This is a genomic window from Thermomonospora sp. CIF 1 (genome assembly GCF_001896795.1).
Taxonomy (GTDB): domain Bacteria; phylum Actinomycetota; class Actinomycetes; order Streptosporangiales; family Streptosporangiaceae; genus Thermomonospora; species Thermomonospora curvata.
Genome location: NZ_MOYN02000021.1, coordinates 510886 through 557811, shown reverse-complemented (window position 1 = coordinate 557811; position 46926 = coordinate 510886). Strand labels below are relative to the sequence as shown.

The window sequence follows — 46926 nt, the reverse complement described above, 5'->3', positions numbered from 1 at the left end:
CGGGCCGCCGCCGCCCAGTCGTCCGACACTCCGCTTTCGTGGGTCTCCCCGTCCTCGCTACGGACTTCCCATGGGAACAGCTCAGGCCCGTCGAGGGAGTTGGCCGCGGTCATCGCGTCCCCCCGGGCCGGTGGCACGCCTGGACTTCGCGCACCCTGGCCAGCAGGTCGGCGGGGGTGCGGCCCTCGATAAGCCCGAACCAGGGGAAGGGCGGGCAGGGCATCGCCCAGTAGCGGCGGGTGTAGTTGCCGTGCCAGGTCACCCACTGGGCGCCGACTTGGCGTTGCAGGTCGGCCAGCACGTCCGGGCCGGGGGTGTCGGCGGCGGTGGAATCGGGGGTCTGGGCTGGGGGTCTGGGCTGGGGTACGTTCGGCGTCAAGGTTCGGACCTCCCGCGTCCGGGCCTAGGCCCCGGGACCTCCCGACGCCGCGAACGTCGGGCCGGGGCCGCTTGCTCCGGGCACGGTAGGCGGCGGCGGCCGGGCCGGTGTTTCCGCGCGGAAACCCTGTTGCGGCCCGCTTTAGATCAGGTTCATCCGCCACGCCAGTCCGCGCAGGTCACGGCTTGGCGCCCTGTCGAACAGGTCGGCCACCAGCTCACGAACGAGGGCGTTCTTGTGGACGCGGGCCGCGTCGAGTTTCTCGGCCCGCCGAAGGTCCCTGACCGCGCCGTCCCCATCGCCCAGCATGGCCCGCGCACGGGCCTGTTCGATCGCCAACGCGGCCCGGCGGCCCCGGCTGGTGATCCGGGCCGGGTCAACCCCAGCGGCGGCCTGCAACGCCTTCTCAGGGTCTCCGGCCTCGACCGCGAGCATCGTCCGCCACGTGGCGACGTTGGCGGGGCCGAACCACTGGAAGGCGTCCGGGCGGTCACCGAACCGGCCGGCGATCTCGGCAGCGGCGGCGACGTGATCGGCGGCGGCGGTGTGATCACCGCGGATCTGCGCGTCAAGCCCCGCCGACAGCCGCAGCATCCCCAGCACCTCGAACCCGTACCGGTCTCCGGCGCTCAGATGAGGCTCCAGACGGTCCGCCGCCGCGGCAACGCCCCGCAGCGCCCGCGACAGCGACGCAGACGGCCGGCAGTGCGCACGGGCGAACGTCGCCGCCCCGATCATCACCGGGTCATCCAGGGCACGAGCCGCCTGCATGGCCCGGTCCGCGGCGATCCACGCCAGGTCGGGCTGCCCCAGGTGCCGCAGGGTGAACGTCGCCCCGGTCAGCAGATCCACCAGCAGCCGCAACGCCCGCGCCCGCTGCTGTTCGTCGCCGGCCGCGGCGTGCACCTGCAGTTCGGCCAGCACCCCCGGCAGCACCGTCGTCAACGCCGCATGGTCAGCGGCCCGCCGATGCCGGGCGATCTGCCCGCCGGCCAGCGCCGCCAGGGCGTCCAGCGGCCGGGCGGGCACGTCCGCCGGATCGTCCAGGGTGGAATCCAACAGGACTTCCCGCAGGGCGACCACATCGCCGAAGACCCGCCGGTGAGGCCGAATCGCCGGGGCCGGCTCCCCCAGTAGATCAGCCGCCGATACTTCCAGCGCTTCGGCCAACGCCGCGATGTCCGCGCGGCGGTCCAACCGCAGATGTCCGTTTTCGATCTTGCTCAGCCACGACTTGGACCGTCCGACCAGACCGGCCGCCGCCTCGATGGACAAGCCGCGGAACCGCCTGGCCGCGCGCACGTTCTCACCGATCCGGCGCGCGCCGTCATCACGTGGGGTGGACATGGATGACCTACCCTGAGAACTGTTCCTAACCCACTGCCCAAGGTACGCGGCCACGCCGCACCACGGGCAGGGAACATGCGCAACGCCCCGCCCGGCCGACCGTCCCGGCGGGGCGTCGCCATATCCGGCCCCACGCGCGCGTCGCGCACGACGTCGTGTCTGCCATGGCGGACACTGGCCTCTCCGGCCCCACGCGCGCGCGTGCGCGCGACGCGCCTGCGCGTGGGGCCGCCCGGATGGGCACGGCCGGTTGCAGTTGCCGTTGCGCTTCGCCGAACGCGTGACGCCCCGCCATGGCGGTCCGCGGCGGGGTGTCAAGGTCGAGGGACCGGGAACGGTGGGGGTTCAACCGCCACCGCGCATCCCAACTGATCAATGCGGCTGGCGTGGTTACAAATGTAACCAGCGAAGGTCTGCCCGCCCCGGCCAATGAGGGCCAGGCCTGGGTGCCCGGAAGCGGGCCTACCGGCGGCCGGGCTCGATGGCGCGGCGGGTGTCAACGGCTGGCCGGCGTCGTCTCCCTCACCGCTGAGGCGGACCTTGACGACGCGCACCTTCGGGGCGGACATGGCGGTTACTCCTCTCGCACTGGTGGGGGTCAGCGCCCCGCCACGGCGGTCCGCGGCCGCCCGCAGGGCCTTCGCCTTCGGGTACCCGACGTGCAGCTTGCGGCGGATCTCCCGTATCGAGGGCAGACCACCGGTCGCGAGCGTTTCGGCGAACCGTTCCCGGGCGGTCGCGATCATCTCGGGGGAGACCTCCCCTTCCGGCGCGCCGTCCTGTTCGCCGGGCCCGGCGACCTGCGGCCCGTCCGGTCCGGGACCGGTCGCGACCGCGATCCTGTCGAGAGCGGGCGGGACGTCGAGGGCGGGCAACGGCCACCACATCGGGGCCGGGTGCTCGAGGCCGGTCCCCTCCGCGGTCGCGACCGGCGGGACCGGCGGGGCCGACCGGCCGCGCCGGATCAACCCCATGAGCAACTCGACCACCACCACGAGCGTGACCGCCGGCCACGCCGCGACCACCGCCCCGACGAGGCCGTGGTCGAGGCCGTGCAGCACGTTGACGGCCACCGTCGCCGCGACGCCCATCCCCAGCGCCCACCGGGCCAGGGCGGGCGCCTGGGCGTCGCGGCGGGCCGCGTCCAGCATCACCAACGACGCGACCAGCACCAGCCCGTCAGGGGTCAGCGGCGTCAACGCCGCGGTGAGGCCGGTCTCCCCATACGTGGCCGCCACCTGGTACGCGTGCCGGTAGCTCACCACGGCGGCGATGGCGCCGAGCGCGACCACCGTCCCGGCCGTGATGACCCGGATCAACCGGTCCGCGGCGTTCACCGGCCGCCGCCCTCGACCAGATCGGCCACGATCCGCCGCAGGTCGGCCAAGGTGTTGTCCGGGGCGAACAGCACGGCCGCCTGTTCGTCGGTCAACCCCAGCGCCAGCGTTGCCCGCAGCAGTCGGACGTTCGGCTTCATGCCGCACCTCCCGCATCACCGCCCGGGACCACCCGCAGCGCGGGCGGCCCGGCCGGTCGGCGGCCGAAGTGGAAGACGTTGATCGGGCCTTCTCCGTCGCCCAGGTCCACCCAGTACCCCGACGCCTGCAGCCCGGTGGACACACCGGACATCACCGCGGTTCGGGCGTTCTCGTTCAACTGGAAGCCCTGAGCGGCCAGCATCGCCATCACGCCATCGATCAGGGAGTCCAGGCCATCGGCGTCGATCACGCCGGGCGACGCCGAGATCAGACGCGGCTTCACCGACCCTCACCCCCGTCCCCCAGGACGGCGGCGGCCCGGCGAACCAGGTCGGCCAGTTCGTTCTGTCCGCACAGGGTCAGCAGCGTGGCCACGCCGTCGTGCCGGCCGGCGTCGATCTCGACGTACACCGGGCCGGAGATGGCCACCACGGGCGCCGCCGGGGACCTCAGACGGCCGGGGACCTGCAGCAGGAAGACGAACACGCGCTTGCCGTCGATGCAGGCGGCGCCGACCTCGTGACTGTGGACGGCGCCCGCGTCGGCGGGGTGCTCACCGTCGCACCATGGCGGGCAGTTCCCGGTGTTCGAGCCACCTTCCGGCGGCGAGATGACAGACTTGGACCTCATGGGGTCGCCTCCAATTCAGGCGATCTCTAGGCCCCGTTCCGGTGCTTGCCCCACCGGTCGGGGCCGCCTTGTCGTGAGGCCCGTCCGCCGGTCTGCCAGTCAAGAATAATTCCGGGTACAACGCTTCTCGCTGACCTCGTTTTCCCAGGTCATAGCACAATGCCAAACCTGGGGTGCTGCGCGAGTATCTGGAATAGGGGGAAACCCGCGAGTGCAGCCCGTGACCTGGCAGGAGGCCAAGTCGCGGGCTTTTGCTCCCCGGGTGCGGCGCCACCGGCCGAAGACGGCCGCCGGCCCGTCGAAGGACCGCCGCTAGGATCGCTCCGATGACGGCCCCTTCCCTCGACGGCAGGCGCTTTCGCGCCGTCGCCGACGTGTCCGGCGGCGAGGTCACACCCGCCACGATCTTCACCTACCACGAGCGGGACGGCGAGATCTGGGCCTGCTACGCCGGAGGTGAGATCCGGCGCGGCTACCTGGTGGGCACCCGCGACGGCGACCGCCTGGACTTCCGCTACACCCAGCTCAACACCGCGGGTGAGACGGCCAACGGCCACTGCGTGTCGGTGGTGCGGGTGCTGCCGGACGGGCGGCTGCGGCTGGAGGAGACCTGGGAGTGGGAGTCCCGGCCGGGCAAAGGCACCAGCGTGGTCGAAGAGATCCAACAAGGGGCATGAGGCCCCGCCGGTCGTCTACGGTGGGGGCATGCTGATCGTCACGACTGATGGCCTGCCGGGTTTCGAGATCCGCAGGGTGCTCGGCCCGGTGTTCGGGGTGGCCGTGCACAGCGATCAGGGCGGGGGCGCGGCCCCGGCGTCCAACAGCGGCACCTTCCGCGTGCCGGCCGCCGAGCAGCCGGGCCCCGGACTGGCCGCCGCCCGGCGGGAGGCGATCCAGCGACTGGCCGAGGAGGCCCAGCGGATGGGGGCCAACGCGGTGGTGGGCATGTGCTTCGACAACGCCTTCGTCGCCGGCGGACCGGGCCGGGGCGGCCATGAGGTGTGCGCCTACGGCACCGCCGTGGTGGCCGAGGCGGCTCCCGCCCAGCAGCCGGGCCAGCACCCCTACTCCCAGGCGGTCCCGCAGCCGCATCCGAGCCGTCCGCCCGTGGTCGCCCGCAACCTGACCATCGGCCTGCACGGCGACGGCACCCACTGAGAACCCCTCGAGGCGGCGTCCGGCCGGACGCGACCTCCCCGGGCCGAGCCGGCGGTCCCCGGGGGCGGGTCAGCCGCGGCCGGCGCGTTCGGCGCGGACCCGTTCCACCACGTCCCGGGCGGCGGTTTTGATCGACTCCAGCTCCTGCAGGTAGGACCAGTAGTCCGGGTGCGGGCCGCGGAGCTTGGACGGGGCCGCCTCCAGGCGCCGTACCAGGGCGTCCAGGTCCCGGGCGTGCCGGGGAGAGATGGCCGAACCGGCGGTGACCACCAGCCGCTGGGCGTCGCGCACGGTGAAACGGACCGCCTCGGCGGGCGCCGCGGGGTCGGCCGCGGTGGCCTCCAGGTCGGCCAGCCGCCCGGTGACCTGCCCGGCCCGCCGGTCGGCGGCGTTCAGCTCGGTGCGCGCGGCGGTCAGCGCCCGCTGGGCCTGCGCCCACTCGCCCCGCCCGGCGTGCGCCTCGGCCTCGGCGATGCGCTCCCGCGCCCGGGCCACCCCCTCCTCGATCGCACTCGGGGCGTTCTTCAGGTCCTGCCAGCACGCCAGCGAGTAGCCGCGCAGCAGGCGGCTCATCGCCTCCCGCACCGGCTCGATCCGCCCGGCCACCGCCTCCACCCGGGTGCGCACCGCGATCAGCGCATGCCGGACCTTCTCGGCGGCCTTCGGCAGCTCCTCGGCCTGCTCGCGGGCGGTCTCGGCCAGCCGGCGCGCCTCGTCGGCCGCCTCCATCGCCCCCGACAGGCCCAGCCCGCCCAGCCCCGGGGCGGACACCTTGGCCAGCAGGTCGTGCGCCCGGGCCAGCACGGCCTCGGGCTCGGCGGCGTCCATCCCGGCCCGCCGGGCCCGCTCGATGGCCTCCTCGGCCGCCGCCACCGCCTGCCGGGCGGCCGTCAGGCGGGGCGGCAGCTGATCCAGCGCGGCCTCCAGCCGCTCCAGCCGCGCCCCCAGCCGGACGGCGAAGGCGTTCAGCTCCTCGGTGACGCCGGTGAGCCGTTCGAGCACGGCCGTCAGGGCCCGCCGCGCGGCGTCGTACTCGGCCGCCGACCGGCTCTCGTCGTCGAGGTTGTGGGCGTCCAGCACGGTGATATAGGCGCGAGCGGCGTGGTCGGCCTTGCCGTTGAGGTCGGCGAACTCGCGCTGGGCGCTCTCTGCGGCGGCCGGGTCCAGATCGGCGAAGAGGGTGACCCGCCCGCCGACGTACCGCTGCGTCTGCTCCATGTCGTAGAAGGCGGTGGCGGCGTTCTCCCGCACCGCGACCGCGGCCGCCCTGGCGGTCTGCGCCGCCCCGTCGCGGCGGCCCCGCCGACGCCGTTCGCCCGCTCCCCGCACTGCGCCTCCGCCGTGCCGTCCTGCTCCGACCGGCCCGGGACGGGCCGTCCCGTGGCCTGATCTTTGGCTCCCCCTAGTCTCGCTCACGCCAGGCAGTGCGTTCATCCTCCCAGGACGGTTCGATCCTGCCGTTTGCGGGCCGACGGGACGCAGCGGAACGGATAGCATCGCCACGACGTCTTACGGATGTCGGCCTTCGGTCGATGGCGACTGGAAAAGCAACCTGGAGGTACTGTTGGGCGTCAGTCTGAGCAAGGGCGGCAATGTCTCGCTCACCAAGCAGGCACCCGGCCTGACCGCGGTCACCGTCGGCCTGGGCTGGGATGTGCGCACCACCACCGGTACCGACTTCGATCTGGACGCCTCGGCCATCGTCGTCGACGCCTCCGGCAAGGTGCTGTCGGATCAGCACTTCGTCTTCTTCAACAATCTGCGCAGCCCGGAGGGCGCCGTGGTGCACAGCGGCGACAACCTCACCGGGGCGGGAGAGGGCGACGACGAGCAGATCAAGGTCGACCTGACCGCCCTGCCCCCGCAGGCGCAGCGGGTGGCGTTCGCCGTCTCCATCTACGAGGCCGACTCGCGCGGCCAGAACTTCGGCCAGGTCCGCAACGCCTTCATCCGCGTGGTCAACCAGGCCGACGGCAACGAGCTGGCCCGCTATGACCTGTCCGAGGACGCCTCCACCGAGACCGCCATGGTTTTCGGTGAGCTTTACCGCCACGGCGCGGAGTGGAAATTCCGCGCCATCGGCCAGGGCTATGCCTCGGGACTGGCCGGCATCGCTATGGACTTCGGGGTCAACGTCTGATTTCGTCTTCCGTATCCGGACCGGGCACCGAAGATCCGGCTCCGGGGACGCGCAAGGGACCAGCAGGCAGCACAAGGGAGTAGGAGCAGCCGACCATGGGAGTTTCCCTCGCCAAAGGCGGCAACGTCTCGCTGACCAAGGCCGCGCCCAACCTGACTGCAGTGTCGGTCGGCCTGGGCTGGGATGTGCGGACCACGACCGGCGCGGACTTCGACCTGGACGCCTCGGCGCTGATGCTGGGCGCCAACGGCAAGGTCCTCTCCGACCGGCACTTCGTGTTCTACAACAACCTGCGCAGCCCCGACGGCTCGGTGGAGCACACCGGTGACAACCTCACCGGTGAGGGCGAGGGCGACGACGAGGTCATCAACGTCGATCTGACCGCCGTCCCGCCCGAGTGCGAGCGCATCGTCTTCCCGGTGTCGATCTATGACGCCGACAACCGCGGCCAGACCTTCGGTCAGGTCCGCAACGCCTTCATCCGCATCGTCAACCGGTCCGACAACTCCGAGCTGGCCCGTTTCGACCTCACCGAGGACGCCTCCACCGAGACCGCAATGATCTTCGGTGAGCTTTACCGCTATCAGTCCGAGTGGAAGTTCCGGGCGGTCGGCCAAGGGTATGCTTCGGGCTTGGCCGGTATCGCCATGGACTTCGGCGTCAACGTAGGCTGATCGCTGACGCTACCCCGCCGACCAGAAATTCGTTCATGATTCTTCGCACCTTCGGGTGGTCGTTCGCCATCACCGGTTTGGGCCTGCTCGCCGCACTGCTGTACGGCGGGCCGGCCGGGCTGGCGCTGGTGGCCGTCCTCGCCGTTTTGGAGATCTCGCTCTCGTTCGACAACGCCGTGGTCAACGCCAAGGTGCTGGAACGGATGAGCACCTTCTGGCAGAAGATCTTCCTGACCATCGGCATCGCCATCGCGGTGTTCGGCATGCGGCTGCTCTTCCCGCTGCTGATCGTCGGGATCACCGCTCAGATGACGCCGATCGAGGCCTTTGATCTGGCCTTCAACGATCCGAAGGAATACGCCCACCGGATGCATGAGGCGTATCCGACGATCGCGGCGTTCGGCGGCATGTTCCTGATGATGCTGTTCCTGGACTTCGTGTTCGAGGAACGCGCGGACAAATGGCTGCCGTGGCTGGAACGCCCGCTGGCGCGGATCGGCAAGCTCGACCAGCTCTCGGTGGTCGTGGCGGCCGGCGCCCTGGCCCTGGTGGCCGGGCTGTTCGCCGAGGACACCGGTCAGGTGATGATCGCCGGCGTGCTGGGCATGGTGACCTACATCCTGGTCAACGGGCTCGGCGAGCTGTTCTCCCAGGGCGGCGAGGACGACGGCGACGGCGAGGAGGAGGTCAAGGTCCCCGCCGTCAAGGGCACCACCGGCCCCAACGGGCTGGTGCTGGCCACCGGCAAGGCCGGGTTCTTCCTGTTCCTGTACCTGGAGGTGCTGGACGCCTCGTTCTCCTTCGACGGGGTCATCGGGGCGTTCGCCATCAGCACCGACCCGGTCGTCATCATGCTGGGCCTGGGCATCGGTGCGATGTACATCCGTTCGCTGACGGTGTTCCTGGTGCGCAAGGGCACCCTGCACGAGTACGTCTACCTCGAGCACGGCGCGCACTGGGCCATCGGCGCCCTGGCCGTCTGCATGCTGATCAGCATCGCCGTCCACGTCCCCGAGGCGATCACCGGCGGGCTCGGCGCGGGCCTGATCATCGCCGCCTTCCTGTCCTCGGTGCTGCGCAACCGGCGCGAGCGAAACGGCGCCTCACCGGGTGAGGCCGGCCCAGACGGGGCGGAGGAACTGCACCCCACGAGCGTGTCGGGGAGCGGGGCGCTGACCGGGGAATGATGCGGCCATGTCCGTCTCGCTGAGCAAGGGGCAGAAGGTCTCGCTGGCCAAGCCGGACGGCGGCGCGCTCACCCGGGTCAGGATGGGCTTGGGCTGGGACCCGGTGGTCAAAAGAGGGCTGTTCGGCCGGTCCAAGACCCAGCCGACCGACCTGGACGCCTCCTGCCTGCTGTTCGACGCCTCCGGCAACCTCGTGGACGCGGTCTGGTTCCGCCAGCTGCGCAGCAAGGACGGCGCCGTGCAGCACACCGGCGACAACCTCACCGGTGACGGCGAGGGGGACGATGAGTCGATCCGGGTCGACCTGACCGCGCTGCCGGGCAACGTCGCCCAGCTGGTGTTCACCGTCAACTCCTTCAGCGGGCAGGACTTCTCGCAGATCGCGGGCGCCTTCTGCCGGCTGGTGGACGAGAGCACGGGCCGGGAGCTGGCCCGCTACGACCTGTCGGGCTCCGGGCCGCACACCGCGCAGATCATGGCCAAGGTGAGCCGGGAGGGCTCCGGCTGGTCGATGACCGCGATCGGGGCCACCGCCACCGGCCGCACCTTCCAGCACCTGCTGCCCGTGGTGACGCAATACCTGTGAAGCGCCCGTGCTCTCGCCGCCGGGGCGGATGGGCCCACGGCGCCCGACGGCTCCGGCGGGGGTGCGAGGGCCGGCCCGTCCCGGCCCGCCGCACCGGGTGCTCTGACGCACGATTCACCTGTCCAAATGCCACAGATAGGCATATCTCCCGTATATGGTTCCGGGATGCGGACCGGGCCCGCCGTGCGGTGCCGTTGCTCTGGGGCCTGGCAGGCCGTGGAAAGGAACCGCTCCCATGCGACACTTCGACCACGTCTCCGCCGCCCGGCGCAAACGCCTGTTCGTTCGTCAGCCCCGCCCCTTCGACCGTGACACCGACCCGGCGCTGCTGGCGGTGGCGCTCGGCGCCACGCTCTACAGCCCGGCGACCCGCCCCACGCTGGCCCACGACATCGTCAAGGCCGTCCGGCACGGTGTGATGAGCATGGTGGTGTGCCTGGAGGACGCCATCCCCGACGACCAGGTGCCCGCGGCCGAGGCCAACATGATCGACCAGCTGCGCCGCGTCCACGCCTCCGGCAGCGCCGCCCCGCTGCTGTTCATCCGGGTCCGCACCCCCGAGCAGATCGGCGACCTGACCCGGCGGCTGGGCGATGCGGTCGAGCTGGTCAGCGGATTCGTGCTGCCGAAGTTCACCGCGGCCACCGGTGGAGCGTTCCTGGACGCGCTGGTGCAGACCAGCCCGCTGGCCGCGCGCCGGCTGCTGGCCATGCCGGTGATCGAGAGCCGGGAGGCCATCTACGCCGAGACCCGCGCCGAGATGCTGCAGGACGTGGCGCGGCTGCTGGCCAAGTACGCCGACTCGATCCTGGCGGTGCGGCTGGGCGCCACCGACCTGAGCGCCGCCTACGGGCTGCGCCGCCCGCCCGACCTGACCATCTACGACATCCAGCCGGTGGCCGCGGTGATCGCCGACGTGGTCAACGTGCTGGGCCGGGCCGACGGCACCGGCTTCGTGGTCACCGGCCCGGTCTGGGAGTACTTCTCGGCCGGGGAGCGGATGTTCAAGCCCCAGCTGCGGCAGTCGCCGTTCGAACGCCGCGCCGCCACCGGGCTGCGCCGCCACCTCATCAGCGCCGAACTGGACGGGCTGATCCGCGAGGTGCACCTGGACAAGGCCAACGGGCTGATCGGCAAGACCGTCATCCACCCCTCCCACGTCGCGGCCGTGCACGCGCTGTCGGTGGTCACCCACGAGGAGTACTGCGACGCCGCCGACATCCTCGGGGTCGACGGCGGCGGCGCCATGGCCAGCTCGTATGCCAACAAGATGAACGAGGCCAAGCCCCACCGGGCCTGGGCCGAACGGCTCATGCTGCGCGCCCAGGTGTTCGGGGTGGCGGCGGAGGACGTCACGTTCGTGGAACTGCTGGAAGCGGCGGGCGGCCTGTGACCGGGTGGAACGGCGCCTGGGTCGCCGAGCGGCTGGGCATCGCGCTGCGCGATGCCGACCGTCCCTTCGGGGCCGGCCTGCGCGACCTGGTCGGCCTGGCGGTGCGGCGCAACCCGCGCCGCGCCCACCTGCTGGTCTCGGCGGTGCTGGGCAAGCACGTGCCGACCGACCCCCGCCTGGTCCACGGGGCCGGCCTGCTGCTGGGCCGCCGCATCGCCGGACTGCCGCAGCCGGCCGCCGATGCCGCCGGCGCCGCCCTGCGCGCCGCCCTGGCCGCCGAACGGAACCCGCCGGACGGTGCGCGGCCCGCCGCGCGCCTGCGGGACATGCTGCGGGAGGCGCCGGCGGCCCCGATGCCCGCGCTGGTGATCGGCTACGCCGAGACCGCGACCGCGCTCGGCCACTCGGTGGCCGACGCCCTGGGCGGCGCCGTCTACCTGCACTCCACCCGCCGCCCCGTCCCGGGGGTGCCGCCGTACGGGGGGTTCGAGGAGGAGCACAGCCACGCCACCAGCCACCTGCTGCTGCCCGCCGACCCGGCGCTGATGGAGACCGCCGGGCCGGTGGTGCTGGTCGACGATGAGCTGTCCACCGGCACCACGGCGCTCAACACGATCCGCGCCCTGCACGCCGCGCACCCCCGCGACCACTACGTGCTGGCGTCCCTGGTGGACGTGCGCGGCCCGCAGGACCGGGCGCGCATGGCGGCCCTCGCCGACGAGCTGGGGGCGCGCATCGACGCGGTCGCGCTGGCCCGCGGCCGGGTGGAACTGCCCGCGGACGTGCTGCGGGCGGGCCGGGAACTGGTGGCCGCCACCGCTTGCGCACCCGCCCCGCCCCGGCCGTGCGGCCGCGCGCACCCGCTCGTCAGGATCGATCTGGCCTGGCCGCAGGACCTGCCGGAGGGCGGCCGGCACGGCTTCCTCCCCGAGCACCGCCGGCACCTGGAGGCCGAACTGCCGGCCATGGCCGCCCGGCTCGCCGAGACGCTGCCCGCCGCGGCGCGCCGGGTGCTGGTGCTGGGCTTTGAGGAGCTGATGTACGCGCCGCTGCGGCTGGCCGAGGCCCTGGCCGACCTGCTGCCGGCCGCACAGGTCCGCTATTCGACCACCACCCGCTCCCCGGTGCTGGCCGTGGACGACCCCGGGTACGCCATCCGCACCCGCCTGACCTTCCCCGCCCACGACGACCCGGCCGACGGCCCCGGGGAGCGCTACGCCTACAACGTGGCCCCCGGCGGCGACCGTGACCGCGCGTTCGAGGCGATCGTGCTGGTGGTGGACCGGGCCGGGGACACCCCGCTCCTGGAAAAGGGACTGGCGGCCCGGCTGCGTGAACTCGCCCCGGTCACCATGGCCGTGCTGCCCGTCCGCACGCCCGCCCGAAGGGGGGATCGTTGAGCACGCGCACGTTGCCGAGCCCGCTGCGCGGCCCGGACTTCGGCAGCTACCCGGCCGAGGACGTCGCCTGGCTGTTGAAGGACCTCTCGCACGTCCGCCTGGAGGCGCCGGCCGAGGAACGGGAGGCGGCGATCCAGTCCGGCCGCGCCCACTACGCCGAGTCGCTGCCGGTGGAGTACCGGCCCAGCCCGCAGTACCAGGAACTGTTCCACCGGGCGCTGCAGGAGTCGGCCACCCGGCTGGCGTACGCGGTCGGGCTGGTCGCCGAACTGATCCTGGCCGAGCGGGGTCCGGGGGCGGTGCTGGTCTCGCTGGCCCGCGCCGGCACCCCCATCGGCGTGCTGATCCGGCGCTGGGCCCGCGCGATCCACGGGCTGGAGCTGCCGCACTATGCGATGAGCATCGTGCGCGGCCGGGGCATCGACCGCGTCGCACTGCGCTACCTGGCCCGCCACCACGACCCGGCGGCGGTCATGTTCGTGGACGGCTGGACCGGCAAGGGCGCCATCGCAAGCGAGCTGGCCGCCGCCCTGGACGCCCACGCCCGGGAGGAGGGGGTGCGCTTCCCCGGCGAGCTGGCGGTGCTGGCCGACCCCGGGCGCTGCGCGGAGATCTTCGGCACCCGCGACGACTTCCTCATCCCCTCGGCCTGCCTGAACTCCACCGTCTCCGGCCTGGTCAGCCGGACGGTGCTCAACGATGAGCTGATCGGGCCGGGCGACTTCCACGGCGCCAAGTTCTACGCCGAACTGGCCGCGGGCGATGTGTCGGGGCTGTTCATCGACACCGTCTGCGCCCGCTTCGAGCAGGTCGCCGCGCAGGTCGCCGCCGACTGGCCCGCCCATCGCGCCGCCGACCGCAGGCCGGACTGGGCGGGCCGGCGGGCGGTGCGGCGGATCGGGGAACGCTACGGCATCGACGACCTCAACCTGATCAAACCGGGGGTGGGGGAGACCACCCGGGTGCTGCTGCGCCGCGTCCCCTGGCAGGTGCTGGCCCGCGCCGACATGCTGGACCGCCGCGAGCTGGCCCACATCAGGCTGCTGGCGGCCGAACGCGGCGTCCCCGTGGTCGAGGTGGAGCCGGACGCCTTCCCCTACGCCTGCATGGGCCTGATCCGTCCGCACCCGCACCCGGGCGGTGCGCGATGAGGACGGTGGTGTGCACCGACCTGGACCGGACGCTGATCTACTCGGCCGCCGCGCTCGCCCTGGAAGGACCCGACGAGACCCTGCCCCGGCTGCTGTGCGTGGAGCACTACCGGGCCGCGCCGCTGTCGTACGTCACCGAGACGGCGGCGATCCTGATCGAGCGGCTCGCCGAGGCCGCCGTGCTCGTCCCGGTGACCACGCGCACACCCGAGCAGTACCGCCGCGTCCGCCTGCTGGGCAAACCCCTCCCGTACGCCGTCTGCGCCAACGGCGGCCACATCCTGGTGGACGGGGCGGAGGACGCCGGCTGGGCCGGCCGGGTGCGCGCCCGCGTCGCCGAGACCGGCGCCGAGCTCGCCGAAGTCCGCGAGCATCTGAGCCGGATCGCCGGCGGGTTCGTGCACAGGCTGCGGACCGCCTCCGAGCTGTTCGCCTACGCCGTCGTCGACCGGGCGGCGCTTCCGGCGGGCTGGCTGGCGGAGCTGTCGGCCTGGTGCGCCGAACGCGGCTGGCGGACCTCCCTGCAGGGCCGCAAGGTCTACTGCCTGCCCTCGGGGCTGAGCAAGGCGTCCGCCGCCGCCGAGGTCGCCCGCCGCGCCGGCGCCGACCGGATGCTGGCCGCCGGGGACTCGCTGCTGGACATCGAACTGCTGGAGGCGGCCGACCTGGCGCTGCGCCCCTCGCACGGCGAGCTGGCCGAGACCGGCTGGAGCGCCCCCAACACCGCCGTCACCGCCGCGCGGGGCGTCGCCGCCGGCGAGGAGATCGTCGAGCGTCTCCTCGGCCACGTCCTGGACCCCGCCGCCATCCCCGCCACCGGCCGCTGGCGGCGTCTTCTGCGGCCCGCGGACCGGACGGGGAGCGAACCCGAACGGCTCTAGGCAAGCCGTCACCGGCGGTTCACGCTTGAAGGCATGAACACCCCTTTGACCGGGGACGAGACCGCGCTGTGGCGGGCGGCGGCCCGGGTCCTGGACGACAACTGGACCGGATGCGGCACCGCACCCTCTCCGGGGCTGTACCCGCACCTGTGGAGCTGGGACTCGGCGTTCATCAGCGTGGGACTGGCCCGGCACCGCAGGGAACGCGCCGAACGCGAACTGCTGTCGGTGTTCCGGGGCCAGTGGTCCGACGGGCTGCTGCCGCACATCGTCTTCCACCCCCGCCTCACCCGGCACGGCTACTTCCCCGGCCCCGACCTGTGGCGCAGCCGCACCATCGCGGGCACGCCCCGGGACCTGGACACCTCCGGCCTCACCCAGCCGCCGCTGCACGCCCTGGCGGCCCTGCGGCTGCATGAGTCGGCCACCGCCGACGAGGCCGAACGCAGCCGCGCCTTCCTGGCCCGCATCTACCGGCCGCTGGCCGCCCAGCACCGCTATCTGTCCCGCTGCCGCGACCTGGGCGGGGCGGGCCTGGCGGCCATCTGCCACCCCTGGGAGTCCGGCCTGGACAACAGCCCCGCCTGGGACCGCCCGCTGGCCGCCCTGGACCCGCCGCCGTCGGCGTACGCGCCCGGCCGCCCGCCGCGCCCGCCCGCCGGTGAGGACCACGACCGTTACGTGTGGCTGGTCGTCCTGCTGCGCCGGGCCGGTTACGCCCCCGGCCACCTGCGCGAGGAACATCCCTTCGCGGCCGAGGACCCGCTGTTCAACGCCGTCTACCTGGCCTCCGCGCACGCGCTGGCGGAGATCGCCGAGATCACCGGGCACGATCCGGTGCCGCACCGGGAGCAGGCCCAGCGCATCCACCGCGCCCTGCTGGATCGGCTGTGGGACCCCGAGGCGGGCTGTTTCCGGGCGCTGGACCTGCGCACCGGCCGTCTCATCCCGGCGCTGACCGTCTCGTCCTTCGGCCCGCTGCTGGACCCCGAGCTGCCCCGGCCCATCCTGCGCTCCCTGGTCGAGCTGCTGCTGTCGGGCCGCTTCGCCGGGGCCACCGGATACCCGGTGCCCACCTGCGACGTCCAGGCGTCCTGTTTCGACAGGGGGGACTACTGGCGCGGCCCGACCTGGATCAGCACCAACTGGCTGCTGTGGCTGGGAGCCGCCGCCCACGGCCTGACCGTGGTCGCCGACCTGCTGCAGGGCGCCACGCTGCGGCTGGTGCGCCAGTCGGGGTTCCGGGAGTACTTCGATCCGTTCGACGGCGCCGGCCGCGGCGGCCACGACTACAGCTGCTCGGCCTCGCTCGTGCTGGACCTGCTGGCCGCCCGCCGCGCCCCCCGGGCGGCCTGATCGGTACGGTGGAGCGCATGCTGCGGATCTTCACCCGCAACCGCCTGCCCGCGTCCGTGCGGGCCCGCCTGGAGCTGGCGCGCGGCGAGCGCCCGCTGGCCTTCGCTCCCACCCGGGGCGGCTCTCACGTGGTCGCCACCACCCTGGCGCTGCACCTGCCCACCGGTGACGGCGGCTTCGTCCGCTTGCCGTGGGAGCGCATCGACCGCGCCGTCTGGGAGAACGGGCGGCTGGTCGTTCAGGAGACCTCCGCGGGCCCGACGCACCGCATCGGGCTCACCGACCCCGGGTCGGTGCCCGAGACCGTCCGGGAACGGGTCACCTCCACCGTGGTGGTCTCTCACCCGGCGACCCTGCCCGGCGGCGGCAGGGTCCGCATCACCGGCCGCCGCTCGCCGGCCACCGGGGAGGTGCGCTGGGCGATGCTGTTCGAGGCCGGGCTCGACCCCGACGATCCGGGCCTGCGCGCCCAGGCCGAGCAGGTGCTGGAGGACCTGCGCCGCCAGACGGGCCTGTAAGGCCGCCTCAGCGCGGCCCGCGCCGCCCGGGCGTCCCGGTCTCCTTCGGGCCTTTGCCGGGACCGCCGGCGCCCGCGGGGCCCGCCCCGGTCCTGCCGGCCACTCCGGCGGGCGTGTCGGAGAACCTGCGCTCGCCGGTGCCCGGCGTCTCCGCTCCGGTCCGCTGCGCCGTCGGCACCCGCTCGCCCACCTCATCGGCCGGCCCGCCGGTCTCGGCGTGCCGCTTGCCGCCCATCTTCTGCTTGGCCGTCCCCGCCAGCTCCCCGGACTTGGCCCGCAGCGCCTCCGTGGTCTCCTGGACCCGCGGGTGCTCGGCCAGCTTGCGCGACTGCTGCACGATCTGCTCGTACCGCTCCCGGCCGGCCTTCGTTCCCAGCACATAGCCGACCGCCAGGCCCGCGAGGAACGGAATCCTGATCTTCATGGCACCCCCTGCTAGCTCTTGGGTGCCACCCCCATACCCACGATCGGCGAAGCCAGTCGGCGCCCTCCCGCATATACGTGCACGAGCACCTGTCCGGATGCGCTAGTCTGGTTCCGCCGCGGTGCGAGGGAGTCCCTCACACACGGTCCCGCGTAGCTCAATTGGCAGAGCAGCCGGCTGTTAACCGGCAGGTTATTGGTTCGAGTCCAATCGCGGGAGCCAGCTCAAGTCTTCTAAAGACGCAGGTCAGGCCCTAGCCGAGTGACTCAGGCCAGGGCCTGTTTTCGTTTCCGTCCAACTGGCTGCCTGACCACGAGCCCCGGAGGCCGGGCCGGGACCGGCCGGATCCGGGGCGCCGTCTCCGTGACGTGCGTCCCGCTGCGGCCGGCGAACCGGGCGATCTCCTCCGCGGACATGCCGTTGTGCGGCGGCAGCGTTATGAACCCGCCGCTGATCCGGTCATGAGCGTGTGAATAGTGTCGTCTGTCACTGCTGGTGGATACAGTGCCGGCCATGACCGAGTTGGCGCCTGGGGTTTACGAGCATGTGGTGACCGGTGAGCTGCGGAGGCGGCTGCGGACGGTCGATGCGGAGCTGGTGCACCGGGACGGACTGGAGGCCGTGGACGCCGAGGAGCTGCTCGTCCGGCATCTGGCGGTGCTGACGCGGCGGGCGTTGCGGATCGTCGGGGAGCAGGGGGAAGGGGCGCTCGGGCGGCAGGTCGAGACCGCCAACCGGATCGCGGAGGCGATCGGGCGGCTGGTGCCGGGGGCCGTGGTCGAAGGCGACCGGGTGGCCGAAGAGGGACAGGTGCTGCTCGGGGTCGCCGGCGGACGGCTGCCCGATGGGACGGTGGCGTTTCCGCGGCGGCCCGAGATCCCGCTGTCGATGGGAGCGCTGCTGGTCAACGGGCGGGATCAGCCGCAACTCGGCCGGGAGATCGCCAAAGAGCTGGCCTCGGCGGACCAGGTGGATCTGATCTGCGCGTTCATCAGGTGGCATGGGCTGCGGCTGATCGAGGAGGACCTGCGCGCCTTCACCGCCCGGGGCGGGCGGCTGCGCGTCATCACCACCACCTACCTGGGAGCCACCGAGCAGCGGGCCGTGGACCGCCTGGTGGAACTGGGAGCCGAGGTCAAGATCTCCTATGACGTGCAGCGGACCCGCTTGCACGCCAAAGCGTGGCTGTTCCACCGCCGCTCGCGGCTCGACACGGCCTATGTGGGCTCTTCGAACCTGTCGCGCAGCGCCATGCTGGACGGGCTGGAGTGGAACGTGCGGATCGCCCGGGCGGAGCAGCCGCACGTGATCGAGACCTTCGCGGCGACCTTCGAGGAGTACTGGAACGACCCGTCTTTCGAGGTCTACGACGATCCCGGGCGGCTGGCGCGGGCACTGGCCGCCGCGCGAGGAGAGCGGGCACCCGTCCCGCTGGAACTCGGAGGCGGGCATGTCGAGCCCTACCCCTACCAGCAGGAGATCCTGGACGAGCTGGAGGCGGCCCGGCAGGTGCACGGGCACTGGCGGAACCTGGTCGTCATGGCCACCGGGACCGGCAAGACCGTCGTGGCCGCGCTGGACTACCGGCGGCTGCGGCGGCAGGGCAAGGTCGACTCGCTGCTGTTCGTGGCGCACCGCAAGGAGATCCTGGAGCAGAGCCTGCGCACCTTCCGGCACGTCCTCGGGGACGGCGCGTTCGGGGAGCTGCTGGTCGACGGCCACCGGCCCGTGCAGTGGCGGCACGTGTTCGGGTCCATCCAGTCGCTGTCCCAGCTTCCCCACCTGGAGCCGGACCGCTTCAGCATGCTCATCGTGGACGAGTTCCACCATGCGGCCGCCGCCTCCTACGCCAGGCTGCTGGACCGGCTCGAACCGAATGTGCTGGTGGGGCTGACCGCCACTCCCGAACGCCCGGACGGCGAGGACATCCTGCGCTGGTTCGACGCAGGCCGTTTCACCGTCGAGCTGCGGCTGTGGGAGGCGCTGGAACGGGGACTGCTCGTCCCCTTCCACTACTTCGGCATCCATGACGGCACCGACCTGTCAAAGGTCGGCTGGCGGCGCGGCGCCGGTTACGACACCGAGGAGCTGACCAACCTCTACACCGGCCTGGACTCCCGGGTGGCCATGGTCGTCGAGGCGCTGCAGCGCAAGGTCGGCGATCTGAGCCGCATGCGGGCGGTCGGCTTTTGCGTGAGCATCGCGCACGCCGAGTACATGGCCGAAGAGTTCAACCGCCGCGGCATCCCCTCCCGGGCGGTCACCTCCAAGACCCCGCGCGAGGAGCGCGAGGAGTCCTTGTGCCTGCTCCAGGACGGCGAGCTGAAGGCCGTCTTCACCGTCGACCTGTTCAACGAGGGTGTGGACGTGCCGCAGATCGACACCGTGCTGTTCCTGCGTCCCACCGAAAGCGCCACGGTCTTCCTGCAGCAGCTCGGCCGCGGCCTGCGGCCGGCGCCGGACAAGGCCGTCCTCACCGTGCTGGACTTCGTGGGGCACCAGCGCAAGGAGTTCCGTTTCGACCGGCGCTTCACGGCGCTGACCGGCATTCCCCGCAGCCGGCTGCTCAAGGAGGCCGAGGCGGGCTTCCCCACGCTGCCGCCCGGATGCGCCATCGACCTGGACCGCGAGGTCAGCAAGATCGTCCTGGCGAACATCAGGCAGGCCCTGGGCCGGCGCCGCGCTGAGCTGGTCGGCGAACTGCGCGGAATGGGCGACCCGTCGCTGCCGGAGTTCCTCGCCGAGACCGGGCTGGAGCTGGAGGACCTCTACCGCGGCGGGCGGGGCGGCTGGGCCCGGCTGCGCCGGGACGCGGGCCTGGACGCCCGCCCGGTCACCTCGGCCAAGGACGACCAGGCGCTGGGCAGGGCGATCGGCCGCATGCTGCACGTGGACGACCCCGAACGCCTGCAGTTCCTGCGGGACCTGCTGAGCCGCCCGCAGCCGCCCCGGCCGTCCGGCACCGACCTGCGGCGCACCCGGCTGCTGTCCATGCTGAACACCTTCTTCGACGCCTCCAGGCCGCTCAGCGCCTTGGAAGGGCACCTGGAGCGGCTGTGGGCCAACCCGGCGCGGCGGGAGGAGATGCTCGCCGTCATCGATGTGCTGTGGGACCGGATCCGCCGGGTCACCCCGGTCGTCCCCGAGGCCGCGCACCTGCCGTTGCGGCTGCACGCCCGCTACACCCGGGGCGAGGCCCTGGCCGCCTTCGGGATGGAGGTCACCTCGTCCATGGTCGCCGGGGTGCAGTGGCTTCCCGAGGAGAAGGCCGATGTCTTCCTGGTGACCATCGACAAGGACGAAAAAGAGTTCTCACCCACCACGATGTACAACGACCGGGCGGTCGACCCGACGCTCTTCCACTGGGAGTCCCAGTCCCGCACCCGGGAGGACTCTGAGACCGGCCAGCGCTACATCCACCACGTGGAGTGGGGCACCAGCGTCCACCTCTTCCTGCGCAAGCAGAAGGGCGACCCCTACACCTACGCCGGGCCGATGACCTACCAGGACCATGAGGGTGAACGCCCCATGCGCATCCACTGGCGTCTTGCCCATCCGCTGCCGCCGGAGGTGTTCCACTACGCCAAGGTGGGTGTCGGCTGAGCCGTGCCGTCCGGCCCGGACGGCACCGGTGTTCGGGCAGGTCAGGGGACGTGCGACACTGTTTTTTCGTGTTCGGCGTCGTTGATCTTCCCACCTATCTCGCAGGGCTCATCGTCATCATCCTGCTTCCCGGGCCCAACTCCCTGTACGTGCTGTCGGTGGCGGCCCGGCGCGGGGTGCGGGCCGGGTATCTGGCCGCGGCGGGCGTGTGGTGCGGGGACGTCGTGCTGATGGTGCTGTCGGCCGCGGGGGTGGCCTCGCTGCTCAAGGCGAACGCCGTGCTGTTTGCGATCGTCAAGTACGCGGGCGCCGGTTACCTGACCTGGCTGGCCGTCGGGATGCTGCGGGCCGCGTGGGGGATGTGGCGGAGGCGGCGGGATCAGGCGGCGCGGGAGGCGCCGGCGCTCGCCGCCGATGAGCGGCCCTACCGGCGCGCCCTGGTGATCAGCCTGAGCAACCCGAAGGCGATCTTGTTCTTTGTGGCCTTCTTCGTGCAGTTCGTCGATCCCGGATACGCTTACCCGGCGCTGTCCTTTGTGATTTTGGGGGCCTTCGCCCAGCTGGTCAGCATCCTGTACCTGAGCGTGCTGATCTTCGGCGGGGCGAGGCTGGCGGCGGCCTTCCGCAGCCGCAGGCGGCTGTCGGCCTGGGCCACCTCGGCGGTCGGAGCCCTCTTCCTCGGCTTCGCCGCGAAACTGTCGCTGGCCGGCGTGTGACCTTCGGCCGGGGGTGGTGCGGTGAGCGCGATCAGGGGTGTGCTGTTCGATCTCGACGGGACGCTGGTCGATCACGAGTCGGCCGCCGCCGACGCGGTCGTGGCCGCGCTGGCGGACATGGACGGGGCCGAGGGGGTCGAGCCCGCGGCGCTGGGACGGTTGTGGGTCGAGATCGAGCATGCGGCCATGGACCGCTACCTGGCCGGAGAGATCGGCTTCCAGGAGCAGCGGCGGCTGCGGGTCGCCCGGCTCAGAGCCGAGCTGGGGCTGCCGGCCTGGACGGACGAGCAGGCCGACGAGTGGTTCACCGGGTATCTGCGCGAGTACGAGCGGGCGTGGCGGACGTATCCGGACGCGCTGCCCGCGCTGGAGCGGCTGCGGCGGGAGCGGCCGGAGGCGGCGCTGGGGGTCGTCACCAACGGAAACGGACAGCAGCAGCGGCGCAAGTTGGCTCAGACGGGCCTTGCCGCGCTGATGCCGACGGTGGTCGTCTCCGGTGAGGTCGGGGTCGCCAAGCCGGACCCGGAGATCTTCCAGATCGCCTGCCGGCGGCTGGGACTGCCGCCGCAGGAGGTCGCCTACGTGGGGGACCGCCACCAGACCGATGCGCTCGCCGCGAAAGCGGCCGGGCTGCGAGGAATCTGGCTCGATCGCGGGGGAGAGAAAGGTGCGGACCCGGGCGTCCCGGTGATCGCGAGCCTGGCCGATCTTCCGGGCGTCCTCGCCCGGTGACGGTTGTAAAGGCCCCTGGGGGGCGCGAGCCGCGTGCGGCACGGCGTCCCGCCAGGGGCCTTGCCTGCGTCGGCGGACGGCGGCGGGCCGTGCCGGGCACCGCGTCATTTCACCGATCGGGCCTCGGCACCGTCCGGGATGTCCCCGAAGGCCCTCCGCGGCCGCGTCAGTGGGCCTTTTTCAGCACCTGACCCAAGCCACCGCGGACGGGCCTCGAGGTGTCCGGTACTGCGACGTTCCAGATCACAGTATCGGACCTGACTGCAACGTCCCCGTCTCAATCTGCGGAGACGGCGTGCTGCAGAAGGTTCAGTAGTCGTACCAGCCGTGGTAACGCCGGTGGTGCCACTTGTGGTGGTGCCACTTGTGGTGCTGCTGCCAACGGTCACGCTCGTTGTCGTTTTCGTTGGCATTGCCATTGAGGTTGTAGTTGTAGTTGTAAACGTAAACGTTGTTGCGGTTGCTGTTGCGGTTCCGCTTCCGCTTGCGGCGCCGGTCGCCGCCCAGCTGGACCTGGCCCACCTCCTGCTGACTTTGGGTGACCGCGACGGCGCCGCCCTGGACGGCCTGCTCCGCCGCCATGACGGGCGGCGCCGCCAGCAGGGAGCCGCCGAGGGCGGTGGACAAGAGGCCGACCATGGCCAGTCGTTTCGTCATCTGGGTCTCCTGCTTCGTTGCCGGAACTGCTTTTCTGCATATGGCAGCGACTCAGGGATAACACGGTCACGGGTAATTCCTGCAGTCGGTATCGGGTAAAGACTGCGCACTTGGTCGTATTCTTGCCGCCGGTCGGCCGTGCGGTGCGGGAAAGAGTGGCGAACCTTTCACTTCAAGAGGAGAAGCCGATATGGGGATATCTGCTCATTTCGGTGTAATTCGGTGAATGGATGGTGCGTCCGGCGCCGGCTGCGGGCGCGTGGGCGGCGTGCGGGGGTTCGCTGCGCTCCCGGGCGCCATGGGCCGTCCGGTGCTCGTGCCGTCCGGGACCGGCGGGTGGGAGATCACCGGCGGGTACGGCCGGTATTCCGCCCACCGAGGACGGCCGGCAGGTCATAGAGGGTGTCGACGGTCGTCCCCTCCCAGTTCCCCATGCCGCCGTAAACGCCGTGATCGACGCCGTCGGCCCGGACCCGGATGGTCTGCATGCCGACGGCCTGCGCGCCGGGCAGCTCGCCTCCCGCGCCGTCGGCGACGAAGACGCACCGTTCGGGGACGGTGTCCAGTGCGGCGGCGGCCAGCCGGTGGATCTGCGGGTCGGGCTTGCAGCATCCGACCGTGCAGGAGAACACCGGGGCGGTGATCTGTCGGGACAGCGGGTTGCCGTCCCAGAGCGCGGGGACCTCCGCCGAGCAGTTGCTGATCAGCCCCAGCCGCCGGCCGTCGGCCCGGAGCGCGTCGAGCAGCGCCGGCAGGCCGGGGTCCGGGGTGATCTGGCGGCGGGTGAAGTCGAGACGGCGCCGGGCGGCGCGGCGGACCGCCTCCTCGGTGGGGTTTCCGCCGGCGCGGACGGCGAGCGCGGCGATGGTCTCCTCCAAGGAGCCCAGGGCTCCGCGCCAGCGTTCCCGGAAGCTGTTTTTGAACAGCTCGGCGAACAGAACGCGGTCCACGCCCAGGTCGTCGGCCATGGCATGCGACACCGCGTCCCGGCGCTCCCGCGAGCCGCTGGGCACCAGGGTGCCGAAGAGGCCGAACACGATCGCATGAAGACCGCCGGACACCGCGATCTTCTCATGGGGGCACGAAGGCGGCGCTTGGAAGAAGTCTGACCTGCGATGTCACGACCTCGGGCACTGTCTGGCCTCTCGTCCCGCAAGACCCCGTGCCGGAGGGATCAGCCGTGTCGGCCCGGCCGGGAGACCCGCGCGTCATGAGGCGGCGCAAAAGTCGTTGCCCGGTCACGGGGTGGGGACGCGACCGGGCAACGACCGGCCCCCGGAAACCCGGAGGGCGGACCGAGGCGTCTTAGGCGACCAGGACCTCTCGGATCGGGCGGCGCGGAGAGGCCGGGGCGGGCGGGCCGTAACCGAAACGGATGATCATCTGGACGCTGCGGCCGGGCCAGTGGCCGCCGCCGGGGTCGCGCATCTCCTGCACGTCCAGCGGCTGGGTGAGGAACGAGGTGGCCACCCCGTGCCGGGTGGCGGTGAGCAGGACGCGCTGCAGGGCCTGACCGGCGCGCAGCCACTCGGCGGGCCCGTCGCCGTCGACGATCAGCGCGCCCAGCGTGGGCCGTTCTTCGAAGCCGCCGACCTCCCGGCCGCCGTCGCCGAAGCCGCCCAGGCCGAAGTCGCGCATGGGCAGGCCCCGCCCGGCGGAGCGGGGGCCGAAGGCGTAGGAGGGGATCCCCTCGGTGCGGGCGCGGCCGGTGGTCCAGCGGGCCAGCTCCTGGCGGTAGGCGGGGTTCTCGGCCAGCTCGTTGTCGGCGGCGGCGATCAGGTCCAGCAGCCGGGAGGTGGCCGGCTGCTCGAGGATGCGCAGCACCGCGCCCTCCCGCTGGGCGGCCTCCTCCAGCTCGTTGAGCACCCGGGCCGGCAGGTGGATGCGGTCATAGGGGTTGCGGTTGGTGCGCCGCTCGGTGATCGCGGCGTACAGCTCGCGCTGACGGGCCGACGGCTCGGTCCACGGCTCGCCGCCGACGATGGCCAGCAGGGTGTGCCCGCTGCCGGGGAAGGTCCGCACGATCGGGCGGTGCCCGGCGGTGCGCACCGCCAGCCGCAGGTTGAACAGGGCGGCGCCGCAGGCGATGTGCATGGCCCGGCCGCGCGGGTCGATCACCGGCACCGCCCGGTCGGGGTCCAGGTGCAGCTCCAGCTCACCGCCGCGGGAGCGGAACCACCAGGGCTGGCTGTTGTGCAGCGAGGGCGCGGCGATCGCCGCGGAGACCAGCCGGTGGACGCCTGCGCGGGACGCCAGGGGAACGGCCATCACATACCTCCGAGTGCGGACGCTGCCTGGTCTCCACGGTGGTCACTCGCCCTCCCGGTCCGTAGGGACCTTGGTCCCACCGGGCAGGGCCAGAGGTCGTCACCGGCCACGGGGATGAGAGCAGGTACCCCGGGGGGTATGCTGCAAGGCGAGTCGGATACCCCCGGAGGTATGCATGTTCTTCGCCCAGTACTACCTCGACTGCCTCTCCCAGGCCTCCTACCTGATCGGCGACGAGGGCACCGGCCGCGCGGTCGTGGTGGACCCCCGCCGCGACGTCTCCGAGTACCTGGCCGCCGCAAAGGAGCACGGGCTGCGCATCGAAGGCGTGATCAACACCCACTTCCACGCCGACTTCATCGCCGGGCATCTGGAGCTGGCCGCGCAGACCGGGGCGTGGATCGGCTACGGACGGCGGGCCGAGGCCGAGTACCCGATCCGCAAGCTCGCCGACGGCGAGCGCATCGAGCTCGGGGATGTGGTGCTGCAGGTCATGGAGACCCCCGGGCACACCCCTGAGTCGATCAGCCTGCTGGTCTTCGAGCACGCGGGCGATGAGGTCCCCTACGGGGTGCTCACCGGCGACGCGCTGTTCATCGGGGACGTGGGCCGTCCCGACCTGCTGGCCTCCCTCGGGAAGACCGCCGATGAGCTGGGCCGCATGCTCTACGACAGCGTCCACCGCAAGCTGATGGCGCTGCCGGACCAGGTGCGGGTGTTCCCCGCGCACGGGGCGGGCTCGGCCTGCGGCAAGAACCTGTCCACCGAACGGTGGTCCACCATCGGCGAGCAGCGGCTGTCCAACTACGCCTGCGCCCCGATGAGCGAGGAGGAGTTCCTGGCCATCGTCACCGAAGGGCAGCCCTCCGCTCCCGGCTACTTCGTCTACGACGCCGTGCTCAACCGCAAGGAGCACGGGCTGCTCGATGTGGACAAGCGCCTGCGGCCGCTGGAGGCCGGCGAGTTCCTGGCCCACCGCGCGGCGGGGGCGGTCGTGGTGGACGCCCGCCCCACCCAGGAGTTCGTCGCCGGGCACGTCCGCGGCTCGCTGCACGTGCCCGCCGACGGCCGCTTCGCCGAATGGGCCGGGACGGTGGTGGCGCCCGGCTCCCGGATCCTCGTGGTCGCCCCGCAGGACCGCGAAAAGGAGGTCATCACCCGGCTGGCCCGCATCGGCTTCGACGACGTCATCGGCTACCTGCGCGAACCCGAGGGCGCCTTCATGGGCATGCCCGAGGAGATCGCGCACGGTCCCCGGATGACCGCCCGGGAGCTGCGCGCCGAGCTCGACGGCGAACAGCCCCCGCTGGTGCTGGATGTGCGCAACGTCGGCGAGCTGCGCGCCGGGCGGATCGAGGGCTCCCTGCACATCCCGCTGGCCGAGCTGCCGGGGCGGCTGGAGGAGGTCCCCAAGGACCGCACCGTCGTCGCCTACTGCGCCGGCGGCACCCGCTCGGCCATCGCGGCCAGCCTGCTGCGCCGCCACGGCCACGCGCAGGTCCTCGACCTGATCGGCGGCTATGCCGCCTGGCGGGGCGCGCTGTCGCCGGCGGGCGCCTGACCTGCGCGGCCGGACGCGCACGGACGACGGCCCCATGCGCCGCGCCGGTGAGCGGGGGCGTCTTCCGTCTCGTCCGGGCCGCCGTATGCGCGGCCATCGGGTCTGGACGGGGGCGGCGGGGGAGCGTACCGTCAAGGACGCGAGAAATATTCATATTTGATCTTTCGGGGCGAGGAGTGCCCATGAACGGACCCCGCTCGTCCATGGCCATGACCGGCCGCACGGCTCCGGCCGCCGCCGCACGCCGCCGCCGGCTGCGGCGCGCGGCGGCGGCCGTGCTCGCCTCGCTGACGGCCGCGGCCGGCCTCCCCGGCCCGGCCGCGGCCACCGCCGCGACGCCCCCCTCCGGCGCGTTCTCGGTGCTGACCTACAACATCGCCGGGCTGCCGGACTTCCTGTCCGGCAGCCACCCGTCGAGGAACATCCCGCTGATCAGCCCCCGCCTGGCGCCCTACGACATCGTCCACGTCCAAGAGGACTTCAACTACCACCGCGCCCTCTACGCCGGGGACAACCACCCCTACCGCACGCCCACCAGCGGCATCGCCGGCATCGGCAGCGGCCTGAACACCCTGTCGAACTTCCCCTACGACACCGGCGACTTCCAGCGCGTCACCTGGAAGGACTGCTACATCGGCACGGGCGACTGCCTGACCCCCAAGGGCTTCACGTTCATGCGCGTCCGCCTGGCCGAAGGCGTCTACGTCGACTTCTACAACCTGCACGCCGACGCCGGCAGCACCAGCCGCGACATCGCGGCCCGCAACGCCAACCTCGACCAGCTCACCGCGTTCATCCAAAAGCACTCATCGGGCAACGCGGTCGTGGTCATGGGCGACACCAACACCCGCTACACCCGCACCGGCGAGCGCATCCGCCAGTTCGCCGCCGCCAACGGCCTGACCGACGTGTGGGTGAGCCTCATCCGGGGCGGCACCCCGCCGCCCGAAGGCGGCCCCGCCCCCGCCTGTGACACCGCCACCGTCGACAACTGCGAAGTCGTCGACAAAATCCTGTTCCGCGGCTCCAAGTTCCTGAAACTGAACGCCGTCCGCTACCGCAACGAACGCGCCGCCTTCCTGGACGAGGCGGGCGAGAGGCTGTCCGACCACGACCCCATCGCCGCCGACTTCACCTGGAAGGCCAGCCCGCACTACCGCTTCGGCGAACAGTTCGGCGGCCCGCACGGCGACCACTACAACGACATCGACGAAATCCGGCCCGGCGCCCGCCCCGTCCGCCTGACCATGCGCAGCGGGGCCAGGGTGGACCAGGTCGGCCTCACCCTGGACGACGGCACCACGCTCACCCACGGCGGCACCGGCGGCACGGCCGCCGCCCTGGAACTGGCCGCGGGCGAGTACGTGACCTCCGTCCACCTGTGCCGGGGCAAGCGCAACGGCAAAAGCCGCATCTTCTACGCCCGCTTCACCACCAACCGGGGCAACGCCCTCTCCGGCGGCACGACCACCTCCGACTGCCTCACCCGCACCACTCCGCCCGGCTGGCAACTGGCCGGATTCCACGGCCGCTCCGGAGCCGAAGTCGACAAACTCGGCTTCATCTACACCCGTCGCACCTGATCTTTCCGATTCCGGACAGGCCCGGCCGGCGACCTGCGGGTGTTTCGGCGCGACACATCCGACATAACAAAAAACCGACCTTCCCGTCATAGGCGGGGCGTAAGATCCCTCCTCCCGGGCTTTCGACGCCCGGCCGCCCGGTGGGCCGGGACGAACACCGGCGATTTCGGGACCGCCCCTTATCCCGGCAGGCCGAGCCGCGGCGAAAGGCGACGGGACGCCTCAGGATCGGAGGGTCATGAACAGGCGCGCGGTCATCGCGCTGTCCACAACGGGCGTGCTGCTGTCCGGGACGGTGGGGTACATCGTGTGGCCGGGGGACTCGGCGGCGACACAGGCCGAGGCCGGACCCCGCCCCGGGCAGGTGCGCACGGTTCCGCTGCGCACGGCCCCGTCCGACCGCGAGCCGCCGCAGACCCAGGCGCCGCGATCGCCGAAGGCGCCCCCCGCCCCGGCGGCGAGCCCGGTCGCCGAGCTGCCCGCCGCGCGCACCGGGCCGTTCAGCATGGTCGGGGTCTCCTGGGACGACCCCGGCGCGAAACTGCACGGCTCGGTGCAGGTGCGCACCCGCGGCGCCGCCAGTGGCCGGTGGTCGCCGTGGCGGACCCTGCAGATCGACGACCACGACGCCCCCGACGCCGGTTCCTCCGCAGAGCGCCCCCGGCGCGGCGCCACCAAGCCGCTGTGGGTGGGGCCGTCGAACGGCGTCCAGATCCGGGTGACCGGCAGCGGGCCGCCGCCGGCGGGACTGCGCGCCGAACTGGTCGACCCCGGGGACGGCCCGCGCGTGCCGCAGTCCGGGCCGGGGAGCGGGGAGCAGCCGGGCGGGGCCGCCGGCCAGAGCGCCGGGGCCGCCGCGGCACCGGCCCCGGTCATCGTCACCCGCGCCCAGTGGGGCGCCGACGAGAGCCTGGTCACCGGCTCCCCACAGTACGCCCCGGCCGCCAAGGTCGTCTTCACCCACCACAGCGCCGGCGGCAACGACTACGACTGCGCCGAGTCGCCCGCCGTCATCCGGTCGATCCTGCTGTACCACGTCAAGACCAACGGCTGGAACGACATCGGCTACAACTTCCTGGTCGACAAGTGCGGCACCATCTTCGAAGGCCGCAAGGGCGGCGTCGGCAAACCGGTGATCGGCGCGCACACCTACGGCTACAACACCGGCTCGGCCGGGGTGGCGGTGCTCGGCGACTTCACCGGCGTCGCACCGTCGGTCGCGGCCCAAAAAGCCGTCGCCCGCGTCGCGGCCTGGAAACTCGGCCTGCACGGCAGTGACCCCACCGGCAGGGCCACCGTGGCGGGCAAGAGCTTCAACACCATCTCCGGGCACCGCGACGGCGTGGCCACCGCCTGCCCCGGCGAGCTCCTGTACGGCCGGCTCGGCGCCATCCGCAGCCACGCCAAGCAGTGGAGCACCCCCGCCAAGCCCCCGATCGTGACCTCCATCACCGGAGCCACCGAGTCCAAGGGCACCTACTACACCAGGGGAACGCTGACCATCGGCTGGAACCCGGCCGCCGTCTCCACCTATGAGGTGCTGCTGAACGGCAAGGTCCTGGCCCGCCGCAACGGGCGGGCGACCTGGGCGCAGGTGAAGGTGCCCGAAGGCGCCCACAAGCTCCGGGTGCGGGCCCGCAACCTGAACGGCACCACGGCGCTCTCCCCGGTCTACCCGGTGATCTCCGACGTCACCGCCCCGGTCTTCCGCACCGCCCCCGCGCTGCGGGTGCGCGGCGGCGCGGTCGGCGCCAAGGGGAAGATGCCGGTCCGGCTCACCTGGAAGGTCACCGACAACGTGCGGCTGAGGTCGCTGCGGGCCACCTCGCCCACCGCCAGGAACTTCAAGGTGTCGGCGACCGCCTGGGCGACGTCCGTCAAGCCGGGCGTCTCCCGGAAATGGACCCTGCTGGCCGCCGACACCCTCGGCAACAACACCCGGGCCTCCATCACCCGGACCGCCGCGCTGGTCCACGACCAGTCCGCGGTGCGCCGCGGACGCTGGAAGGTCCTCACCACCAAGAGCTACCTGGGCCGCCGGGCGCTCTACAGCAAGACCAAGGGCGCCAGCGTCCGCTACGCCTTCACCGGCCGCTCGGTCGGGCTGATCTTCCGGCGGGGCACCGCCAACGGCGCCGTCCACATCTACGTCGACGGCGTCAAGGTCGCCACCGTCGACACCAAGGCCCGCTCCACCCGCTACCGCCGCATCGTGTGGACCAAGAGCTGGAAGAAGCCCGGCAGGCACACCGTCCGGATCGTCGTGGCGGGCACCAAGGGCCGTCCCGCCGTGGTCACCGACGGCATCGCCGTCATCCGCTGACGCCGTCCGGCGAAACGGCCCCGCCGGGACGTTCCGGGCGGACCGGCGGCGGCGGGGCTACGGTGTGGCCATGGATGTGGCGCTGGCGGTGGTCGCGGCCGTGACGGTGACCGCGCTGGTGGCGGCGGTGCCCTGGTGGCGCGGGCGGCGGGAGCTGGGCAGCCCGGTGGACCGGGCGACGTTCCAGACCCTGCACACCGCCTCCCTGGCGGCGCCGCCCCTGCGGGCCGGCCTCACCGAACAGGGGGCCCAGAAGGCCGCCCGGCACCTGCGGGAGCTGCTGGGATCGGCGGCGCTGGCCATCACCGACGGGGAACGCCTGCTGGCCTGGGACGGCACCGGCGACCACCACGCCGAGCAGGCCGTGGCGCACGCGGCCGGGCCGATGGCCGACGGGCGCACCGCCGTGCTCGGCCCCAAGGAAGTGACCTGCCAGGTGGTGGACTGCCCGATCCGGCACGCGGTGGTGGTGCCGCTGACCACCGACGAACGGGTGGTGGGGACGCTGGCCGCCTACGGCGGTGACGTGTCGGCCGGGCTGATCCGCGCCGCCGAAGAGGTCGGCCACTGGGTGGACGCCCAGCTGCAACTGGCCGAACTGGACCGCTCCCGCACCCTGCTGATGGAGGCCGAGGTGCGGGCGCTGCGCGCGCAGATCTCCCCGCACTTCATCTACAACTCGCTGACCACCATCGCCTCGTTCGTGCGCACCGACCCCGAGCGGGCCCGGGAGCTGCTGCTGGAGTTCGCCGACTTCACCCGCTACTCCTTCCGGCGGCACGGCGACTTCACCACCTTGGCCGAGGAGCTGCACTCCATCGACCGCTACCTGCTGCTGCAGCGGGCCCGCTTCGGCGACGACCGGCTGCATGTGACGCTGCGGATCGCCCCGGAGGTGCTGCCGGTGGCGGTGCCGTTTTTGTGCCTGCAGCCGCTGGTGGAGAACGCCGTCCGGCACGGCCTGCAGGACCGGGCCGGGCCCGGGCACATCACCATCATCGCCGAGGACGCCGGGGCCGACGCGGTGATCAGCGTGGAGGACGACGGGGTCGGCATGGACCCCGAACGGCTGCGCAAGATCCTGGCGGGGGAGACCCCCGACGGCGCGGGCGGCCCCACCGAGGCCGCCGGGATCGGGCTCGGCAACGTCGACGAGCGGCTGCGGCAGGTCTACGGGGACGACTACGGGCTGGCCGTGGAGACCGCCATCGGGGCGGGCACCAAGGTGACGCTGCGGGTCCCCAAATACCGGCCCGGCGTGACCGCCTCGGGGTCCTGGCCCCGCGACGGCGAAAACGGGGTTTGACTTTCGCCCCGTCGATCCGGACGCTTAGGGCGTTCCTGTGATCTGTCCCACGGAGGGGGACCGAGTGACCGGTCTGCGTGTCCTGGCCGTGGACGACGAGGCGCCCGCCCTGGACGACCTGGCCTTCTGGCTGCGCGCCGACCCCCGCATCGGGGAGGTGACGCTGGCCCGCGACGGCGCCGCCGCGCTCCGGCAGGTCGACCGGGCGCTGGCCGAACGGCGGCCGATCGACGCGGTGTTCCTGGACATCCGCATGCCCGGCCTGGACGGGGTGGTGCTGGGCCGGCTGCTGGCCCAGTTCGCCCGGCCGCCGCGGATCGTCTACGTCACCGCCTACGACGACCACGCCGTGGACGCCTTCGAGATCAAGGCGACCGACTACCTGCTCAAACCCATCCGGCCGGAACGGCTGGCCGAGGCCATCCGCCGGGTGAGCGCCGCATCCGAACCGCCCGCCGCCCCGGCGGCCCCCGCCCCGCCGGCCCGCCGGCCGCAGCCCGACCCGGACCTGGTGCCGGTCGAGCTGGCCGGGGTCACCCGCTTCGTCGCCCCCGCCGACGTGTGGTACGTGGAGGCCCAGGGCGACTACGCCCGGTTGCACACCCCCTCCGGCAGCCACCTGGTGCGCATCCCGCTGGCGGCGCTGGAGGAACGCTGGCGCGCCGCCGGGTTCGTCCGCGTCCACCGCAGCCACCTGGTGGCGCTGCGGCACATCGAGGAGCTGCGGCTGGAGTCGGGGCGCTGCACCGTCCGCGTCGGCGGCACCGAGCTGCCGGTCAGCCGCCGCCACACCCGCGAGCTGCGCGACCTGCTGGTGCGCAGCGCCCGCCGCAACCAGTGAACCTTTGCCGCCACGCCGTTCCCGCAGGCCGCATGCGGGCGTATCGCAGTGAGGGACGATGCCGTGAGCTGGGATGACGCACAACCGGACACCGTCGGGGACTCTCCTCCCCGGCCTGGGGGACCGCGTGGCGACGAAGGCCCGGCGAGCGGGCGGACGCCGCCGAAACGGGTCCTGGTGACCAGTCCCCGCACCCGCGCCGCCCGCCGCCCCCGCCGCCCGGTGACCCGCGAGATCGACGAGCAGACCGGGCTGGGCGAGGCCTACATGCGCTCGCTGATGCGCGCCCAGCTGCGGCTGAGCCTGGGGGTGTGCGGGCTGCTGGGCGCGGCGGTGGGCGGGCTGCCGCTGCTATTTGTGCTCGTGCCGCGGCTGCGCGAGCTGCAGGTGCTCGGGCTGCCGCTGCCGTGGCTGCTGCTGGCCGGGCTGGTCTACCCGGCCTTCGTGGGGTGCGGCTGGTGGTATGTGCACCAGGCCGAACGCAACGAACGCGACTTCGCCGAGCTGGTCGACCGCGACACATGAACAGCGCCTACGGACTGGTCGCGGTGTCGCTGGTGGTGGCGGCGACCGTGCTGATCGGCACGTTCGGGCTGCGGATCTCCCGCACCACCTCCGACTTCTACGTCGCCTCCCGCACCGTCTCGCCGCTGCGCAACGCCTCGGCGATCGGCGGGGAGTACCTGTCGGCCGCTTCCTTCCTGGGCGTGGCCGGGCTGATCCTGGCCTACGGCGCCGACATGCTGTGGCTGCCGGTGGGCTGGACCGGCGGGTACCTGGTGCTGCTGGTGCTGATCTCCGCGCCGCTGCGCCGCTCGGGCGCCTACACCCTGCCCGACTTCGCCGAGGCGCGCCTGGAGTCGATGGCGGTGCGGCGGGTCACCAGCGTGCTGGCCGTGCTGATCGGCTGGCTGTACCTGATGCCGCAGCTGCAGAGCGCCGGGCTGGTGCTGCGCACCGTGGTGGGCACCCCGGTGTGGGCCGGCGCGGTGCTGGTCGCCGTGGTGGTGACGATCAACGTGCTGTCCGGCGGGATGCGCAGCATCACGCTGGTGCAGGCGTTCCAGTACTGGCTGAAGCTGACCGCGCTGGCCGTGCCGGTGCTGTTCCTGCTGATCGCCTGGCGCCACGACGCCGCCCCCGCCCCCACCCGGGACGCCCCGCCGACCTTCCCGCAGGCCACCACGGTGTCGGTCGGCGCGGACGTCACCGTCCGGGTGGAGCACCCGGTGCGCGTGGTGCTGCACGGCCGGCTGGACGGACGCGCCCAGGACGGCCCGGTCGAGCTGACGGCCGGCGAGCACCGCATCGCCCGCGACTCCACGGTCGTCTTCCCCGCGGGCGCGGCGGTGCCCCACGTCTCCGGCCTGCCCGAACGCACCGACCGGGAGTGGGCGCTGCCGCTGTCGGGCCGCGAGTACCCGCTGTATGCCACCTACTCGCTGATCCTCGCCACGTTCCTGGGCACCATGGGCCTGCCGCACGTGCTGGTGCGCTTCTACACCAACCCCGACGGCCAGGCCGCCCGCCGCACCACCGTGCTGGTGCTCGCCCTGCTGGGCGCCTTCTACCTGCTGCCCGCCCTCTACGGGGTGCTCGGCCGCATCTACACCCCCGAGCTGCTGATGACCGGGCGCACCGACGCGGTGGTGCTGACGCTGCCGGGCCGGCTGATCGGCGGCACGCTGGGCGACCTGCTGGGCGCGCTGGTGACGGCCGGGGCGGTGGCGGCGTTCCTGTCCACCTCCTCGGGGCTGACCGTGTCGGTGGCCGGGGTGATCGCCCAGGACATCCTGCACGGCGGGGTGCGCTCGTTCCGGGCGGCCACGCTGCTGGCGCTGTTCGTCCCGCTGGGGCTGGCGCTGGCGGCGCGGGCCCTGGCGGTGGCCGACGTGGTCGGGCTGGCGTTCGCGGTCGCCGCCTCCACCTTCTGCCCGCTGCTGGTGCTGGGCATCTGGTGGCGGCGGCTGACCGTGGCGGGGGCGCTGGCCGGGTTGGTGGCCGGGGGCGGCCTGGCGGGCACGGCCGTGGTGTGGACGATCCTCGGCGGCCCGCCGAGCGGGCTGGCCGGGGCGCTGCTGGCCCAGCCCGCGGCCTGGACGGTGCCGGTGGCGTTCGCGGTGATGATCGTGGTCTCGCTGCTCACCCCGCGCAGCATCCCGCCCGGGGTGGCGCGCACCATGGTCCGCCTGCACACCCCCGAGAGCCTCGACGTCGACCGCGGCACCTGGCGTCCCAAGCGCGTGTGACGCCCCGGCGGGCCGGGGCCGCCGGCCGGTCAGGGGGAGTGCGGCGGGGCGCCGCCCGGGGGCGGCGGCGGGTATCCGGGCTGCTGGAACTGCGCGGGTCCGGGCCGGGCCTGCGGCGGCGCGGCGGGTGGGAAGGGCGCGTGCTGGGCGGTGCGTTCCCGCAGGCGCCGTCCCAGCCGGCGGGCGGAGCCGGAGGCGGCCTGCACGCCCTGCCGGGCGGCCTGGGCGGCGGTGCGCAGCAGGGCGCCGCGCTCGACGACGGTGCCGCCCAGCAGGTCGGCCAGGCTGCGGCGCCGGCGGCCGGCGAGCATCGTCAGCCCGTTGGCCGCCAGCAGGGCCACCGCGGCCAGCCAGCACAGGAACGACACGAAGAACCGGCCGGTCAGCAGCAGGACGCAGGCCAGGGAGTACACGCCGCTCTCGCAGACGGTGGTGACGGTCGCCCGCCGCCAGGACCTGCCCGGGCCCACGCGGCGGTCGCCGGAGGCGGCGTGCACCCGCAGGCCCAGCACCGCCTTGCCGAGCGTGCGGCCCGTCCACACCAGCGCGGCGAACTGGTAGAGCCACTGCAGCACCACCAGGGCGATGAACCCCTGGATCACGATCGAGACCGCCCCGTCCCAGGCCGAGCGGGCCGTGGTGGCGGCGATGCCGGTCAGGTCTCCCCGGGAGATGAGCAGGTCCCAGACTCCGACGGCGGCGAGCCGGGTGCCCAGGGAGGCGACGTAGTCGGCGAGCCGGTGATAGGTGACCGTGCCGACCAGGCCCACCAGGGCGGCCACGACCAGGACGTCGATCGTCCATGCGGCCAGGCGCCGGGGGAGGCCGATGGGCGCGTCCGCCGGGACGGCCTGCGGCGCGGGAGGAGAGGGCGGGAAGGAGGGCGTGCCCGGCTGCGGCGGCCATCCGGGCGGCGGGCCGTGGGGCGGAGGGGGCGGCGGGGGACCGTGCACGAGGTCTCCTGAGACGACGTGGAGCGGGCACTGCCGCCTCAGGCTAGCGCCCGAAGATCGGCTTCCCCGGCGGGGCGGCGCAGGACGGCCGGAACCGGTCGCGGCGACAAAAGGGAGAGAAGTGGGCGAAACGTCCGAAGAGGGCTGCCGTTCGTCCGTTCGTCGCACGAAATCGACCGTTCACCGATGGCGGGGGGCGGATCGGCGCAACCGTCCGGCGGCTCGGCGCAGCCCGTCGGCCGCCCTCTCCACGACGGGCCTTCCGGCTTTCTACCGTGGCGTGACCCCCGTCACAGCCGAGGAGGTAGTCGTGACCGTCGAGAAGGATCTGGACATAGGCGGGACACCTTATGAACGGGTGCAGCGCACCGAGGGATTCCAGCAGTTGCGGCGCCGCTTCCGGGCCTTCGTGTTCCCGGCCACGGTGGCGTTCCTGGCCTGGTACCTGCTGTACGTGGTGCTGTCGGGGTGGGCCCGCGGCTTCATGGGCACCCAGGTCATCGGCTTCATCAACGTGGCGTTGATCTTCGGGCTGCTGCAGTTCGTCTCGACCTTCACCATCGCCTGGCTGTACGCCCGGCATGCCGGCAGGAAGCTCGACCCGATGGCCGCCGAACTGGCCGCCCAGGTCGAGCGGGAAGGGGTCCGCGCGTGAGCCACCAGACTCTGGCCATCGTGCTGTTCCTGGCGTTCGTGGGCGCCACGCTGGCGATCACCGTGTGGGCCAGCCGGCACACCAAGGACGCCACCGACTTCTACGCCGGCGGGCGCTCCTTCTCCGGCGTGCAAAACGGCCTGGCGATCGGCGGCGACTACATGTCGGCCGCCTCCTTCCTGGGCATCGCCGGGATGATCGCCCTGTACGGTTACGACGGTTTCCTGTACTCCATCGGCTTCCTGGTGGCCTGGCTGGTGGCGCTGCTGCTGGTCGCCGAGCTGATGCGCAACTCCGGCAAGTTCACCATGGCCGACGTGCTGGCCTTCCGGATGAGCCCGCAGCCGGTGCGCACCGCCGCCGGGATCTCCACCATCACGGTGTCGATCTTCTACCTGCTGGCCCAGATGGTCGGCGCGGGCGCGCTGGTGGCGCTGCTGTTCGGCTTCACCTCCGAGTTCGCCAAGGGCGCCACCATCGTGCTGGTCGGCGCGCTGATGATCATCTACGTGGTGGTCGGCGGCATGAAGGGCACCACCTGGGTGCAGATCGTCAAGGCCGTGCTGCTGATGGGCGGGGCGACGCTGGTCACGCTGCTGGTGCTGGCCAAGTTCGGCTTCAACCTCTCCACCCTGCTGGGCGACGCCGCCGAGCAGAGCGGCAAGGGCGAGGCGTTCTTGGAGCCGGGGCTGCGGTACGCCACCGACGCCCAGGGCCTGGCCGGCAAGCTCGACCTGATCAGCCTGGGGCTGGCGCTGGTGCTGGGCACCGCGGGCCTGCCGCACATCCTGATCCGCTTCTACACCGTGCCCACCGCCCAGGACGCCCGCAAGTCGGTGCTGTGGGGCATCGGCATCATCGGCGTCTTCTACCTGCTGACGCTGGTGCTGGGCTTCGGCGCGGCGGCGCTGGTGGGCAGCGAGGCGATCCGCGAGGCCAACCCGGCGGGCAACACCGCCGCCCCGCAGCTGGCCGAACGGATCGGGCAGCTGATGCTCGGCGACGTGGGCGGCACGGTGCTGCTGGCGATCATCGCGGCGGTGGCGTTCGCGACCATCCTGGCGGTGGTGGCCGGCCTCACCCTGGCCTCCTCGTCCTCCTTCGCCCACGACCTGTACGCGCACGTGTTCCGGCGCGGCAAGGCCACCGAGAAGGAGGAGGTGCGGGTCGCCCGGATCTCGGCCCTGGTGATCGGCGCGGTCTCGATCGTGCTGGGCATCTACGCCCAGCGGCTGAACGTGGCGTTCCTGGTGGCGCTGGCGTTCGCGGTCGCCGCCTCCGGGAACCTGCCGGCGATCCTCTACAGCCTGTTCTGGAAGCGCTTCAACACCGCCGGCGCGGTGTCGGCCATCTACGGCGGGCTGGGCGCCGCGGTGCTGCTGGTGATCTTCTCCCCGGTGGTCTCCGGCTCGGAGAAGGCCCTGTTCACCGGCGCCGACTTCGCCTTCTTCCCGCTGGAGAACCCGGGCATCGTCTCCATCCCGTTCGGCTTCCTGTGCGGCTGGCTGGGCACTGTGCTGTCCAAGGAGCACAACGCCGCCAAGTACGCCGAGATCGAGGTCCGCTCGCTGACCGGGGCCGGCGCCGAGAAGGCGGTCACCCACTGAGCAACCCCTGAAGATCCCCACAGACCTCCGGTCCCGCCCGATAAGAATGTGGCGCTCGGTGGGCGGGACCGGAGAACGCCGGGCACCGGCCTCTCCCGCTCCGGGGCCGGTGCCCGCCGCTGTTCCACAGGGCCGCGGGTCTTGTCCCCGCCCGGCCGGGCGGCCGGCGCAAGGCCCGGACGGGAAGACGCGCACCGGCAAGGGCGCCGGTGCGCGTCTTTCGTCTGCGGGTTCCGCCCGTGGGTTCCGCCTGCGGGCTCCCCGACAGGCCCGCCATGCCGTCTGCTGCGGCCCGGATACAGGTGAGCGCGGCGGACGGGCCGTCCGCCGCGCTCAACCGGCCGGGATCAGAACCGGATCAGAAGGTGCCGACCGGGACCTGGTAGTTCTTGGCCAGCTCCGACTCGAAGGCCTGCTCGACGATCACCGCGCCGCCGGTGGCCTTCTCGTCCGGCTTGATGATGTAGGTCTTGCGGGTGGCCGGCTTGTCGAAGTAGGTGAAGTTCATCGGGGTGCCCAGCCCGTCGTCGGCGTTGGCCTCCGAGCGGTGGGCGTTGATCAGGCCCTCCCGGGTCAGGTCCTTGTTGGCGCAGGCCTTCTCCAGCGCCGACACCACGATGGAGGCGCCGCCGTAACCGTTGACCACACCGCTGTCCAGCGGGTCCTTGGGGTACTTCTTGGAGTAGGCCTCGGCCAGCTTCTTGATCGCCGGCAGGTCGGCGCTCATCGGGGCGCCGGCGGTGGCGATGAAGAAGCCCTCCACCAGAGCGGGCTTGGCCGGGGTGGCCAGCAGCTGCGGGGAGTAGGCGGAGTTGCTGCCCAGGATCGGCTGCTTCATGCCCTGGGAGCGGGCGATGCCGGCCAGCGAGGCCGCCTGCTGCGGGCCGGCGCTGAGCAGGATCGCGTCGACCTTCTCCTTGGCCAGCGCCGCGACCTGCGACTTCATGTCACGGTCGGTGGGCTTGATGGGCAGCTCGAAGACCTCCAGCCCCAGCTGCTCGGCGGCGTACTTGGTGCCGCGCAGCGCCGAGCCGCCGTAGTCGCCCTCGAAGTAGACGTGGCCGAGCTTGTCGCCCTTCTTGATCAGCTTCTTGTCCATCAGCCACTGGACACCGTTGATCATGTCCACGTCGTAGGTGGTGCCGGTGACCTGGATGTACTTGCTGCCCAGCAGCGCGGTGGTCCAGGCGCTGGGGATGGTGAACATCTTGTCGGACTCGATGCGCTGCTTGACCGCGCTGACCATCGGCGAGCCGAGGAAGTGCGGGATCGCCAGCACGTTGTTGTTCAGCTCGGTGTAGATGGACACCGCCTTCTGCGGGTCGTAGCCGTGGTCGCGCACCACGGCCTCGATGGTGCGGCCGCAGACGCCGCCGCGCTGGTTGACCTCCTCGTAGTACAGCTGCTGGGCCTGGGTGATGCTCTTGCCCAGCGGCGCGTACACGCCGGTCAGGTCGGTGGCGATGCCGAGCTTGATGGTCTTGTCGGTCACGCCGGGGCCCTGCTTGACGCCGTCGGGCCCGGTCGCCTCGGAGCCACCGGTGGCCTTGTCGCTGGAGCAGCCGGCTGCGGTGGCGGCCAGCGCCAGCGCAACCAGCGACACGGCCGCCGAGCGAAGGGTTGATTTCATGGTGTTCGCTCCTCGGATTCCTTGTCTGAGGGGGGTGGTTGAGTGAGGATTTGTCAGGAGGGTCGAACCTTCCGGCGGAGCGCCAGGGACGTGCGCAGACGCATCCACAGCCCCATCAGCCCGCCGGGAAGGAAGAGGATCACCGCGATGACGACGGCCCCGTAGAGGATCCGCGAGGCCTGGGCGGCGTCCAGACCGCCGGAACCGGATGCGGCGATCAGCGGCAGGGCGTCGCTGTAGCGGGTGAACAGCGGCGGCAGCATCGACACCAGCACGGCGCCGACGATCGAGCCGGCCACCGTGCCGAGCCCGCCGATGACGATCATCGCCAGGTACTCCAGCGACAGGATGAAGCCGAAGTAGTCGGGCACGGTGCGCTGGAACGCCAGCGCCAGCAGCACACCCGCCAGACCCGCGTACATCGACGACAGCACGAACACCGCACCCCGGTAGCGGGCCACCGGCACGCCCATCACCCCGGCGGCGATCTCATGGTCCCGGATGGTGTTCATGGCCCGCCCGGGACGGCCGCGCAGGATGCCGCGGGCGATCCAGGCCGCCGCCACCAGCAGCACCAGGTTCAAAAACCACAGCTTCTCCAGCGCCCGGAACGGCACCTGCAGCACCACCAGCTCGGGGGTGTCGGCGAAGACGAACCCGAAGATCTCCAGCGGCGGCACCTCCCGGCCGTTGGAACCGCCGGTGACCGCGTGGGCGTTGTGCAGGATGTGCTGGCCGATGAAGATCAGCGCCAGGGAGGCGATGCCCAGGTAGGTGCCCTTGAGCCGGCCGGCGATCGGGCTGAACAGCCCGCCGGCCACCCCGGCCAGCGCGATCGCCAGCACCGCCGCCACCGGGGTGGGCAGGCCCCACCCGGACAGGTGGTGCGCCGAGTCGGGCTCGGCGGCGAAGTACACATACCCGTAGGCGCCGATCGCCAGGAAGAAGGCGTGCCCCAGCGACAGCTGCCCGGTGGAGCCGGTCAGCAGGTTCAGCCCGATCGCGCCGATGGCCGCGGCCATCGCGAACAGCCCGGCCTGCATCAAGAACGGCTCGGCGTAAAACGGCAGGATCACCATCACCGCCAGCACCGCCGCCAGGCCGGCGAGCTGCAGCGGCGACATCCGGGAACGGCTCAGGCTAGACACGGGCCAGCTCCCTCGTTCCGAACAGCCCGGCGGGCCGGATCAGCAGGATGATCACCATCACCAGGAACGGGGCGACCTCGCCGATGCCGCGGCCCAGGAAGGACAGCTCGCTTTGGTAGCCGGTGGCCAGCGACTCGGTCAGCCCGATGATCAGCCCGCCGACCAGCGCCCCGGTGGTGGAGTCCAGCCCACCCAAGATCGCGGCGGGGAACGCCTTGAGCGCCGCCAGCGAGGTCGTGCGGTCCAGACCCGGGGTGGGGAAGACGGTCAAGAACAGCGCCGCCACCGCGGCCAGCGCGCCCGCCACCGCCCAGGCGCCCGTGGACACCCGGCCCAGCCGGATGCCCATCAGCGCCGCGGTCTCCCGGTCCTCGGCCGCCGCCCGCATGGCGATGCCCCAGGAGGTGTAGCGGAACGCCAGCAGGAAGCAGGTGATGAGGGTCGCCGCGGTCACCAGCGCGGCGATCCGGGTCTGGGCGATGCTGATCCCGCCCAGGTGCACCACCTTGCTCTGCCACGGGTCGCCCATGGCCAGCACATCGGTGCCGATCTGCCGGGTCAGCTCGGTGGTCATCAGGATGTCCACGCCGATGGTGACGATCGCCAGCACGTGGTGGTCGCCGGCCCGGGAGCGGCGCAGCACCAGGAACTCCACCAGCGCCCCCAGCACCGCCGCGCCGGCGATGCCGACCAGCAGCGCCGGCCAAAAGCCCAGCTGCCCGTGCAGCTTGGCGGTGATGAACCCGCCGGCCAGCAGCAGCGAGGCGTGGGCGAAGTTCACCACTTCGGTGGCCTTGAAGATGATCACGAAACCGAGGGCGATCAGCGCGTACACCGAGCCGATCGACACCCCGTTGACGACGAGTTCCACAAAAGTGGTCACGACTGCTCCCCGCTCGCCTCCGGCGCGCCCTGAGGCAGCGCTCCTTCTCGCACCCCCGCTTGCGCCTGGCCGGGTGCGCCCTTGGCCATGACGACGCCGTCCTGCTGCTGGACGGCCTGCTCGCCCAGGTAGGCGCGGATCACCTCGGGGTCGTTTTGCACCTGCGCGGGCGGACCGGAGGCGATCTTGCGGCCGAAGTCCAGCACCGTCACCTGGTCGGCCAGCCGCATCACCATGCCCATGTCGTGCTCGACCAGCAGGATCGAGATCCCCAGGTCGGCGCGGGCGGCGACGATGACCTCGGCCATGGCGCGCCGCTCCCCGCCGTTCATGCCGGCCACCGGCTCGTCCAGCAGCAGCAGCTTGGGCTCCATCGCCAGGGCGCGGGCCAGCTCGACCCGCTTTTGCACCCCGTAGGGGAGCATCCCGACCGGCGCGTCCAGGTACTCGGCGACGCCCACGAAACGGGCGATCTCCCGCACCCGCGCCCGGTGCCGGGCGTCCTCGCGGCGGGCGTGCGGCAGGTGCAGCCCGGTGCTGAGGAAACCGGCCCGCATCAGCCGGTGCCGCCCGAGCATCACGTTGTCCTCGACGCTCTGGAAGCGCGACAGCGCGATGTTCTGGAACGTGCGGGCCACGCCCAGCGCCGCGATCTTGTGCGGCGGCATCCGGGTCAGCTCGGCGCCGCCGAACCGCACGCTGCCGGAGGTGGCCTTGTACACGCCCGACAGCACGTTGAAGCAGGTGGACTTGCCGGCGCCGTTGGGCCCGATGATGGCGTGGATGCTGCCGGGCTCCACGGTGAAGCCGACGTGGTCCAGCGCGGTGATCCCGGCGAACTTGACCGTCAGGTCGGTGACCTTCAGCTCGCTCACCGGGCACCGCCTTCGGGATATGCGCCCGCGCCGGGCGTGCGCCTTGCCGGGCGGCACGGTCGGCGGGGACGGCCTGCGCGTCCGGTAGCGGTCACGGCACCCTCCGGTGATCTGCGGTGTGGGGTTCGGGGTGGACGGGGGGACGGTCGCGATCAACCGGCCCACCTTTCGAGCGTGGGCGGACGCCGGAATTCCGGCTGCAGCTCCTCCTCGCCGCCGACGCCCAGGTAGCGGCGGCGCACCTCGTCGCTGGCGGCCAGCTCATCGGCCGGCCCCGACAAGGTCACCCGGCCGACCTCCAGCACGTAGGCGGTGTGGGCCAAGCGCAGCGCCAGCGCCGCGTTCTGCTCGATGAGCAGCACGGACGTGCCCTGCCGGTTGATCTCGGCGATGGTCTCGCCGATCCGCTCGGCCATCAGCGGGGCCAGCCCGAGGGTGGGCTCGTCCAGCAGCAGCACCTTGGGCCGCGCCATCAGCGCCCGGCCCATGGCCAGCATCTGCTGCTCACCCCCCGACAGCAGCCCGGCCCGCTGCTTCGCCCGTTCGGCCAGCACCGGGAACAGTTCCAGCACCCGCTTGCGGGCGGCGGCCGTCCCCGAGCGGTCCCGGGCGCCCAGCGCCCCGGCCCGCAGGTTCTCCTCCACGGTGAGCCGCCCGAAGATCCTGCGGCCCTCGGGCACCTGGACCACCCCGGCCGCCACCACCGCGGCGGGGTGCAGCCCGTCCAGCCGGCGGCCGCCCAGGGTGATCTCACCGGCCTCGATCGCGCCGCGGTGGAACGACAAAGTCCCCGAGATGGCCCGCAGCAGGGTGCTCTTGCCCGCACCGTTGGCCCCCAGCACGGCGGTCACCGCGCCCTCGGGAACCACCAGGGAGACCTCGCGCAGCGCCTGCACGGCCTTGCCGTAGCTCACCGACAGGCCGCCGATCGCGAGCGTCCCACTCGCCATGGCACCTCCCCTTCGACATTCGTGTGGGAGGCACACCAGCATGTGAGCTGTAACACCGTCTAGTGGCTGCGCCAACTCGAGTCGAAGGTCCAACTGAACCCGGTTCAGGATGTGACCGCTCACAATCCGGGCGGCTTTCGGGACACCCGGCGACCGGTCCACGGACGGCCGTGGCAGGGTGAGGCAAACCACGTGAGAGGTTCCACCCGGTGACTGCTACGACCACTGTCCCTTCGGACGCAGACCTGGCCGAGATCGCCCGCATCGCGTCCCGGCGGCTGCTGGAGCGGCTGCCGGAGCTGACCGACCGGCTGATCACCGAGATCGTCGATGAGGACCCCGGCTATCTCGACCTGGTACCGCGGGATGAGCTGTGGCAGACCGTCCACGACATCCTGGGCGAGAGCATCGACCACATGGCCCGCCACGCGCTGGGCGAGGAACCCCCCGTCGACAAGGCCGTCGCCATCGGCCGCCGCCGCGCCGAACAAGGGCTGCCGCTGGAGTCGCTGCTGCGGTCGTTCCGGATCGGCGGGCGGCTGTGCTGGGAGGCGATGATCGAGGTCGTCTCCGCCGACAACCCTCAGGCGCTGCCGAAGCTGCTGCGTTTCGCCGGCATCGTCTGGCACACCAACGAGGTCCAGTCCAACGCGGTGGCCGCGGCCTACCGGCAGACCGAATCAGAGCTGCTGCGCCGCAACGGCGAACGGATGGCCGCGCTGCTGGACGCGCTGCTGGAGGGCCGCGGCGCCGACGGAGGATTGGCCAAGGCCGCCTCCGCCGCGCTCGACCTGCCCATGAACGGCCGCTACGCGGTGGCGGTGCTGCGTCCCCTGCACCGCCCCACCGGATGCGGCCCCGGCTTCGAACGCCCCGAACGCGTCGGCGGGCTGCGCTTCGTGTGGCGGATGCGCACCGACGTGGAGGTGGCCGTGGTCGACCTGGGCGACCGGCGGCCGGCCGATGTGGCGGCGGCACTGGAGCAGCGGTTCGCCGGCGAGGCCGGGATCAGCCCCGCGGTGGACGGCCTGGCCGGGCTGGGCCGCGCCCGCTGGCTGGCCGAGATCGCCCTGCAGACCTGCCGCCCCGGCGAACGGCGGCTGGCTCAGCTGGACGACCGGCTGCCGGCCGCCCTGGTGGTCTCCCAGCCCGAGCTGTCGGGATACCTGGGCGATACGGTGCTCGGCCCGCTGAGCGCGCTGGACCCGGCGGACCGGCAGGTGCTGCTGGAGACGCTGGCGGCCTGGCTGGACTGCGAGGGCTCGGCGGCCCGCACCGCCGCCCGGCTCTATTGTCACCGCAACACGGTCTTCAACCGGCTGCGCCGGCTGGAGCAGCTCACCTCCCGCTCCCTGCACCGCCCCCGCGACGTGGTCGAACTGGCCCTCGCCCTGGACGCGCTGAACCTGGTGGGCCGGGACGGTGCGGCCGCCTCGGGCCGCTGCCGCGGCTGACCGGCCCGCCGCTCAGCTGATGCGGTGGGGGTCGATGCGGGCCCACTCGGCGTCCCACATGGCGTCGCGCACCCGGTCGCAGCGCCGCCGCACCAGCCGGTAGGCGATCAGCAGCGGGACGCCCACCGCCAGCACGGCGCCGCCGGCGGCGTACCCGGCATCGATCACGGTGCGCGAACGCGAGCGGGGCGGGGCGGTCGGCCGCCCGGTGCGGTCCACCCACAGCCACCGGTGGGTCCCGGCCCGGTCGTCCTCCGCGAGCGGCAGCAACCCCTTGCGGACGGTGCCGTCCGGGGCGCGCCAGACCGCCGGGACGACCCGGTTGCCATAGCGCCCGTCCACCACCGCGGGGCCGGTCACCGTGGCGGCAACCTGGCGGCGGGCGGCCCGCTCGTGCTGCTCGGCGCGCACGCCCGACTCATAGGCGCGACCGCCGGCCGCCACCGCCAGCAGCGGGGCGGCCAGCAGGAACACCACGGCCAGCGTCAGCCCCGCCGCCCACTGGATGCGGTCGATGCGGCGGCGCAGCACGTTGCGGTCAAAGCCCAGGCGCCGCCGCAGCCGTCCCAGTCCGGCGGGAATCCTGTCGCCTGCGGGCCGATGCATGATGCCACCTCCCGGGGCGGGCTTCCCCTGAGAGGCCAGGCGTACCCGCTGACGGCGAGCTATTCCCGTTTTCCGGCCTTCTCTCAGCGCACGGCCGCCCGGTCGGCTTCCCGCGGGGCGGACTCGGCCGGCGAGGCGGGCTCCGGGCGGCCCCGCACGGCCAGCGCCGCCAGCGCGCCCAGCGCGCACAGCGCCGCGGTGATCCAGAAGATCTCCCGGTACTCGATGCGCAGCGCCTCCTGCACCGCCGCCTGGTAGGCCGCCAGCTGCCGCTGCGCCTCCTCACGCGGCAGCCCGAACGGCAGCGGCATCGTCAGGTCCGCCGTCAGCGACCGGAACCGATGCAGGCCCCACGCCGACAGCGCCGAGACCCCCAGCAGCATGCCCATCATCCGCGCCACCACCACCGCGGCCGCGGTCACCCCGTGCTGGGCGGCGCGCACCATCCGCAGCCCCGCCGACGACACCGGGGCGATGACCAGGCCCAGCCCCAGCCCGGTGATCACCAGGTCGGCGTCCATGCGGGGCAGCGGCCCATAAGAGGCGGCGGCCGGGTCCTTCGGCCAGGCGGCGATCAGCAGGTAGCCCACCGCGGCCACGGCCATGCCCGCCGCCATCGGCCACCGCTCGCCCAGATGCCGGGCCACCAGCCCGCCCAGCAGCGCCGCCACCGTCAGCGCCCCCAGGAACCGCGCCAGGATCAGCGCACCGCCCAGGGAGTCCTTCCCCAGCAGGGTCTGCGCGACGAGCTGGACGTCCACCAGCGTGACCATCAGCGCCGCACCCGACAGGAAACTGACCGCCAGCGTCGCCAGCAGCGGCCCCCGCCGCGCTCCGCTCAGATCCAGCAGCCGGGTGCGCGCCCGCACCTCCCACAGCACGAAGCACACCAGCACCGCCAGCCCCGCCACCAGCAGCGGCACCCCCCACGGCGGCAGCGGGGAACGGTCCGGCTCCTGGTTGTACAGCCCGGCCACCAGCAGGCCCAGCCCCAGCGCCAGCAGCGCCCCGCCCACCGCGTCCACCTTGGGACGGGGGACGGGACGCACCCCACGCGGCACGGTGACCTGCACCGCCGCCATCGCCGCCAGCGCCACCGGCACGTTGATCCAGAAGATCGCCCGCCAGTCGCCCAGCCAGGCCGCCACGCCCACCCCGTACAGCGGGCCGAGCACGCTGCCCAGCTCCTGGGCCGCGCCGACCGCGCCCAGCACCACCGGACGCTGCCGCTCCTGCCACAGGTCACCGGCCAGCGCCATGGTCACCGGCAGCAGCGCCCCGCCGGCCACCCCCTGCAGCACCCGCCCGGCCACCAGCGGCACCAGCGAAGCGGCCAGCGCGGTCAGCGCCGACCCGGCCGCGAACACCAGCAGGCAGCCGTGCAGCAGCGGCTTGCGCCCGTACCGGTCCGACAACTGGCCCAGCAGCGGCATCGCCGCCACATACCCCAGCAGGAACCCGGTCAGGATCGGGGTGGCCCGCTCCAGCCGGTTGACCGGGATGCCCACATCGTCCATCACCTGCACGAAGATCGTGGTGATGACGTAGGCGTCCAGCGCGGCCAGCAGCACCACCGCGCCGCCGACCCCGATCGCCACCCGGCGCCTCGCCTCGCTCATCAGAG

At 72.6% G+C, this 46926-nt stretch carries 44 protein-coding genes and 1 tRNA gene; 26 read left to right on the top strand and 19 right to left on the bottom strand.

Annotated elements, in window-relative coordinates; translation table 11 throughout:
- Positions 1 to 109 precede the first annotated feature (109 nt).
- From BUE48_RS15845 to BUE48_RS15820, 6 genes are all read right to left on the bottom strand, one after another.
- Positions 110 to 379 (bottom strand): hypothetical protein, encoded by a 270-nt coding sequence (locus tag BUE48_RS15845; RefSeq protein WP_286990327.1) that lies wholly within the window; start codon positions 377 to 379, stop codon positions 110 to 112.
- Positions 380 to 520: 141 nt separating this feature from the next.
- Complete coding sequence (locus tag BUE48_RS15840) at positions 521 to 1726, bottom strand: helix-turn-helix domain-containing protein (RefSeq protein WP_286990325.1); 1206 nt, start codon at positions 1724 to 1726, stop codon at positions 521 to 523.
- A gap of 314 nt (positions 1727 to 2040) precedes the next feature.
- On the bottom strand, positions 2041 to 3063 hold the full coding sequence (locus tag BUE48_RS15835) for a DUF2637 domain-containing protein (RefSeq protein WP_286990324.1): 1023 nt from the start codon (positions 3061 to 3063) through the stop codon (positions 2041 to 2043).
- Positions 3060 to 3203, bottom strand: coding sequence for a hypothetical protein (locus BUE48_RS15830; RefSeq protein WP_286990323.1), 144 nt, complete (start codon positions 3201 to 3203; stop codon positions 3060 to 3062). Before BUE48_RS15830 ends, BUE48_RS15835 begins: the two co-directional genes overlap by 4 nt.
- Positions 3200 to 3487 (bottom strand): hypothetical protein, encoded by a 288-nt coding sequence (locus tag BUE48_RS15825; RefSeq protein ID WP_286990322.1) that lies wholly within the window; start codon positions 3485 to 3487, stop codon positions 3200 to 3202. Before BUE48_RS15825 ends, BUE48_RS15830 begins: the two co-directional genes overlap by 4 nt.
- Positions 3484 to 3834 carry a hypothetical protein gene (locus BUE48_RS15820; RefSeq protein WP_286990321.1) on the bottom strand — a complete coding sequence of 117 codons (351 nt, stop codon included), beginning with the start codon at positions 3832 to 3834 and terminating at the stop codon, positions 3484 to 3486. The genes BUE48_RS15825 and BUE48_RS15820 overlap by 4 nt, the downstream gene beginning before the upstream one ends.
- A 326-nt stretch (positions 3835 to 4160) precedes the next feature.
- Here BUE48_RS15820 and BUE48_RS15815 point away from each other — a divergent pair, with 326 nt between their 5' ends.
- Together BUE48_RS15815 and BUE48_RS15810 are read left to right on the top strand one after the other, a co-directional pair.
- Positions 4161 to 4511 (top strand): avidin-fold protein, encoded by a 351-nt coding sequence (locus BUE48_RS15815; RefSeq protein ID WP_012853521.1) that lies wholly within the window; start codon positions 4161 to 4163, stop codon positions 4509 to 4511.
- 28 nt (positions 4512 to 4539) lie between these two features.
- Positions 4540 to 4992 (top strand): YbjQ family protein, encoded by a 453-nt coding sequence (locus BUE48_RS15810; protein WP_012853520.1) that lies wholly within the window; start codon positions 4540 to 4542, stop codon positions 4990 to 4992.
- 69 nt (positions 4993 to 5061) lie between these two features.
- On the opposite strand, the gene BUE48_RS15805 is transcribed toward BUE48_RS15810, so the two are convergent.
- Positions 5062 to 6321, bottom strand: a complete 1260-nt coding sequence (locus BUE48_RS15805; protein WP_286990320.1) for a molecular chaperone DnaJ — start codon at positions 6319 to 6321, stop codon at positions 5062 to 5064.
- A 235-nt stretch (positions 6322 to 6556) separates the two neighbouring features.
- Between BUE48_RS15805 and BUE48_RS15800 the strand changes: the two genes are divergently transcribed.
- The 10 genes from BUE48_RS15800 to BUE48_RS15755 all read left to right on the top strand — a co-directional run bounded on the left by BUE48_RS15800 (position 6557) and on the right by BUE48_RS15755 (position 16278).
- Positions 6557 to 7132: a TerD family protein gene (locus BUE48_RS15800; protein WP_012853518.1), complete on the top strand. Its 576-nt coding sequence runs from the start codon at positions 6557 to 6559 to the stop codon at positions 7130 to 7132.
- Positions 7133 to 7227: 95 nt separating this feature from the next.
- Positions 7228 to 7806, top strand: coding sequence for a TerD family protein (locus BUE48_RS15795; protein ID WP_012853517.1), 579 nt, complete (start codon positions 7228 to 7230; stop codon positions 7804 to 7806).
- Between the two features lie 35 nt (positions 7807 to 7841).
- On the top strand, positions 7842 to 8993 hold the full coding sequence (locus tag BUE48_RS15790; protein ID WP_286990318.1) for a DUF475 domain-containing protein: 1152 nt from the start codon (positions 7842 to 7844) through the stop codon (positions 8991 to 8993).
- 7 nt (positions 8994 to 9000) lie between these two features.
- Positions 9001 to 9579 carry a TerD family protein gene (locus BUE48_RS15785; protein WP_012853515.1) on the top strand — a complete coding sequence of 193 codons (579 nt, stop codon included), beginning with the start codon at positions 9001 to 9003 and terminating at the stop codon, positions 9577 to 9579.
- Between the two features lie 235 nt (positions 9580 to 9814).
- The gene (locus BUE48_RS15780; RefSeq protein WP_286990317.1) at positions 9815 to 10972 is read left to right on the top strand and encodes an HpcH/HpaI aldolase/citrate lyase family protein; all 1158 of its coding nucleotides are present in this window, start codon (positions 9815 to 9817) and stop codon (positions 10970 to 10972) included.
- Positions 10969 to 12372, top strand: a complete 1404-nt coding sequence (locus BUE48_RS15775; RefSeq protein WP_012853513.1) for a phosphoribosyltransferase family protein — start codon at positions 10969 to 10971, stop codon at positions 12370 to 12372. The genes BUE48_RS15780 and BUE48_RS15775 overlap by 4 nt, the downstream gene beginning before the upstream one ends.
- Positions 12369 to 13523 carry a cysteine protease StiP family protein gene (locus BUE48_RS15770; protein WP_286990314.1) on the top strand — a complete coding sequence of 385 codons (1155 nt, stop codon included), beginning with the start codon at positions 12369 to 12371 and terminating at the stop codon, positions 13521 to 13523. Before BUE48_RS15775 ends, BUE48_RS15770 begins: the two co-directional genes overlap by 4 nt.
- Positions 13520 to 14404: a hypothetical protein gene (locus BUE48_RS15765; RefSeq protein ID WP_012853511.1), complete on the top strand. Its 885-nt coding sequence runs from the start codon at positions 13520 to 13522 to the stop codon at positions 14402 to 14404. Before BUE48_RS15770 ends, BUE48_RS15765 begins: the two co-directional genes overlap by 4 nt.
- A gap of 33 nt (positions 14405 to 14437) precedes the next feature.
- Positions 14438 to 15760 (top strand): MGH1-like glycoside hydrolase domain-containing protein, encoded by a 1323-nt coding sequence (locus tag BUE48_RS15760; RefSeq protein WP_286990313.1) that lies wholly within the window; start codon positions 14438 to 14440, stop codon positions 15758 to 15760.
- 17 nt (positions 15761 to 15777) lie between these two features.
- Positions 15778 to 16278: a hypothetical protein gene (locus tag BUE48_RS15755; protein WP_012853509.1), complete on the top strand. Its 501-nt coding sequence runs from the start codon at positions 15778 to 15780 to the stop codon at positions 16276 to 16278.
- Positions 16279 to 16285: 7 nt separating this feature from the next.
- On the opposite strand, the gene BUE48_RS15750 is transcribed toward BUE48_RS15755, so the two are convergent.
- Positions 16286 to 16702 carry a hypothetical protein gene (locus BUE48_RS15750; RefSeq protein WP_012853508.1) on the bottom strand — a complete coding sequence of 139 codons (417 nt, stop codon included), beginning with the start codon at positions 16700 to 16702 and terminating at the stop codon, positions 16286 to 16288.
- A 146-nt stretch (positions 16703 to 16848) separates the two neighbouring features.
- Between BUE48_RS15750 and BUE48_RS15745 the strand changes: the two genes are divergently transcribed.
- From BUE48_RS15745 to BUE48_RS15730, 4 genes are all read left to right on the top strand, one after another.
- Positions 16849 to 16924 (top strand) — tRNA-Asn (locus BUE48_RS15745).
- 291 nt (positions 16925 to 17215) lie between these two features.
- A complete protein-coding gene (locus tag BUE48_RS15740) occupies positions 17216 to 20305 on the top strand; it encodes a DEAD/DEAH box helicase (RefSeq protein WP_286990311.1) in 3090 nt (1029 codons plus the stop codon).
- A 68-nt stretch (positions 20306 to 20373) separates the two neighbouring features.
- Entirely contained in the window at positions 20374 to 21021 is a 648-nt protein-coding gene (gene leuE / locus BUE48_RS15735; RefSeq protein WP_012853506.1) for a leucine efflux protein LeuE, read from the top strand.
- Between the two features lie 21 nt (positions 21022 to 21042).
- Complete coding sequence (locus BUE48_RS15730; RefSeq protein ID WP_286990310.1) at positions 21043 to 21753, top strand: HAD family hydrolase; 711 nt, start codon at positions 21043 to 21045, stop codon at positions 21751 to 21753.
- Positions 21754 to 22062: 309 nt separating this feature from the next.
- Here the strand turns inward: BUE48_RS15730 and BUE48_RS15725 are convergent, their stop codons facing one another.
- From BUE48_RS15725 to BUE48_RS15715, 3 genes are all read right to left on the bottom strand, one after another.
- The gene (locus BUE48_RS15725) at positions 22063 to 22410 is read right to left on the bottom strand and encodes a hypothetical protein (protein WP_012853504.1); all 348 of its coding nucleotides are present in this window, start codon (positions 22408 to 22410) and stop codon (positions 22063 to 22065) included.
- 344 nt (positions 22411 to 22754) lie between these two features.
- Entirely contained in the window at positions 22755 to 23471 is a 717-nt protein-coding gene (locus tag BUE48_RS15720) for an HAD family hydrolase (RefSeq protein WP_286990307.1), read from the bottom strand.
- A gap of 244 nt (positions 23472 to 23715) precedes the next feature.
- The gene (locus BUE48_RS15715; protein ID WP_012853502.1) at positions 23716 to 24678 is read right to left on the bottom strand and encodes an Acg family FMN-binding oxidoreductase; all 963 of its coding nucleotides are present in this window, start codon (positions 24676 to 24678) and stop codon (positions 23716 to 23718) included.
- Positions 24679 to 24853: 175 nt separating this feature from the next.
- Between BUE48_RS15715 and BUE48_RS15710 the strand changes: the two genes are divergently transcribed.
- From BUE48_RS15710 to BUE48_RS15680, 7 genes are all read left to right on the top strand, one after another.
- On the top strand, positions 24854 to 26239 hold the full coding sequence (locus BUE48_RS15710; RefSeq protein WP_012853501.1) for an MBL fold metallo-hydrolase: 1386 nt from the start codon (positions 24854 to 24856) through the stop codon (positions 26237 to 26239).
- Between the two features lie 182 nt (positions 26240 to 26421).
- Entirely contained in the window at positions 26422 to 27822 is a 1401-nt protein-coding gene (locus tag BUE48_RS15705) for a jacalin-like lectin (protein ID WP_012853500.1), read from the top strand.
- Between the two features lie 238 nt (positions 27823 to 28060).
- Positions 28061 to 30145 (top strand): N-acetylmuramoyl-L-alanine amidase, encoded by a 2085-nt coding sequence (locus BUE48_RS15700; RefSeq protein WP_286990303.1) that lies wholly within the window; start codon positions 28061 to 28063, stop codon positions 30143 to 30145.
- A gap of 70 nt (positions 30146 to 30215) precedes the next feature.
- The gene (locus BUE48_RS15695) at positions 30216 to 31451 is read left to right on the top strand and encodes a sensor histidine kinase (RefSeq protein WP_012853498.1); all 1236 of its coding nucleotides are present in this window, start codon (positions 30216 to 30218) and stop codon (positions 31449 to 31451) included.
- Between the two features lie 64 nt (positions 31452 to 31515).
- On the top strand, positions 31516 to 32292 hold the full coding sequence (locus tag BUE48_RS15690) for a LytR/AlgR family response regulator transcription factor (protein ID WP_012853497.1): 777 nt from the start codon (positions 31516 to 31518) through the stop codon (positions 32290 to 32292).
- A 177-nt stretch (positions 32293 to 32469) separates the two neighbouring features.
- Positions 32470 to 32817, top strand: coding sequence for a hypothetical protein (locus BUE48_RS15685; protein ID WP_245536873.1), 348 nt, complete (start codon positions 32470 to 32472; stop codon positions 32815 to 32817).
- Positions 32814 to 34541, top strand: a complete 1728-nt coding sequence (locus BUE48_RS15680) for a sodium/solute symporter (protein ID WP_012853495.1) — start codon at positions 32814 to 32816, stop codon at positions 34539 to 34541. Before BUE48_RS15685 ends, BUE48_RS15680 begins: the two co-directional genes overlap by 4 nt.
- Before the next feature lie 29 nt (positions 34542 to 34570).
- On the opposite strand, the gene BUE48_RS15675 is transcribed toward BUE48_RS15680, so the two are convergent.
- Positions 34571 to 35494, bottom strand: a complete 924-nt coding sequence (locus BUE48_RS15675; protein ID WP_286990299.1) for an RDD family protein — start codon at positions 35492 to 35494, stop codon at positions 34571 to 34573.
- Positions 35495 to 35804: 310 nt separating this feature from the next.
- On the opposite strand from BUE48_RS15675, the gene BUE48_RS15670 reads away from it, so the two are divergent.
- Positions 35805 to 36149: a DUF485 domain-containing protein gene (locus BUE48_RS15670; protein WP_012853493.1), complete on the top strand. Its 345-nt coding sequence runs from the start codon at positions 35805 to 35807 to the stop codon at positions 36147 to 36149.
- Positions 36146 to 37756 (top strand): monocarboxylic acid transporter, encoded by a 1611-nt coding sequence (locus tag BUE48_RS15665; protein WP_286990298.1) that lies wholly within the window; start codon positions 36146 to 36148, stop codon positions 37754 to 37756. The genes BUE48_RS15670 and BUE48_RS15665 overlap by 4 nt, the downstream gene beginning before the upstream one ends.
- Before the next feature lie 358 nt (positions 37757 to 38114).
- Here the strand turns inward: BUE48_RS15665 and BUE48_RS15660 are convergent, their stop codons facing one another.
- From BUE48_RS15660 to BUE48_RS15640, 5 genes are all read right to left on the bottom strand, one after another.
- The gene (locus BUE48_RS15660; protein WP_012853491.1) at positions 38115 to 39386 is read right to left on the bottom strand and encodes an ABC transporter substrate-binding protein; all 1272 of its coding nucleotides are present in this window, start codon (positions 39384 to 39386) and stop codon (positions 38115 to 38117) included.
- A 53-nt stretch (positions 39387 to 39439) separates the two neighbouring features.
- Complete coding sequence (locus BUE48_RS15655) at positions 39440 to 40534, bottom strand: branched-chain amino acid ABC transporter permease (RefSeq protein ID WP_012853490.1); 1095 nt, start codon at positions 40532 to 40534, stop codon at positions 39440 to 39442.
- Positions 40527 to 41417 (bottom strand): branched-chain amino acid ABC transporter permease, encoded by an 891-nt coding sequence (locus BUE48_RS15650; protein ID WP_012853489.1) that lies wholly within the window; start codon positions 41415 to 41417, stop codon positions 40527 to 40529. The genes BUE48_RS15655 and BUE48_RS15650 overlap by 8 nt, the downstream gene beginning before the upstream one ends.
- Positions 41414 to 42292: an ABC transporter ATP-binding protein gene (locus tag BUE48_RS15645; protein ID WP_012853488.1), complete on the bottom strand. Its 879-nt coding sequence runs from the start codon at positions 42290 to 42292 to the stop codon at positions 41414 to 41416. Before BUE48_RS15645 ends, BUE48_RS15650 begins: the two co-directional genes overlap by 4 nt.
- 152 nt (positions 42293 to 42444) lie before the next feature.
- The gene (locus BUE48_RS15640) at positions 42445 to 43242 is read right to left on the bottom strand and encodes an ABC transporter ATP-binding protein (protein WP_012853487.1); all 798 of its coding nucleotides are present in this window, start codon (positions 43240 to 43242) and stop codon (positions 42445 to 42447) included.
- A 209-nt stretch (positions 43243 to 43451) separates the two neighbouring features.
- Here BUE48_RS15640 and BUE48_RS15635 point away from each other — a divergent pair, with 209 nt between their 5' ends.
- Positions 43452 to 44696, top strand: coding sequence for a PucR family transcriptional regulator (locus BUE48_RS15635; RefSeq protein WP_286990293.1), 1245 nt, complete (start codon positions 43452 to 43454; stop codon positions 44694 to 44696).
- Between the two features lie 12 nt (positions 44697 to 44708).
- Here BUE48_RS15635 and BUE48_RS15630 read toward each other — a convergent pair whose 3' ends face one another.
- On the bottom strand, positions 44709 to 45302 hold the full coding sequence (locus BUE48_RS15630; protein WP_286990291.1) for an Rv1733c family protein: 594 nt from the start codon (positions 45300 to 45302) through the stop codon (positions 44709 to 44711).
- Positions 45303 to 45385: 83 nt separating this feature from the next.
- Positions 45386 to 46921, bottom strand: a complete 1536-nt coding sequence (locus BUE48_RS15625) for an MFS transporter (RefSeq protein ID WP_012853484.1) — start codon at positions 46919 to 46921, stop codon at positions 45386 to 45388.
- Positions 46922 to 46926: the final 5 nt, after the last annotated feature.

Excerpts from the sequence above, each read along its gene's own strand:
- BUE48_RS15755 (WP_012853509.1), top strand. The coding sequence starts at position 15,778 with ATGCTGCGGATCTTCACCCGCAACCGCCTGCCCGCGTCCGTGCGGGCC.
- BUE48_RS15760 (WP_286990313.1), top strand. The coding sequence starts at position 14,438 with ATGAACACCCCTTTGACCGGGGACGAGACCGCGCTGTGGCGGGCGGCG.
- BUE48_RS15695 (WP_012853498.1), top strand. The coding sequence starts at position 30,216 with ATGGATGTGGCGCTGGCGGTGGTCGCGGCCGTGACGGTGACCGCGCTG.
- BUE48_RS15765 (WP_012853511.1), top strand. The coding sequence starts at position 13,520 with ATGAGGACGGTGGTGTGCACCGACCTGGACCGGACGCTGATCTACTCG.
- BUE48_RS15830 (WP_286990323.1), bottom strand. The coding sequence starts at position 3,203 with ATGAAGCCGAACGTCCGACTGCTGCGGGCAACGCTGGCGCTGGGGTTG.
- BUE48_RS15680 (WP_012853495.1), top strand. The coding sequence starts at position 32,814 with ATGAACAGCGCCTACGGACTGGTCGCGGTGTCGCTGGTGGTGGCGGCG.
- BUE48_RS15785 (WP_012853515.1), top strand. The coding sequence starts at position 9,001 with ATGTCCGTCTCGCTGAGCAAGGGGCAGAAGGTCTCGCTGGCCAAGCCG.
- BUE48_RS15725 (WP_012853504.1), bottom strand. The coding sequence starts at position 22,410 with ATGACGAAACGACTGGCCATGGTCGGCCTCTTGTCCACCGCCCTCGGC.
- BUE48_RS15640 (WP_012853487.1), bottom strand. The coding sequence starts at position 43,242 with ATGGCGAGTGGGACGCTCGCGATCGGCGGCCTGTCGGTGAGCTACGGC.
- BUE48_RS15705 (WP_012853500.1), top strand. The coding sequence starts at position 26,422 with ATGAACGGACCCCGCTCGTCCATGGCCATGACCGGCCGCACGGCTCCG.
- BUE48_RS15795 (WP_012853517.1), top strand. The coding sequence starts at position 7,228 with ATGGGAGTTTCCCTCGCCAAAGGCGGCAACGTCTCGCTGACCAAGGCC.
- BUE48_RS15810 (WP_012853520.1), top strand. The coding sequence starts at position 4,540 with ATGCTGATCGTCACGACTGATGGCCTGCCGGGTTTCGAGATCCGCAGG.
- BUE48_RS15780 (WP_286990317.1), top strand. The coding sequence starts at position 9,815 with ATGCGACACTTCGACCACGTCTCCGCCGCCCGGCGCAAACGCCTGTTC.
- BUE48_RS15630 (WP_286990291.1), bottom strand. The coding sequence starts at position 45,302 with ATGCATCGGCCCGCAGGCGACAGGATTCCCGCCGGACTGGGACGGCTG.
- BUE48_RS15710 (WP_012853501.1), top strand. The coding sequence starts at position 24,854 with ATGTTCTTCGCCCAGTACTACCTCGACTGCCTCTCCCAGGCCTCCTAC.
- BUE48_RS15750 (WP_012853508.1), bottom strand. The coding sequence starts at position 16,702 with ATGAAGATCAGGATTCCGTTCCTCGCGGGCCTGGCGGTCGGCTATGTG.
- BUE48_RS15625 (WP_012853484.1), bottom strand. The coding sequence starts at position 46,921 with ATGAGCGAGGCGAGGCGCCGGGTGGCGATCGGGGTCGGCGGCGCGGTG.
- BUE48_RS15740 (WP_286990311.1), top strand. The coding sequence starts at position 17,216 with ATGACCGAGTTGGCGCCTGGGGTTTACGAGCATGTGGTGACCGGTGAG.
- BUE48_RS15815 (WP_012853521.1), top strand. The coding sequence starts at position 4,161 with ATGACGGCCCCTTCCCTCGACGGCAGGCGCTTTCGCGCCGTCGCCGAC.
- BUE48_RS15820 (WP_286990321.1), bottom strand. The coding sequence starts at position 3,834 with ATGAGGTCCAAGTCTGTCATCTCGCCGCCGGAAGGTGGCTCGAACACC.
- BUE48_RS15700 (WP_286990303.1), top strand. The coding sequence starts at position 28,061 with ATGAACAGGCGCGCGGTCATCGCGCTGTCCACAACGGGCGTGCTGCTG.
- BUE48_RS15660 (WP_012853491.1), bottom strand. The coding sequence starts at position 39,386 with ATGAAATCAACCCTTCGCTCGGCGGCCGTGTCGCTGGTTGCGCTGGCG.
- BUE48_RS15840 (WP_286990325.1), bottom strand. The coding sequence starts at position 1,726 with ATGTCCACCCCACGTGATGACGGCGCGCGCCGGATCGGTGAGAACGTG.
- BUE48_RS15715 (WP_012853502.1), bottom strand. The coding sequence starts at position 24,678 with ATGGCCGTTCCCCTGGCGTCCCGCGCAGGCGTCCACCGGCTGGTCTCC.
- BUE48_RS15790 (WP_286990318.1), top strand. The coding sequence starts at position 7,842 with ATGATTCTTCGCACCTTCGGGTGGTCGTTCGCCATCACCGGTTTGGGC.